Here is a 57,671-nt window from a genome sequence, read left to right as displayed (position 1 = left end):
CATAAAGTGGTACGTCCCTAAGTCAGAACAGAGGTACAAGTGAGGCAAATTTTTCGCCTTGCCCTTGCGCCGATTCGGCTAACCGGCCAGTGGGCTTCGCCTAATTTTGATATCAAGTGTATCTTTATTATATTTAATTAGTTTGGTTTCTTTGTTCTTGTGGTAACTGTGGCGCCAAAGTGCTTTGGGTATTAATGATATGTTATCAAAATTTACGGCTCAACCCACGTGGCCGGTTGCCGTCGTCGCCATAACAGGGCGAAGAAATTTTGCTGAGGAGGCAGGTTAAAAATAGCTTCGGCAACCGCCCGTAAGTTCCCTGCCCGCCTGACACAGTCGAAGTCGGGCAGGCGGGCGCCATCTGAGGAGCGAAAAATTTTACCGGGAGAGCTGGTTGGGAAATTTTTACGGGTGATGCTCCTTCCAGACTTTTTCTCGATAAAGGGCGAAGTATGGATGGGGTGTCCCGAATACAGTAAGTGTAGTTCGGCGCACATAGATACGCGCTTATGTCGTAGGGGAGGTTTAAACCTCCCCTACGACTACAGATTGTAAACCCAATCCGATGGAGTTAACGACAGGCGGATTGGATGGGGTGCCCGAATGTTAAGGACTATAGTTCGGGATACATAGATACGCGCATAGAATATACCCGTGGTAGATTGTCCCGCCCGGAGTGAGACTTGAGGCGGGATCCCGCCCCGAGCTAAACAGATGGCGGGATAAACCCATACGAGCCCTTTAAAAGAAAAAGTCGAAGGAGCAGCAGGACCCGTAAAATTTCCTGGGGTGCTCACATAACAAGGCTTAGGTTTGGATAGGATAGGAAAAATTTCGAATAGGAAGAATATATGATCAGGTATATTGCAAAACGGCTGGCGGGGTTCGTTCCAGTATTCTTCGGGATAACGCTCATCTCTTTCTTCGTCATCCATCTCGCTCCGGGCAAGCCGACAGACATCCAGACGAGCCTTAACCCGAAGGTCTCCTATGAGGCCAGGATGAGGCTTGAGAGACTATACGGACTCGACAAGCCGCTCCATGTCCAGTATTTCGATTGGCTAAGGCGGTTCGTTGTCTTCGACTTCGGCCGTTCTTATGTGGACGACCGCCCTGTTCGCGCGAAGATAGCCGAGCGTATACCGATAACGCTGCTCATTAACATATTGTCGCTTATACTCATCTTTGCCATAGGCATCCCGCTGGGAATAATCTCCGCGGTAAGACGCGGGTCATTCATGGACAGGTTAACTACGGTCTTCTCGTTCATAGGATTCTCAACGCCGGAGTTCTGGCTTGCTCTCTTATTGATGAGCTTCTTTTCTATAACATTGAATTGGCTTCCGATATCCGGCATAAAATCGCTCGACTTCGAATATTTTAGCGCCGCAGGAAAGGTCCTCGACGTTGCAAAACACCTGGTATTGCCTGTCTGTATTTCGGCGTTCGGCGGCATCGCAGGCATATCGCGTTACATGAGGTCGTCAATGGTCGGCGTTATCCATCAGGATTATATAAGGACCGCGCGGGCCAAAGGGCTTAATGAGCGGCAGGTCATTTATAAACATGCCCTTAAGAACGCGCTCCTTCCCGTAATAACGATAATAGGACTTGCGATCCCCGGGCTTATCGGCGGCAGCGTGATATTTGAATCGATATTCGCGATACCCGGCATGGGACGGCTTTTTTACGAATCGGTGATGGCCAGGGACTATGCGACGATAATGGGGGTCCTATCGATCGGAGCGATGTTGACGCTGTTGGGTAACCTATTGGCGGACATAGCCTATTCATACGCCGACCCGAGGATAAGGGTTTCAGGAGAACGATGAAGAGATTATTCAAAGATAAGATCGCGCTCGCGAGCCTGTGTTTCATTGCGGTGATCCTGGCGTTTGCGTTATTTGCGCCATTGATCGCGACGTATAATCCGACATCAATAGACGTGCGCTCTGTCTTATCGCCTCCGTCGCATCATCATATATTGGGAACGGATACTCTCGGCAGGGATATATTCTCGCGCATAGTGTACGGGTCGCGTATTTCGCTGTCGATAGGCTTCATCGCCGTCGGCATAGCGGTCCTCATAGGGATATTCTTCGGCTCTGTTGCCGGTTACTACGGCGGAAAGATAGATTCGATGATAATGAGGCTGGTGGATATAATGCTCTGTTTCCCGACGTTCTTCCTGATCCTTGCTGTCATAGCTCTGCTGGAACCGTCCATATTCAATATCATGGCAGTGATAGGGATGACGAGCTGGATGGGGGTCGCCCGCCTTATACGGGCTGAGGTCCTTACGCTGAAGGAGCGGGACTATGTCAGCGCCTCGAGGGTCATGGGCGGGAGCGACGCGTGGATAATCTGGAAACACCTGATACCGAACGCTATCGGGCCGGTCATGGTCAACGCGACGCTCGGTGTAGGCGGCGCCATACTTGTGGAATCGGCATTGAGTTTTTTGGGGATAGGCGTCCAGCCGCCGACGCCCAGTTGGGGCAATATCCTGATGGACGGGAAATCCACGCTTGGCGTGGCCTGGTGGCTTACGATATTCCCGGGTATTTTCATATTGCTGACGGTACTGGCGTATAACCTCCTGGGTGACAGGCTGCGCGACATGCTTGAACCGCGGATCAAAGGATAAGACCTGCGAGGTGTGACCAGTATAAGTAATCACTCCTCGCAGGTCAAACATGGATTATTGGCTACATTATGAAGATATTACAGGTAGATGATCTCAGGACATATTTTTTTACATCGCATGGCGCGGTTAAAGCCGTTGACGGCGTAAACTTCGACATAGAGAAAAGAGAGGTCTTCGGGCTCGTGGGCGAGTCGGGCTCCGGGAAGACGCTGACAGCGTTATCGATCCTGAGGCTTATACCTGAATCCGCCAGGTTAGAGAGCGGAAAGGTCCTTTTTAACGGTGAGGATATGATCACAGCCGATAACGACCGCCTTCGCAGCATAAGGGGCGCCAAGATATCGATAGTATTCCAGGAGCCGTCGACCGCTCTAAATCCCGTATTTACGATAGGCTATCAGATGACAGAGGCTGTGCTTGCGCATCGGCCTATCGGGAAGAAGAAAGCCCGGGACATCGCTATTAACTATTTAGGGAAAGTACACATCCCCCAGCCTGAGAAGGTGTTCGGCGATTACCCTCACCAGATATCCGGCGGCGCAAAACAGCGCGTTATGATAGCCATGGCTTTAATGAATTCGCCCGAGCTTGTGATCCTCGATGAGCCGACGACCGCGCTTGATGTAACGATCCAGGCCGGCATACTCGACCTGCTGGACGAAATTCTCGAGAAAGAGAAGGTCTCGATGCTATTCATCAGCCACGATTTTGGTATCATATCAAGGATGTGCGATCGCGTGGCTGTTATGCGTAAGGGTAGGATAGTGGAAGAGGGCCAGACTGACAGGATCATTAACAGTCCGCGGGAACCGTATACGATGTCGCTGCTGGAGTCGGTAAAGGCGCTGTTGTAAGTTTATGACTCGCGAAAGTTACGTAATGTTAGTGAAAGTTACGTAAGGTTAAGGTGATATGGCGATAGTTAAATGCAATGAAGTAAAAAAATACTTTCCCGTCAGAAGAGGATATCTGAGGGAAGAGGCCGGCGTAGTTAAGGCCGTTGACGGCGTCTCTTTTGAGATAGAAAAGGGCGATTCGTTCGGGCTTGTCGGAGAATCTGGATGCGGGAAGACGACGCTCGGCAAGATCGTCCTTGGCCTGCTGAAACCGGATTCCGGGAGCGTAGAGCTCGCGACGTCAAGACCGCAGGTCATATTCCAGGATCCCTATAACAGCCTCGATCCCAAGATGAGGGTCTTCGATATTCTGGCAGAAGGCCTTGTTCTTCAAAACAGAGCCGTCAATATGAAGAAAAGGATAGAAGAGGCGCTTGACCTTATAAAACTGCCGAAGAACGCCGTTATAAAATATCCGCATCAATTCTCCGGAGGCGAACGCCAGAGGATCGCTATAGGCCGCGCTATCCTGACAAAGCCCGAATTCATAGTCTGCGACGAGCCGGTTTCCAGCCTGGACGTGACTATCCAGCTTCAGATACTAAATTTACTGAAAGACATACAGAAAAAGCTGTCGGTGACATACCTATTTATCAGCCACGACCTGCGGGTCGTGAAGTTCATGTGCGGCCGCATCGCGGTCATGAAGGAAGGGCGGATAGTCGAAACGGGAAACGCCGTAAAAGTCTATTCCGATCCGGCCCATCCCTATACGAAACAACTTTTATCATCTATCCTGGATATTAAAGTATAAAATGCGTATCAAGCGATGAAGATCGGAAATATTATAAGATTGCTCGATAAGGCCTACGGCAAGCCGGCCCGGTCCAAGAGGTCGGATCCTGTCGATGAGCTCGTCCGCACGATACTATCGCAGAATACTACGGACAGGAATTCGCTGAAAGCGTTCGCGTCGCTAAAAGAGCGTTTCAGGTCATGGGGTACGCTGCTTAAGACGCCTGTGGGCAGGATAGAGCGTATCATAAAGCACGCAGGCCTCGCCAATATCAAATCGAAGCGCATAAAAGAGACGCTCTACGAGATCAATAGGAGGCAAGGCGGGGTAACGCTTGCGCATCTCGCGGATCTGAGCGTCGATGACGCCGCAGAGTATCTCAAATCGCTTAAAGGCGTGGGCCCGAAGACTGCCGCATGCGTCCTGTTGTTCAGTTTCGGCATGGCGTCCATGCCGGTAGATACGCATATATTCAGGGTGGCTAAGAGGCTGGGCTTGATAGGCGCTTCCATTAATATAGGGGAGGCGCATGACGTTCTGTCGGACGTCGTTCCTAAAGACTTGATATATAGTTTTCATTTAGGTATAATAGAACACGGTCGCAGAACCTGCAAAGCGAGAAGTCCGCGCTGCGGGTCTTGTGTTTTATACGGATTATGCGCGTTTAAAGACAAACGGTTTTATGCGAAAAAAGGAGCTGAGCTGACGTGATACGACGTGCAAATGTAAGCGATGTCAAACAGATGCAGAAGCTTATAACGTTTTACGCGAAACAGGATAGGATGCTTCCGCGTTCCCTGAACGAACTTTACGAGAACGTAAGAGATTTCTTCGTATATGCCGAAGGGAAGAAGATATACGGCTGCTGCGCCCTGCATATAGACTGGGAGGACCTGGCGGAGGTGAAGAGCCTTGCTGTGGCGAGGTCGAAGTCGGGCAAGGGTGTGGGCAAGAAGCTGCTCGACCAGTGCCTAAAAGAAGCGAAGGCGTTGAAGGTCAAGAAGGTCATAGCGCTCACTTATATACCGGAGTTTTTTAAGATGTTCGGTTTCAATATAGTCGATAAGAAAGAGCTCCCTCATAAGATATGGAGCGAATGTATAAAGTGCGTCTATTTCCCGAGCTGCAAGGAAATAGCGATGGTGAAAGAACTATAGTCTGCATACGGGAAAGGCAAGAATGGGTTACACGATAACAGAGAAGATCCTGCTTAAGCATACAAAACTGAAAGATATCCATCCGGGCGAATTCATCGACGCAAAGGTCGATCTCTGCCTCGGTAATGACATCACCGCGCCGCTTGCGATAGAGGAGTTCGGGAAGCTCGGCCTGAAAGAGGTCTTCGGCAGGAAGAAGGTTGTTCTCGTGCCCGATCACTTCGCGCCCGCTAAGGACATGAAGAGCGCCAACCAGTGCAAGGTGCTGGCGAATTTCGCGAAAAGATATAAGATAAAGAATTATTTTGAGATAGGGAGGATGGGGATCGAGCATGCCCTCCTTCCCGAGATGGGACTTGTCCTTCCGGGCGACCTTGTCGTCGGGGCGGATTCGCATACCTGCACCTACGGAGGGCTGGGCGCTTTTTCGACGGGCGTCGGCTCGACCGACCTCGCCGCCGCGATGGCCATAGGGGAATGCTGGATGAGGGTGCCCGAGTCCATCAAATTCATATTTTACGGGAAGTTAAATAAGTGGGTAGGCGGGAAGGACCTGATCCTGCATACGATAGGCGACATAGGCGTCGACGGCGCCATTAAATGCGCAATGGAATTTACGGGAGAGACTATCGAAAACCTTCCAATGGATGACAGGCTCTCGATGTGCAACATGGCGATCGAAGCCGGCGGCAAGAACGGCATAATAGCGCCCGATAAGATCACTAAGAGCTATATTGGATCGATCAAGAATAGGGCGAAGCCGGGGAACGGAAAATTCTATTTCAGCGATGAAGACGCCGTTTATAAGGCGGTTAAGGAATACGACGTCCGTAAGATCGAGCCCCTGGTAGCGTGCCCGAACCTGCCGAGCAACGTGAAGAATGTAAAGGCGCTTAAGGATGTGACTGTAGACCAGGTCGTAATAGGCTCCTGCACCAACGGCAGGATATCCGACCTGAGGATCGCCGCTAAGATATTGCGCGGTAAGTCGGTAAAGGCGGGCGTGAGGCTCATTGTTATACCGGGGACTCAGAAGATATACCTGGAGGCGGTCAATGAGGGGCTCGCCAAAATATTCGTCGAGGCGGGCGGTATATTCTCGACGCCGACGTGCGGGCCGTGCCTGGGCGGACACATGGGCATATTGGCGGAAGGCGAGAGGGCGCTCGCTACTACAAACAGGAACTTCATAGGCAGGATGGGGCACCCGAAGAGCGAGGTATACCTGTCGAACCCTGCGGTAGCCGCCGCAAGCGCGGTAAAGGGTAGTATTGCCCATCCGGAAGAGGTAGTTTAATATGAGCGACAAAATGTCACTTAAGGGGCGTTCCCACAAGTTCGGCGACGATATCAATACCGACGATATAATAGCGGCGCGTTACCTTAATACTACGGACGGGAACGAGCTCGCGAAACATTGCATGGAGCATATTGATAAAAATTTCGTAAAGAAGATAAAATGCGGCGACATAATAGCCGCAGGCAGGAATTTCGGGTGCGGTTCCTCAAGAGAGCACGCGCCGCTTGCAATAAAGGCGAGCGGGATATCCTGCGTCATAGCCCAGACCTTCGCGAGGATATTCAACAGGAACAGCATTAATATAGGGCTGCCTTTGATAGAGTTGCCCGAGGACGCGAAGAGGATCAGGAAGGGCGACCTGTTAAAGGTCGATATAAAGAGAGGGTTGGTGCGTAATTTAACGAGAAAGGAGACTTACAGATTCGAAAAATATCCGCCGTTCATGCAAAAGATAATTAACTCAGGCGGATTGATGGAATATGTAAAAAGAAAAATAAGATGACTACAAAAGTGTACAAGATAGCTGTAATAGCGGGTGACGGGACAGGGCCGGAGGTGGTAGCCGAGGGATTGAAGGTTCTGAAGGCCGCTTCCAAAAAATTTAATTTTTCATACAAAGAAGAGATGTTCGATTACGGCGGCGATCGTTATCTGAAGACGGGCAAGACGATAGACGATAAAGAGCTCGCGAATTTGAAAAAGTTCGACGCCATATTCCTGGGCGCCATAGGCCATCCGGACGTTAAACCGGGCATACTCGAGCAGGGTATTTTACTCAAGACGAGATTCGGCCTTGATCAGTATATCAATTTAAGGCCGGTGAAATTATATGATCCTCGATTCTGCCCATTGAAAGACAAGAAACCGGAAGACATAGATTTTGTCGTTGTCCGCGAGAATTCCGAAGGGCTTTATAAGGGGATGGGCGAGTTTCAGAATAAGGGCAAGATTGACGAAGTAGCGATACAGATATCGTATAATACGAGAAAAGGCGTCGAGCGCTGTATCCGTTACGCGTTCGAACTCGCCGAGAAACGGAACTCGCGGAAAAAGTTGACCCTCTGCGGCAAGACGAACGTCCTGACATATGCCTGGGACCTGTGGCAGAGGACGTTCGACGAAGTAAAGAAAGATTACCCCGATGTCCAGACGGATTACGCGCACGTGGACGCGACGACGATGTGGTTCGTGAAGAACCCGGAATGGTTCGATGTCATCGTTACCGATAACCTGTTCGGGGACATCATAACCGACCTGGGCGCCATGATACAGGGCGGTATGGGCATCGCGGCAGGAGGCAATATTAATCCTGAGGGCGTGTCGATGTTCGAGCCGATAGGCGGCTCCGCGCCCAAATACACAGGCAAGCACGTTATAAATCCGCTTGCGGCTATATGCGCCGCCGGCATGCTGCTCGATAATATCGGCGAAATCGAAGCGGCGTCCGCAGTCGAGAAGTCGGTGGTAAAGGTAGCGACTACAAAACTGAAGAGCCTCGCCGCAGGCAAGATGGGGTATTCGACCGAAGAGGTCGGGGATTTAGTGGTGGGGAATCTGTGATAGCAGTAAGTAATCTTTAGCGATTAAATCCGAAGCACGAAATCCGAAATTCGAAACAAATTCGAATTTTCTAATGTTCGAATTATAACAATCGTCATTTCGATTATTTGTATTTTTGTCATTCGAAAATTGTTTCGGATTTCGATATTCGTATTTCGAATTTAAGATGAGGTTAAATATGGATAAAAAATACAATGTAGCCATAATGGGAGCAACTGGGGCTGTGGGGAGTTCGTTCCTTCGCATTCTGGAAGAGAGAAAATTCCCGATAAAGAATATAAAGCTTCTGGCATCCGAACGCTCGGAAGGCAAATCGCTGAAATTCAGCGGTAAGGCATATCCGGTAGAGGTCCTTACCCATAAGTCTTTCGAGGGAATTGATATTGTGCTGGCCAGCGCCGGCGCTTCGAGGAGCCTCGAGTTCCTGCCGAGCGCTGTAAAGGCCGGAGCTGTATGCGTCGATAACTCGAGCGCGTTCAGGATGGATAAGAGTGTGCCCCTCGTGGTCCCGGAAGTCAATCCCGGGAAGATAAAAGAGAATAAAGGCATTATCGCCAATCCCAACTGCTCGACCATACAGATGGTCGTCGCGCTCTGGCCGATCCATAAGGCGGCGAAGATAAAAAGGATAGTCGTCACCACTTTCCAGTCGGTATCGGGCGCCGGACAGAAGAAGATAAATGAATTGTGGGAGCAATCGGAAGTCTTCCTGGCCAGGAAGAAAGTGAAACCGGTCGAGTTCCCGTACCAGATAGCTTTTAATCTCATCCCCCAAATAGATGTGTTCCTGGATGACGGCTACACCAAGGAAGAGGTCAAGATGGTCAACGAGACGAGGAAGATCATGGGTGACGATTCCATCCGGGTGAACGCGACCTGCGTCAGGGTCCCGGTCTTCTACGCCCATTCAGAGAGCGTAAATATCGAGACAGATCGCCATATCACCGCGGACGAGGCGAGAGCCATGCTTTCGAAGTCGCCGGGAGTGAAGGTTATGGATGATCCGGCTAAAGGTTCCTATCCGATGCCCGTATACGGCGAAGGAAAGGACGATACCTTTGTCGGCAGGATTAGGCAGGACGAGTCCGTCGATAACGGCCTCTCTATGTGGGTCGTCAGCGACAATATCCGCAAGGGCGCCGCTTTGAATGCCATCCAGATCGCGGAAGTACTGATCCGATAAAAAATTCGAAATACGAATATCGAAATCCGAAACAATGTCGAATGACCGAAATTCAAATGATCAAACATCGGTTTTGAAAATTTGAGAATTGGAAAATTCGGATTTGCTTCGAATTTCGGATTTCGTGCTTCGAATTTAAAAAGTTAACCATATATGCGCAATATTAAGCTCACTATACAATACGACGGGACTAACTACTCCGGATGGCAGTTTCAGAAGAACGCAAAGTCCATCCAGGAAGTGATCCAGGATCGCATAGGTAAGATTACCGGCCACAAGTCATCTCTGAAAGGGTCCGGCAGGACGGACGCCGGTGTCCACGCCATGGCCCAGGTGGCGAACTTCAGGACGCCTTCGAAGATACCCCTTAAAAATCTGCAGATGGCGCTTAATAGCGCGCTTCCGAAGGACATAGTGATATCTCATATAGAAGAGGTTCAAGCGAAGTTCAATGCTCAATACGATGCCAAGGGCAAACTCTACTGTTATACGTTAGCCAATAATGATTTTGTCGATCCGTTCATGCGCAGGTTCGCCGCCAAGTGTTTCTACAAGCTCGACGTGAGGGTGATGAGGAAGGCCGCGGCGATTCTCGTCGGGAAACATGACTTCAAATCTTTTCAGGCAACGGACGGCGACAGGGGAGATTCGATTCGCACCATAAAACGCATCGCCATTGAAAAGCATAATGATATAATTAACATTTATATGGAAGCGGATGGCTTCCTTTATAATATGGCCAGATGCATAGCCGGAACGCTTGTGGAAGCCGGCAGGGGAAAGATAAACGTGCCTCGTGTCAGGGAAATACTGCGAAGAAAAGAGAGAAGGTTGTGCGGGCCGACTATGCCCGCCAAAGGACTGTGCCTGGTTAAGGTGATGTATTAAAAATAGGGGTTAGCGCTGAAAAAATATAACGTAATAGTGTTCGATCTTGGGAATACCCTGATCAAATTCGACCATAATATATCCGCAGAGAAGATAGCTGCCTTATCCGGGCTTGATACCGGGAAGATCTATGATATCTTCTTCGATTCGGAGATAACGAAGGATTTTGAAAAAGGGCTGATACCTCCGGAGGAATTCCATAAGAGGGCCGCAAGCCTGATAGGTTTTAAGATGTCTTATAAGGATTTCGCGAAGATCTGGAACGACATATTCTGGGAGGATGAAGGTTCTTGCGCTCTGGCGCGGGAATTGAAGGGCTCTTACAGGCTCTTCCTGCTCTCTAATGTGAACAAACTACATTTCGAATATATACGGAACAAGTTCGATATAATCGGGATATTCGACGAGATCATTCTCTCTTACGAATTGGGCTCTGTTAAGCCGGAGCGCGCTATATACGACAACGTGATCAAGCGCGCCGGTGGCAAAAAAGAGGGCATACTGTATATTGACGACCGCGAGGACCTCATAAAAGAGGCGCAGATGCTGGGTATCGAGTCTGTGAGGTACGAAGGCGCGGATAAACTCAGAGAAACGATGAAGGTAAGGGGCATCCTGTAACGGTCCGGAGGTCTCGGATTTTTTAATTGACAAGATACGGCGCTTGTGTTACTATTTATCGCCTCTGTAACAGGAGGCGTTTTTTTACAATTTACCCCGCTTTTCCTTGAAAAGGATCGACGGGTAAGGGAAGGTAATAGTGAAGACATATATAGCTAAAGAGAAGGATATACAGAGAAGCTGGTACATAGTCGACGCCAAGGACAAGGTCCTGGGCAGGCTTGCCGCAAAGGTCGCCAGCATCCTGATAGGCAAGGATAAGGTCATATATTCTCCGCACCAGGATACAGGGGACGAGGTTATAGTCATAAATGCCAGGCTCATAAAGACGACGGGTAAGAAACTGATGCAGAAGACGTATAAGAGGTATTCCGCATATCCGGGCGGCCTGAATTCAGAGACATTAGGCTCGCTCCTGAATAGGAAGCCGGATTACGTGATAAGGCACGCGGTAGCCGGCATGCTGCCGAAGAACAAGCTCGGCGAGAAACTGTTGAAAAAACTCAGGGTCTATGCGGATGAGGCGCATCCTCACAAAGCGCAGATGCCGAAACCGCTGAAGATAGATTGACGCAAATTAGATACTTCAGCAGCTAAAATGCTCACTATTCGTTCGCATTTTTTAACGCTGCTTTAGTATCAAATTTGCACGCAAATTTGAAAGGGTAATTCATAATGGCTGAAAAGGTTCAATTCTGTGCTACAGGCAGGCGTAAAAATTCCATAGCCCGCGTCAGGGTGATGGCCGGGGAAGGCAAGATAACCGTAAATAAGAGGCCTTTCAACGACTATTTCCCGAGAGAGACCCACAGGCTTATCATAATGCAGCCTCTCGAGCTCGTGAAGCTTGAGACTAAGATAGATGTCTTCGCGAATGTCAACGGAGGCGGGCTAAGCGGCCAGGCCGGCGCAGTTAAACAGGGAATAGCCAGAGCGCTGGTAATGATGGATCAGGCCGTAAAACCGCCGATAAAAAAGGCGGGATTCCTGACGAGGGACTCGAGGATGAGGGAGCGCAAAAAATACGGCAGGAAGAGGGCCAGAAGGAGATTCCAGTATACGAAGAGGTAAAATATATACGTTTCTCCGACGATACCAGAGAAACCTATCCTGTCAGCTCCCGACGACGATTTTAGTTGACACGATAGGTTTTTTGTTTTAGTATTGATATTATCTATCGTCGAGGTTTTGCCGTTGACCGGGACAGGTTCCGACGTGGAAACAGTAAAAAGGACCTGTCCCAAAATACTTTTTAGAATAAGGCTAAAGATTGGAGAGATGATCGATATGCTTAAAGTAGGGGTTGTTGGGGCTACCGGATATACCGGGGAATTGATAGTAAAGATCCTGTCCGGGCATAAAAAAGCGAAGGTCTCGTACCTGTCGGCAGTTATCGAAAAAGAGGAGCCGATATCTGTTATATTCCCGAGCCTGAGGGGCCGGATCGATTTGATATGTAAAAAGCCTGATACGGAAGAGGCTATAAAGGAAGTTGACCTCATATTTCTTGCGCTTCCGCACCGCGTTTCGATGGAAGCCGCGCCGAAGTTCCTGAAAGCCGGAAAGAAGGTCATCGACCTGAGCGCAGATTACAGGCTGAAACCGGACGTATATAAAGTATGGTACGGCACAGAGCACAAGGATAAAGAGAACCTCCCGAAAGCCGTTTACGGGCTGCCTGAGATATACAGCGAAACTATTAAAAAGGCTAATCTGATAGCTAACCCGGGTTGTTATCCGACGGGCATAATACTCGCGGCCACTCCTCTATTGAAAGAGTCTGCCGTCGAAACAAGTTTCATGATCGCAGATTCAAAGTCCGGGGTTACCGGCGCAGGCAGGAAGCCCGACATCGCGTTGTCGTTCGGCGAGGTGAACGAGAACCTTAAATGCTATAAGGCTAACGAGCATCAGCATAAGCCCGAGATAAACAGGATATTATCCGAAGTAACCGGCAAGGATGTGGATATAATATTTACGCCGCACCTTATACCGATGAGTAGGGGCATATTATCGACGATCTATCTTCGCTTAAAGAAGAAGATGGATACGAAGGCGACGGTGGAACTTTATAAGAAGTTCTATGCGGGGAAGAAGTTCGTCAGGGTATACGACGAAGGCAAATTCCCTCAGATCAGGGATGTGGTGGATTCGAACTATTGCGATATAGGGGTGAAGATATCGGGCGATACCGCTATCATCGTATCCTGTATAGACAACCTGAAAAAAGGCGCGGCTGGCCAGGCCGTGCAGAACATGAATATAATGAATGGATTTGACGAAACTGAGGGGCTGGTATAAATTTTTCGCCTCTCAGTCCGGCGTGGAACTTGCGGGCAGTTGCCTCAGCTTCGTCGCGAATCGGCATTAGGCATGCCGCTTCGCTGTGGTAAAATTTCGATGGCCTCGTAACCCGGACTAAAGGGCATACTGTTGACAGGTTTACTCGGCCTTATTATATCGCCATAAGGTATCGAAATTTTACGACATTCGCTTCGGCAACCGCCCGTAAGTTTCGCCATCTCAAGGGAGCAAAAATTTTAGCTGAGGAAGCAGATTAAAACCTAAGCCGAAGTTATGATGAGCACATTGAAAATATTAGGTCTTTGTGATGGAGAAAAACGGTTATATATACGCATTTTTGCATATTAAAAGAGCCGAGGATGTTTGAGGCCGGATCACCATTTGCGAAGCAAATGCCGGCCGAGTTCCGCAAGGCTCCCGTTTTTCGACTGAACAAAGACCGACCCAGTAGTTACACTACGGGGGGAATATTTTCAGTGCTCGAATAACGAGGCTTAGGTAAAACAGAGAAATCCACAGGAGTGTGAGATAGCAGTGATTATAGTAAAAGGCGGGGTTGCGACGGCAAAAGGTTTTTTGGCGAACGGGTTGGCGGCGGGCATAAAGAAGTCGGGCCGGCCGGATCTCGTGCTTTTATATTCCGAAGGGCCTTGCGCGGCAGCGGCCGCTTTTACGACGAACTCCTTCCAGGCTTCTCCGGTAAAGATCAGCAGAGCCCATATGGCCAATGCGACGCACCGGGCGATCATCGCTAATAGCGGTAACGCCAATTGCGCGAACGGCAAGTCCGGTGACAGGGACGCCGCGATAGTGGTGGAACGCCTTGCGGCCGCTCTCGGGGTAGGCAAGCGGACGGTCCTTACGGCGTCGACCGGAATAATAGGGCATGATCTGCCTGTGAAGAAGATAGAAAAGAAGATACCTGAGCTTGTCCTGGGCCTGGCTGCGGACGGAGGGACGCGCTTCGCAAAGGCCATACTTACTACGGATACGGTAAAGAAGGAGATGGCCGTCAAGGTTCGCCTGGGAAAGACCGTCGTAACGATAGGAGGGGCATGCAAAGGCGTCGGTATGATCCATCCCGAGATGACGGTATCAAAGCACGCAACGCATCTTTCGTTCATTACGACGGATGCCGCTATAAGCAAGAAGATGCTTGAAGCGGCGCTTCAGGAGGCGATCGAGGATTCGTTCAATATGATATCCGTCGACGGCGACATGAGCACTAATGACACATGCTTCGTATTGGCGAACGGATACGCCGGCAACGGGAAAATAGCGTCGAAGAACAAAGACTATCGGTTATTTACAGACGCCCTGAAGTTCCTTGCGAAAGAGATGGCCAGGATGCTTGCAAGGGACGGCGAAGGCGCCACCAAGCTTGTGGAGATAGAGGTTGCGGGGGCAAAAAATAAGGCAGATGCGGTAAAGGTCGCCCGGAAAGTGTCTACTTCTAACCTGCTGAAGTGCTGCATATACGGCGAAGACCCTAATTGGGGCAGGGTCGTCGCGTCCTGCGGGGCGAGCGGAGTGGCGTTTGATTCCGGCAAAGTGGATGTATATTTCGGCGATAAGAAGGCGGTGTCGAACGGCGGCCGCATAGGAAGTTACGACAAAGAAGAGGTCAGAAAGCTTTTCAAAAAGGACGAGATCCGTATTAAAATCGATCTCAAGTCAGGTAAACATAAGGCGACGGCCTGGACGTGTGATTTTTCGGAAAAGTACGTCAAGATAAACGCGGAGTATAGCACATAATGAAAGAAGCTATAAAGAAGAGTGAAGTCCTTATAGAGGCGCTGCCGTATATAAAAAAGTTCGCCGGCAAGGTCATCGTCATAAAATACGGCGGAGCGGCTGTTGACGAAAAAGGCCTTGATGACGGTATACTCGAGGACATAATATTCATGAATTTCGCCGGCATGCATCCGGTCGTGATACACGGAGGCGGGCCTTTTATCTCCAAGATGATGAAGAAAGCGGGTATTGAGCCTAAATTCATCCACGGCAGAAGAGTGACCGACAGGCAGTCTATCGACATAATAGACAGGGCTCTTTATAAGATAAACAGGTCGATAGTTTCCGCCATGAAGAGTATGGGCGCAAAGGCCTTCGGCCTGAGCGGCAGGGAGAACAACCTCATCAGGGTAAGGAAGATGCAACTGGATTATGACCTTGGGTTTGTCGGAGAGGTGACCTCGGTAGATACAACAGTCGTGAAACAGCTTATCGATGACGACATAATACCGGTGATATATCCGCTCGGCGTCGGCAGGGACGGAAATATGTATAATGTGAACGCGGACGACGTGGCGAACGAGATAGCGATAGCTCTTAAGGCTGAGAAGTTCGTACTCCTGACAAATGTCAACGGCATCATGAAGGACAAAAAAGACCCGAAAAGCCTGTATCGCACCCTGACAGCGCGGGAAATAAAGAAACTTATTAATAAGAAGATCATAGATTCCGGCATGATCCCTAAAGCGCAGGCATGCGTAAACGCCATAAACGGCGGCGTAAAGAAGTCGCACATCCTTAATGCGTCCGTTCCTCACGCGCTGCTGCTGGAGATATTCACCGATAGGGGGATAGGGACTGAAATTATTAGGTAGTTATAAGCTGTAAGTCATAAGTTTTAAGCAAGACATAATTTAAGGCCTTCACTTACAGCTTACCGCTTAAAACTTACAACTAGAGAGGATTTTTTCATGCAGAAAAAAAAGACAGAATCCGTCGTGCGGATGTACGATAAATACATAATGCGCACGTATAAGAGAGTGCCTTTATGCCTGGAGCAGGCTAAAGGAGTGAAAGTTTGGGACATAGACGGCAAATTTTATCTCGATTTCTTCCCGGGCTGGGCTGTTTCCGGCATAGGCCATTGCCACCCGACGGTGGTAGCGGCCATAAATAAGCAGGCAAAGAGACTTCTGCATGTATCGAATAATTATTACAGCGAACTGCAGGCTAAACTCGCGGAGGCTATAATAAAGAATTCTTTCCCCGGGAAGGTCTTCTTCGCGAATTCGGGCGCTGAAGCGAATGAGGCTGCGGTAAAACTGGCCCGTAAGTACGGCCATGATAAAGGCCGGTACGAGGTCATAACATGCCTCAAATCTTTTCACGGCAGGACGCTTGCTATGATAACGGCGACCGGCCAGGACAAGGTAAAACACGGGTTTGAACCGCTTCCGGAAGGGTTTAGTTATGTGCCTTTTAACGACCTGGAGGCTGTGAAAAAAGCGATAACCAGCAAGACTGTAGCCATAATGCTCGAACCGATACAGTGCGAGGGTGGAATCAATATTCCAGGCAGGGAATACATGAAGGGCTTGAGGGCCTTATGTGATGAGAAGGATATACTGCTGATATTCGACGAGGTTCAGACAGGGATGGGTAGGTCCGGCAATATGTTCGCTTTTAAGAATTTCGGCGTAACGCCTGATGTGATGACTCTCGCGAAGGCTCTTGGCGGGGGACTGCCGATAGGCGCATGTGTAGCGCGCGAAAAGTTCCAGGATGTCCTCACGCCTGGTACGCATGCTTCGACCTTTGGGGGGTCCCCGATAGTCTGTGCGGCAGGACTTGCGGTGTTCGAGGCGATAAACAAAGAAAATATGCTGGAGAACGCAAGACGCATGGGGGCGTATTTAAAAAAGAAACTTGAAGATCTTAAAAAGAAATATAGTTTCATAAAAGAGGTTAGGGCAGTTGCTCTCATAATAGGCGTTGAGCTCTCGATACAAGGAGAAGATATATATAAGGAGTGCCTTAAAGAAGGTTTACTCATAAACTGCACTCAGGATACGGTATTGAGGATAATGCCGCCTATTAATGTTACAAAGATCGAGATCGATAAGGCGGTCTCGATACTGGACAAGGTATTTTCTAAGATCTGAATCTGACGAGAGGTGATCGGCGATGAAGAAAGACCTTATATCGATAGAGGATCTCGAAACAAGGGACATGCTGGAGATACTGGAACTTGCAAAGATCGTGAAAAGCGAAAGGTCCAAGTACGCGGATTCGATGAGAGGCAAGTCCATCGGGCTGACGTTCCAGAAGCCGTCGAACAGGACGAGAGTCTCGTTCGAGATAGGCATGGTCCAGCTTGGCGGGTACGCCATTTATCTTGGGCCCGGTGAGATCAGTATGGGCGCCAGGGAATCCGTCAAAGATGTCGCATGCGTGTTGTCGAGATACCTCGATGGTATTGTGGCAAGGACCTTTAAACATGAAGACGTAAAAGAGCTGGCTAAATATGCCGATGTCCCGGTGATAAACGGATTGAGCGACAGGGCGCATCCATGCCAGGCCTTGAGCGACATATTTACCATAAAAGAGAAGCTGGGCGCCTTTAAAGGCGCAGTGCTTTCATACATCGGGGATGGAAATAACGTCCTGAATTCACTTATGGTAGCGTCGGCTAAAGTAGGATTAGACATGAAAGTCGCCACTCCGAAAGGATACGAACCTATGCAGGAGATCGTTGTGATCGCGAAGAAGTTCGCGAAAGTCTCCGGTTCGTCGATAGAGTTTTTCAATGACCCGAAGGCGGCAGTCAAGGATGCAGATGTCCTCTATACGGACGTATGGGTAAGCATGGGCCAGGAGCCGGAGACGAAAAAGAGGATGAAGGCGTTTAAGGGATTCCAGGTGAATGATGGGATATTGAAGATCGCGAACAAGGGATGTCTTGTAATGCATTGCCTGCCGGCGCACAGAGGGATGGAGATAACTGATTCCGTGATCGATTCGAAAAACTCCATCGTGTACGACCAGGCCGAGAACAGGATGCATGCGGAAAAGGCGATCTTGTTGAAACTATTGAAATAAATAAGAGGAGCTGAAGATGAGTAAAAAAGTCGTTCTCGCTTATTCCGGCGGATTGGACACATCCGTTGCCATCAAGTGGCTTACGAATAGAGGATATGATGTGGTCGCTTATATGGCGGATGTCGGGCAGGATTCCGATTACAGCACATATAAGAAGAGGGCGATCGCGACCGGAGCCGTTAAGGTCATAGTAGATGACCTTAAAAAAGAGTTTGTGAAGGATTTCGTTTTCAAAGCCCTTAAAGCCGACGCCATTTACGAAAGCGGTTATCTGCTGGCGACTGCGTTATCCAGGCCGGTCATAGCTAAGGGGCTTGTTAAGGCCGCGCAAAGAGAGAAGGCTAACTTCGTGGCGCACGGCTGCACCGGAAAAGGGAATGACCAGGTCAGATTCGAGGTTACTGTAAGGGCGCTCGATCCGGACCTTGGAATAATAGCGCCTGTGAGGGAATGGGAATTAAAAACGAGACTTGAAGAGATAGAATATGCGAAGGATAATCTTATCCCCATCGACACAACAGCGAAAAAGCCATACTCGCTTGATGTTAATCTTTGGGGAATATCGATTGAAAGTGGGAAGCTGGAAGATCCTTATTACGAGCCTGACGAAGATATATATCAACTTACGAAAGGAATAAATAAGGCGGGGGCGAAGCCTGTCTACGTCGAGGTGGAATTCAAGAAAGGCATCCCGGTAAAGCTGAACGGCAAGGCCATGGGCGGCGTCGGGCTGATATCGAAACTTGCGCGGATAGCCGGAGACGCCGGCGTCGGAAGAAGCGATATGGTGGAGAACCGCCTCGTCGGGATAAAGTCGAGGGAGATATACGAAGCGCCCGCAGGATGGACGTTGTATACGGCACACAAGGCGCTCGAGAGCCTCGTCCTGGACAGGGAGATGCTCCATTTTAAGGACCGGATAGCCGCGAAATACTCGGACCTCGTCTATTACGGGCTCTGGTACACGCCTTTAAGGGAAGCGTTGGACGCCTTTATAGACGATACCCAGAAGCGCGTCAACGGCACGGTCAGGCTGAAACTGCATAAGGGCAACTGCGTAGTCGTCGGCAGGAAGTCGCCGGATTCGCTGTATAAGAAAGAACTTGCGACATACGAGGAGGGCGATATCTTCGACCAGTCGCTCGCCAAAGGTTTCAACGAGATATGGGGACTGCCATACAGAGGGATGGGCAAGTAAAATTTTTTGCTCCACTACAGGGCAGTTTAACGGCAGGCGCCCTTTCGGCTAATTTTGCCGTCAATGGTATTCAGGTTTGGTATTCATTATATATTTTCATCTTGCCGTTATGGGCACAACGGCTTTAAAGAGTTTCTGTTATGGCGCAGTCTCGGCAAAATATAACGCCTCAAGGGCTACCTGCCGTTATCTGCCCCTGCAGTGCGAGCGAAAAAATTTTACTGAGAAGACAGATTGAAAAAAATATAGAAAAATTTTACCTGAATGAACTGGAGAAAAAAATATGAGTAAAAAGTTATGGGGTGGAAGATTTACAAAAAAGGTCGATAAAGAATTCTTTGAATTCCAGAAGTCTATCCAGTTTGACCATAAGTTGGCTCGCTATGATGTCATGCACTCCATGCTACATGTTTTAGCTTTGGCCGAGGCAAAACTTTTAAAGAAACCGGAAAAGAGCAAATTGTATAAAGCGCTAAAAGCAATCCGTGAGGATGTTAAAAAGGGCCGGTTCAAATATGATAAACGTTCAGAAGATATTCATACTGATATACAAAACAAGGTTGAGAAAAAAGTCGGAAAACTGGCGTTAAAGCTTCATACGTTACGGTCGCGGAACGACCAGGTAGCTTTTGACGAGAAAGCATTTTGCTACAAAAAATCAGGCGAGATTATAGACCTGCTCGATAATCTTATTGCATCATTGGTTTTTTTGAAAAAGAAATATATGAATTATTCTATCGTGGGTTATACTCATACTCAACGTGCACAAACCGTACTTTTTAAAGATTATATAAGTGCATACTCCGCCATGTTTGGACGGGATAAAAAAAGGCTTAGTAATTATTATGGTAATCTTGAGGTTCATATTGGCGCCGGTGCTTTAGCAGGAAGCTCTATAGGAAGAAAGAATTATGACAAGGCTATAGCAAAACTTTTATCGCTGATTGGAGATTTTTATATAAGACCATCTATAAACACGCTTGACGACGTGAGCGATAGAGATTTTATTATAGAACTGCTGAGCGTGATTTCTATTATACAGATGCATCTATCGAGACTTGCCGAGGATTTGATACTGTATTCGACGAAAGAATTTAATTTTATAAAATTACCCGAAGAGTTTTGCACGGGATCAAGTCTTATGCCGCATAAGAAGAATCCCGATTTTCTGGAATTGGTGAGAGGAAATACAGGTAGAATATATGGTAATCTTGTGTCGATCCTGGTAATGATGAAGGGACTGCCGTTGACGTATAATAGAGATATGCAGCTGGATAAAGAACCGCTTTTTTCGACAGTTGAGGCAATCGAAGATGAGGTAAAGATTATGACGAGATTTTTAAAAGGGCTGGAGTTAAATAAAAAGAACATTTATGAAGCTCTTAAGGATGAGAATCTGTATGCTGTTAAAAAGGCGGACAATCTTGTGCGCAAAAGCGGCATGTCTTTTAAGGAGGCCCATGATTTTGTGGGTAAAGAAATCAAACTTCAAGAAAGTTTGGAAGAGAAATTAGCTAAGCGCCCGATAAAATGAGGCCAGGTACTTTATGAAATTTTTGGGTGATGCGGCTGATTTTGTTTAGTGAAAGGAAAAATTTTCGCTACGGCATATGGCGACGATGGCAACCGGCCACGTGGGTTGAGCCGTAAATTTTGATAACGTATCGTTAATACCCAAAGCACTTTTGCGCCATAGTTATCATAAGGATAAAGAAACAGAAATAACTTAAATAAAACAAAAACACCCGTGATATCAAAATTAGGCGAGGCCCACTGGCCGGTTAGCCACATCGGCGCAAGGGAAAAGCGAAAAAAATGAATGGAGAGTTATGCATGATTTTACGTTTAAAGACAACGAGTTGTATTGCGAAAAGGTAAAGGTAGAGGACATCGCCAGAAAGGTCCCGACTCCGTTTTATCTGTACAGTTATAAGACGCTGGTCGACCATTACGCGAAGATAAAGGCGGCGTTCAGGCCGGTAAAGCCTCTCATATGCTTCTCTGTGAAGTCCAATTCCAATATTGCCGTCTTGAGAGCTCTCGTCAAGAACGGCGCCGGACTCGATATAGTCTCCGGCGGCGAGCTTTACAGGGCGCGCCTTGCGGGAGTAGACCCTAAAAAGATAGTATATGCCGGCGTCGGCAAGAGGCGCGATGAGATAGTAGATGCCGTCAAGTTCGGCATATTGTTCTTCAACGTGGAATCGGAAGAAGAACTGGGCGAGATCCAGAATGTAGCCGCATCATTAGGCAAGAAGGTCAATGTGGCTATCAGGATAAATCCCGACGTTATACCAAAAACACATGATTATGTGGCTACCGGCAAGGGGGAGAGCAAATTCGGGCTGGATTTCGAGACCGTACACAAGATATTCAACTCCAGGTGGAGGTATCCGAACCTCAATATCAGAGGGGTACATATACATGTAGGGTCACAGCTTCTGATAGCTGAACCTTTTGAAGAGGCCATAAAGAAGGTCCTCGAATTTCTTAATACGTATAAGATAAAGGTCGATTATTTCAATATAGGCGGCGGACTCGGCATAGTCTATTCCATAGAGAACCCGCAGACAGCTAAGAGTTTCGCAAAGAGCATCCTGCCGTTATTGAAAAAGTCGGGTCTCAAGATAATATTGGAACCGGGTCGGTTTATATCGGGTAATAGCGGCGTACTTGTAACGAAGGTTCTTTATACGAAGAGGACGCCGAGAAAGAAGTTCGTTATAGTGGACAGCGGGATGAGCGACCTGATCAGGCCCAGCCTGTACGAGGCTTACCATAAGATAGTCCCTGTAAAGGTCAGGGCGGACAGTTCGGAAACAGCGGAAAAGGTCGAGGTGGTCGGCCCGATATGCGAGACGGGCGATTTCCTCGGTAAGAACAGATTTTTGCCCCATGTTCCGAACGGAGAACTTCTTGCGATCATGGGGGCGGGCGCTTACGGATTTACTATGTCGAGTAATTACAACTCCAGGCCGCGCTCCGCGGAGGTCATGGTAGTGAAGAATAAATTCTACGTTATCCGCCGGCACGAGACTTATAGAGATCTTGTACACGGAGAGACGATACCGGGTGTGCTTAGATAAGCTATAAGCTATAAGCTATAAGCTGTAAGAGGGAAGCGATGAGTAAGACGATACAGTTCACGAAGGCCGTAGCGACAGGCAATGACTTTGTTATTGTCGATGTCATCTCTTCAAAGTTTAAAGGTAGTCTACCGGGCCTGGCTAAAAAACTGTGTGATAGAAAGTGGTCTATAGGCGCAGACGGACTATTGGCTATTGAGGCCTCCAATAAGGCTGATTTCAGGATGCGAATATTTAATTCCGACGGAAGTGAAGCCGAGATGTGCGGGAACGGCTCGAGGTGCGCCGCCCTGTATGCCGCATCTGAAGGAAAAGCTAAAAATGAGATGACGATCGAGACTATAGCCGGAATATTGAAAGCCGCAGTTAAGGGCGATACCGTCAAGGTGAAATTGACAGACCCTAAGAATATCAGGTGGAACCTGTGCCTGTCTATAGACAGGTGCCCGTATAAGATGGATTTTATCGATACAGGGGTGCCCCATGTGGTCCATTTCGTCAAAGACCTGGATAAGGTGGATGTCAAGAACCTTGGTTCGCACATAAGGAACCACGGGGAATTTTCGCCGGAGGGCACGAATGCGGATTTTGTGCAGGTCGCGGGTAAAAATACTATAAAGGTCAGGACCTATGAACGCGGAGTAGAAGACGAAACGCTTGCCTGCGGTACGGGATCGGTCGCAAGCGCCATAATCGCGGCCGAAGCGGAGAAGATGGCTTCGCCGATTACAGTAGAGACCAGGGGCGGGGAAAAGCTTAAAGTCTACTTCGAAATAGCCGACGGAAATTTCAGGAATGTATATCTGGAAGGCAAAGCTCGTCTGGTGTTCGAGGGAGCAATACAGGTCTGACATGATTATAAATCCGAAATACGAATATCGAAATCTGAAACAAATTCTAATTTCGAAATTCGAATTTCGTGCTTGTTTCGAATTTCGGTTTTCGAGTTTCTAGTTTGCTATAAAAGGAGCTTAACTATGTTTAGAGTATCAATGGTGGCTTTGGTCACGCCGTTTAGGGACGGCAAGGTGGATGAGAAGGCCTTAAGGGAGCTCATAGAGTTCCATATAAAGAACGGCACGTCGGCTCTTATTCCGTGCGGGACTACGGGCGAATCCTCGACGCTTTCGTACGAAGAGCATGACAGGGTGATAGAGCTTACCATACAATGCGCCAAGGGTCGCATAAGCGTAATAGCCGGTACAGGCTCGAACTCTACGGAAGAAGCGATCATGCTTACTAAGCATGCTAAGAAGGCCGGCGCCGACGCTTCTTTGCAGGTCAATCCTTACTATAACCGTCCGACACAAAAGGGGCTCTACCTGCATTTTAAGGCTATAGCCGAAGCGGTCGACATGCCTATAATACTTTATAATATCGCTTCAAGGACCGGAGTTAATATTGAACCGGAGACATTCGTAAAGCTCGCCGAAATAAAGAACATCATCGGGGTAAAGGAGGCTAGTGGAAGCCTGGAGCAGATGTCGCGCATAAAGAATATGACGCCGGAAGATTTTCTACTCATATCGGGAGACGATGCGCTTACCCTGCCTGTGATGTCCATAGGCGGAGTCGGCGTCATTTCGGTAGTGGCGAATATAATACCTAAGGACGTTGCCGACATGTGCGCCGCGTTCGAAAGCGGAGATATAAAAAAGGCTAAAAAGCTGCATTATAAGATGCTGCAGCTTGTCAAGGCGATGTTCATAGAGACCAACCCTATACCGGTTAAGACGGCAATGGGACTCATGAAGATGATAGAGCCGGGCCTCAGGCTGCCCATGTGCGATATGCTGCCGGAGAATAAAGAGAAGCTGGCGAAGGCGTTGAAGGATTACAGGTTAATATAAGAGGTTACGTAATGTTCCGTAAGGTTAGTGAATGTTACGTAAGGTTATAAAGATTGAGTAACCTTACGTAACCTTAATTAACCTTCCCTAACTTTACGTAGCCTAAAAGTGGAGTTTACAATGATAAAACTATGCATCAGCGGTTCCAAAGGGAAGATGGGTTCGAGGATCGTCGCTCTGGCAAAAGAGGACGCGGAATTTGAGATAAGCGGCGAATTCGACGCGGGGATAGAGGCCGGGCCTCTTGTAAAAGAATGCGACTGCCTTATCGAGTTCACATCTCCGCAGGCCACAATGGAGCACCTGGCGTTATGCGAAGAAAATAAAAGAGCCATGGTAATAGGGACGACGGGATTATCGGCCGCGGAGCAGGAAAAGATAAAAGAGGTCTCTGCCAAAATGCCGGTCGTCTTTTCGCCGAATATGTCTATAGGCGTCAACCTGCTATTTAAGATGATACGCGACTCGAGCAAGATCCTCGGCCCTGAATACGAGGTATCGATAGTTGAGGCGCATCACGTCCATAAAAAGGACGCGCCGAGCGGGACCGCTAAAGAACTTACGCGCATAATCAAGGAAAACAGGGGCGATGTAAAGGTGCCGATCGACTCAGTCCGCGAGGCTGAGATCGTCGGGGAGCATACTATAACGTTTGAGAGCGAGTACGACCTTATAGAAATAACGCACAGCGCCAAGACGCGCGACATATTCGCCAGAGGCGCGTTGTCGGCCGCGAAATTCGTTGTCGGTAAGAAAAGCGGCTTGTTTAGCATGAAAGACGTACTGGGGCTGTAAAATTTTTCGCCCCACCACAGGGCAGCTTAACGGCAGGCGCCCTTTCGGCTAATTTTGCCGTCAAGAGTATTTGGGTTAAGTATTAATAATAAATTTTCTATCTTGCTGTTATGGAGACAGCGGCTTAAAAAGAGTTTGTGTTGCGGTGCGGCCTCGGCAAAATATAACGCCTCAAGGGCTACCTGCCGTTATCTGCCCCTGCAGTCGGAGCGAAGAAATTTTATTGAGGTGGCAGGTTAGAAGCATCTTCGGCAATCGCCCAAAAGTTCTGCCACCTGAGTAGCGAAAAATTTTCCAGGTGGAGCGAGTGGGAAATTTTTACGACTGCCGTGATGCTATATGGCCACGAGGCCATGTGGGTTGAGCCGTAAATTTTGCTAAGATTATAGCTACTACCCAAAGTATATTGAAGCATAGTACCCATAAGGGATGTATAAAACGAATTAGTAAATTCAAAAACTTATCATTCTTGATAGCAAAATTAGGCGAAGCCCACGGCCGAGATGGCCATTGGGGATAGGTTGGAAAAATTTCATAAGGAGCGAATATTTTCAGTGCTCGAATAACGAGGCTTAGGTTGAAGCTGGGATCGGGAAAATTTATTAACATGAGGAAAGAATAATGAAGATCGAGAAGTCTGACAGATTAAAGAAACTACCGCCGTATCTATTTGTGGAGATCGACAGGGCGAAGAAGCAGGCGCGCGACGAAGGCCGGGACATAATCGACCTTGGCGTCGGCGATCCCGATATACCGACGCCGAAGTTCATCATAGACGCGCTCAATAAGGCTGTCCGCGACCCTTCGACGCACAGGTATGCCCTCGACCAGGGCCATCCTGACTTCAGGAACGCGGCTTCGCGCTGGTTCAAGAGGCGTTTTGGCGTCGACATGAACCCTGACGGCGAGATATATCCGCTTATCGGCTCTAAAGAGGGCATCGCCCATATTCCGCTCGCTTTTGTGAACCCGCAGGATATAGTCCTCGTCCCGGACCCATGCTATCCTCCTTACAGATCGGGTACGCTCTTTGCCGGAGGCGAGGTCGTTTCGATGCCTCTGCTTGAAAAAGGTAAATTCCTGCCGGACCTGAAAGCGATAAACCACAGCATCCTGCACAAGGTCAGGATGATCTTCATTAATTATCCGAACAACCCGACGGGCGCGGTCTGCGACAAGAAGTTTTTGAAAGAGGTCGTCGACTTTGCCGCGAAGCACAATATTATCGTCTGCCATGACGCCGCGTATACGGAGATCGCGTTCGACGGCTTCAGGCCGCCGAGTATATTCGAGGTCGAAGGCGCCAGGGATGTAGCCATAGAGTTCCACTCGCTCTCAAAGACATTTAACATGACCGGCTGGAGGATAGGATTTGCCGCCGGCAACGCCCGTATTATAGAAGGCCTGGCCAAGGTGAAATCGAATGTCGACTCAGGGATATTCTCTGCGATCCAGAAGGCCGGCGCGGTCGCATTGGATAATTACGAGAAACATATAAGTTCGGTAATAAAGACATACGAGGAGAGGCGCAATGTGTTAGTGGACGGTCTCAATTCGCTCGGCTGGAATGTGGAGAAACCCAAGGCGACGTTCTATGTATGGGTCCGCGTGCCGCCGCGCTATACCTCGGCGACATTCGCGAAGGCGCTTTTAGATAAAGCGGATATAGTAGCTACGCCGGGCAACGGTTTCGGCGAGCACGGCGAAGGTTATATAAGGATGGTCGTCACCGTCGATAAGAAGAGGATCTTGGAGGCGGTGGAGAGAATTAAAAAGAAGGTTACGTAACGTTCCGTAAGGTTAGTGAATGTTACGTAAGGTTATAAAGATTGAGTAACCTTACGTAACCTTAATTAACCTTCCCTAACTTTACGTAACATTTAAAATATGACTACTTGCTACATCGGCATAGGCTCGAACCTGGGGGACAGACAAGACTATATAAATCGGGCTATCGAAGAGCTTAAGTCGCATAAAGATATCAGGGTTAGGAGAGTATCTTCGATATACGAAACTGAACCGGCCGGCGGCATACAACAGGGAATGTTCCTTAACGGTGTTCTGGAAATAGATACCGATCTCGGTCCGAAACCGCTCCTGAAAGAATTGAACAGGATAGAGGCTAAACTGGGCAGGAAGAGGACCATAAAGAACGGTCCGCGGACGATAGATCTCGATATTCTTTATTATGGGCAGGACGTTATCGATGAAGAGGGGCTTGTTGTTCCGCACCCTAGGATAAATGAGAGGGAGTTCGTGCTGCAAGGCCTTAGAGAGCTGGGGAAGGTTTAAAGAATGAACCCCGCCCTTCCAACTGAGGGTGGGGGTAGAGGAAGGAAGGGCGGGGTGAAGATAGTCGAGAATATTTCAAGGATGTCCACCCTCATGAAGATCATGAGGAAAGAAGGAAAGTCCATCGGGTTAGTTCCCACGATGGGTTATCTGCATGAAGGCCACCTGAGCCTTGTCAGGGCCGCGAAGAAACATAACGATGTCGCCGTCATGAGCGTATTCGTCAATCCCCTGCAATTCGGCCCTAACGATGATCTCGCTAAATATCCCAGAGATTTTAAGCGCGACGAAGAAAAGGCGAGGCTTGCGGGCGTTGACGTCCTGTTCTACCCGTCGGAAAAGGAGATATATCCGAGCGGCTATTCCACTTATGTAGAAGTCAAAGGTCTTGGTGATACGCTCTGCGGCTCTTCGCGCCCCGGCCATTTCAAAGGGGTCACCACGATAGTCGCGAAACTTTTTGGTATTGTGAAGCCGGACATGGCTTACTTCGGGCAGAAAGACGTTCAGCAGGCCGCGATCATTAAAAAGATGACGGAGGATCTAAATATGGGCATAGAGATAAAGATCATGCCCATTGTGCGCGAAAAGGACGGGCTTGCGATGAGCTCGAGAAATATCTATCTGTCCGAAACGGAAAGGAAGGACGCGTCCATATTACACCAATCATTGTCTACGGCGGAGTCCATGGTGAACCAGGGTGAAAAAGACGCAAGAAAGATAATAAAGGCGATGGAGTTGTTAATAAGACAGAAACCGTCCGTCAAGATAGATTATATCTCGATAGTGGACAAGAGGTTCCTGAAAGAAGTAAGTTCGATATCGGGCGAGGTCTTGATCGCGCTCGCGGTCTTCATCGGCAAGACGAGGCTTATAGATAATATTGCTATCGACCCTGCCGCTGTAAAGACAGAAAAAAGTTTTGCCAGGAAAGCGTGACATCATGGAACGACAGGATAAGAGCGACCTTAAATATAACGATACTTTAAAAAAGAAGATAGAGAAGCTTAAGAAGAAACAGAATGCCGTAATAATCGCGCACAATTACGAGCGCGATGAGATACAGGAGATAGCCGACATATCCGGCGACAGTCTTGCTCTGTCCCAGGCCGCTGTCAGGACGGACGCGGACGTTATAGTTTTTTGCGGCGTCCGCTTTATGGCTGAGTCGGCGTCTATACTTAACCCGGATAAAAAGGTGCTGCTTCCGGTCATGGAAGCAGGATGCCCTCTTGCCGATATGATAACGCCTGAAAAACTTCGCGCAAAAAAGAAGGAACACCCTAAGGCGGCGGTAGTATGCTATGTAAATTCCAGCGCGGAGGTGAAGGCTGAAAGCGACATAGCCTGCACTTCCAGTAATGCCGTGGAGGTCGTAAGGTCTTTGCTGGAGAAGGAGATAATCTTTGTGCCGGACAAGAATCTCGGCCGTTACGTGCAAACTCAGCTTCCTGAAAAAAAGATAATCCTGTGGGAAGGTTTCTGCCCTACGCATATAAGGGTGCAGGAAGAGGATATGGTCAAGGCCAAGAAGGATCATCCCGCGGCAGAGGTGATCGCGCATCCCGAATGCAACCCGGAAGTCCTTGCGCTTTCCGACCATATTTGCTCGACGGGCGGCATGTTCACGTATGTGAAAAGATCCCCCTCCAAAGAGTTCATAATATCCACAGAGTCGGGCATGTTATATAAATTGAGGAAAGATAATCCGGCGAAGAAGTTCTACCTTCCTACCGAGAACCTGGTATGCGCCAACATGAAGCTCATAACGCTCGGTTGGGTGGCTCATAGCCTGGAGAAACTTGTCTATGAGATAAAGGTGTCGGACGCGGTCAGGGAGAAAGCGAAAAGGGTTCTCGAAAGGATGCTTGCGGTAACAGGGGAAAAGAAGGGCGCGGCGATCGCCGGGGTATTAACTAGTCGTAAGTTATAAGTCGTAAGTTGTAAGCTAAATATCGCATTTTACTTATAACTTAAAACTTACAACTTATAACTGTCAGAGAATCAATATCTATGAGCAAAATAAAAGTCGGAATAATCGGCTGCGGAACGATAGGGACCCAACTCGCTATTGCCTGCCAGGGCAGGCTTGCGAAGAGTGTCGAGCTTGTCGCCGTATGCGACTTCGATGCCGGGAAAGCCGCGGCTTTGAACAAGAGCCTGAAGAAAAAAGTCCGTTTATTGAAGATCGGCGACCTTATGGGGAAAGCCGATGTTGTTGTGGAAGCGGCAAGCGCGCGCATATCGGGCGACGTCCTGAAAGAATGTATTAGGCGGAAGAAGGGATGCCTTATAATGAGCGTCGGAGGTCTCCTGGGGAGAGAGGACCTTCTGAAAAAGGCTGAAAAGCTCGGCGTCAGGGTTTATATCCCGAGCGGCGCCATCTGCGGAATAGACGGGTTAAAGTCCTCGTCCGTCGGGAAAATAGACTCGGTAACTCTTACGACGCGTAAGCCGCCGAAGGGCCTTTTTGGCGCGCCTTATCTGAAAGAAAAGGGCATAGATATCACTAACATAAGCGAAGACAGAACGGTATTCGAAGGAAGCGCCGAAGAAGCGGTCCGCGCATTCCCGCAGAACATCAATGTATCGGCAGTCCTGAGCCTTGCGGGCATAGGGGCTAAGGCGACGCGGGTGAGGCTGGTCGCGTCTCCGGGGCTCGGGCGGAACGTCCACGAGGTCGAGATACGAGGAGACGCAGGGAGCATATTTACGCGCACGGAGAACGTTCCTTCAAAGGCGAATCCAAAGACCAGCGCGCTTGCGATCCTCTCGGCCATAGCGACACTGGGCGGAATTTCCGACAGCGTGAAGATAGGGACGTAATGAGACCGCTCAGCCGGACGGGTAACTACATCTCGACGAGGATTGGCAGGGCGATCGAGGATTACAGGCTGCTCGAAGATAAGGACAGGATACTCGTAGCCGTGTCGGGCGGCAAAGACAGCATGGCGCTCGTCAAGCTCCTGAACGAGCGTAAGAAATGGGCGCCCATAGATTACGAACTCACGGCGATGCACGTCGAATCCGATTTCCTGTGCTCGGACAGTAAGAGCCAGAAAAACGCTCTTAAATTGTTCTTTAAAGATAACGGCATAAAGTATCGTTTTGAAAAGATGAAGATCCTGAACAGGAGATCCCTCGAACGCTCCTATTCGTCGCGTTCTCGGGACGATTTTTCTACCGAAAAATCGAGGCCGTCGTGTTTCTGGTGTTCGTGGAACAGGCGGAAGGCCCTCTTTCTGGCGGCCGACAAGCTGGGCTGCAATAAGGTAGCGCTCGGCCACCACAAAGACGATATTGTCGAGACATTCCTGTTGAATATATTTTATCACGGCGAGTTTTCGGCGATGAACCCGAGACAGGAGCTTTTTGGCGGTAAGCTGACCATCATAAGGCCGTTATGTTATGTGGAAGAGAGCGCTCTCCGGAAGTTTGCCAAAGAAAGCCGTTTTCCGCTTCTTGCGTGCAACTGCCCGAATTCGGATATTTCAAAGAGGCGGCTGATGAAGGGTTTTGTGAAGAGGATGGAGAGGGATTGCCCTCACGTAAAGACGAACGTATTCAGGAGCATTTCGAGGATAAAGCACGAGTATATTAATATCAAATAATGTAAGGAAGGGGGGTGAAATAGATGGCAGAAAAAGTCGCAAAGGTAGGCATAAAACGTAAAAAGGGTTATCTTTATTACGTTGACAAGAAAGGCAATGTTGTCGAGACCAAGATGGCGAGAGGTAAATCCAAAGGCGGCGGCGGCAAGGTGGTCGCGAAGCCGGCAGTGAAGAAGGCAAAGGGATACCTTTACTTCATCGATAAGAAGGGCGACGTTTCAAGAGCAAGGATGAGGAGAGGCGGCAAGTAATACCAGGCGCTTCATATGAACAAAGGGAGACGATAGGTTTGCTTTCGTCTCCCTTGTTTATTAGGTCCGTCACGAAACCGTCAGGATTGAAAATCGACAGTGGTAATTGTCACGGGCAATTTTCTTATTGCATCTAATATTGATATATTATAGTATTATCATTATGGAGCGAGACACTATAGTAATAAAAGGGGCCAAAGAGCACAATCTTAAGAATATCGACGTTGAGATACCCCGCAATAAGCTATCTGTCATAACAGGCCTTTCCGGTTCCGGCAAGTCTTCGCTCGCTTTTGACACTATCTACGCTGAAGGGCAGCGCAGGTACGTCGAGAGCCTCTCCAGTTACGCCAGGCAGTTCCTCGAACAGCTGCAAAAACCCGACGTTGAATACATAGAAGGCCTGTCTCCCGCCATTAGCATAGAGCAGAGGAGTGCAGGTTCCAATCCCCGTTCTACCGTCGGGACGCAAACCGAAATATATGATTATCTTAGGCTGCTGTTCGCCAGTGTAGGTATCCCCCATTGCCATAAATGCGGCAAGCCCATAACCAGGCAGACCGCGCAGGAGATAGTCGACCGGGTCCTGCGGCTTCCGAAAGAATCGAAGATAATGGTCCTCGCTCCTCTAGTCCGGGGAAGGAAAGGGGAACATAAGGAGCTCTTTCATAAGGCCAAAAAAGACGGTTTCGTAAGGGTCAGGGTGGACGGTAACGTCCTTGAGCTTGACGGTAAGATCGCCCTCGACAAGAACAGGGCGCACAACATAGAGATAGTGGTGGACAGGCTCGTTCTTAAGGAAGGAATAAAGAAGCGGCTCACGGAATCGGTCGAGGCGGCGCTTGAGACGGGAAAAGGTCTTGTTATAATAAGCGCTGATAAACAGAAGGGGGGCGAGGATACGTTATTTAACGAGCAATACGCCTGCATCGATTGCGGGACCGGCTTCGAAGAACTCGCCCCGCGCATATTCTCTTTCAATTCGCCTTACGGCGCATGCCCGGAATGCCTGGGTCTCGGGAACAAGATGGAGATAGACCCGGAGCTCGTCATCTCCGACAAGTCGAAGCCCGTGATAGACGCCGTCGACGCATGGAGACGCGGCGGCAAAGGCCTTTATATATATTACAGGCGGCTCTTGCGTTCGGTGGGTCACAGGTACGGGTTCGATGCGCATACCCCGTATAAAGACCTTACGAAGGAGATGAAGAAGATAGTGCTTTTCGGGGAACCCGGCGGCAAAGGCTGGGGGTATTTCGTGCCTCGGCTTCGCTCGGCACGAACCCCGAGCTATGCCGAGGGGTTCGAGGGAGTGGTGCCGAACCTGGAACGGCGTTTCCGCGAAACGGAGAGTGAATTCATAAAGACAGAGATCAATAAATACATGTCTGTCCTCCCGTGTCCGGGTTGCAACGGAATGCGATTGAAGCCGGAGAGCCTCGCCGTTACAATCGGAGATAAAAATATATTCGAGATATCGGATATGCCGATAAAAGACCTGAAGACATTTCTATCGGACCTGAAATTGACGGAATCGCAGGCCAGGATCGCCCGCCAGGTCCTTAAGGAGATAGGCGCGCGCCTGCAATTCATGGTTAATGTCGGGCTGGATTATCTTACCCTCGACCGGCGGAGTTCCACGCTCTCGGGAGGCGAGGCGCAGAGGATAAGGTTGGCCACGCAGATAGGTTCGGGCCTCGTCGGGGTAGTCTATATACTGGATGAGCCGAGCATAGGGCTGCATCAGAAAGATAACTCGAAACTCCTGGACACGCTGTTTACGCTCAGAGACCTCGGCAATACACTGATAGTAGTCGAGCACGACGAAGCCACTATAAGAAAAGCCGACTACCTGATAGATCTCGGCCCGGGCGCGGGCGAACATGGCGGAAGGATCATAGCTAATGGTACATTGGATGATATCATCGCCTCGAAGGAGTCGCTCACCGGGAAATATCTGAGGGGGGAATTGAAGATAACTGCGCCGTCCGCGAGGAGGCTTGTAGATAATAAAAAAGTCCTGAGGGTTATAGGCGCATCGGAGCACAATCTTAAGGAGATAGACGTCAGGATACCGCTCGGCCTTTTTATATGCGTTACAGGCGTATCCGGGTCAGGCAAGAGTACCCTTGTCGACGATATACTTTACAGGGCGCTGGCTAAGAAATTTTACAGGTCGCGGGAAATGCCCGGCGCTCATAAAAAAATAGAGGGGATGCAGTTTATCGACAAGGTCATAGTCATAGACCAGTCGCCGATAGGTAGAACGCCGCGTTCCAATCCCGCTACATATACAGGCGCTTTCGCTCCCATAAGGGATATCTTTTCCAGGCTTCCTGATTCCAAAGTGCGCGGATATAAGCCCGGCCGGTTCAGCTTCAACGTAAAAGGCGGACGCTGCGAATCGTGCATGGGCGACGGCATAAAGAAGATAGAGATGCATTTCCTGCCGGACGTATATGTGCAGTGCGAGATATGTAAAGGCAGGCGCTTCAATGACCAGACCCTCGACGTCAAATATAAAGGCAAGTCTATAGCCGACTGTCTCGACATGTCCGTGGAGGAAGCGCTCCGGGTCTTCGCCAATGTCCCGACGGTAAGAAACAAGCTTAAGACGCTTTACGAAGTCGGCCTGGGCTATATAAAACTCGGGCAGTCGGCCACGACCCTTTCCGGAGGCGAGGCGCAGAGGATAAAGCTTGCGACTGAGCTGTCAAAGACGTCCACGGGCAGGACATTCTATATCCTGGATGAGCCTACGACCGGGTTGCATTTTGCGGATGTCGACAAACTTCTAAGAGTATTGCAGGCGCTGGTAGGGCAGGGCAATACAGTCCTTGTGATAGAACACAACCTTGATGTCATAAAGACAGCGGATTACATAATAGATCTCGGTCCGGAAGGCGGGGATGAGGGCGGCGAGATCGTAGCCTGCGGCGCCCCGGAGGAAGTGATAAAGAACAGGCGTTCATACACAGGGCAGTATTTAAAAGAAGTGCTTAAATGACACGGCCAATGGTCAATAAAATAATAATAGGAAGTCTGGTTTTGATTTTCACTGTTGCGGGTTATCCGGCGCGTGCGGCGGAGAACCCGCCGGAATCGGATTTTGTCTATGCAAAGAAGGCGTTCGCCGACGGTTTTTACGACCTTGCGCAGGGCAGGCTGGAGTCTTTCATGAGAAGCCGACCGGACGCCGCCGATCTTTATGAGGCGCACTCAATGATGGGAAGATGTTATTATTACCAGAACAACCTGCCGAGGGCTCTCTATGAGTTCGAGGTGATCCTGGAGGCGCCCGCCGGAAGCGGGCCTAAAGACGAGGCGTTGTACTGGAGCGGGGAGATATACCTTAAGACAGGCGATTTTAAAAGAGCCCTGGAGTATTATCAGGGGGTCATCGATGAATATCCGTCCTCGAAATATCTTGGCTATGCCGTTTATTCAAAGGGCTGGGCATATTATAAACTCGGGTTCTTTGAAGACGCGCTGGCATGCTTCAGGGATGTCGTCTCGAGATATCCGTTTGAAAAAATAGCGATGGAGGCCCAATATAAGATAGGCGAGTGCGAATATCTGATGGGGAAATATACCTACGCCGAAGAAGAGCTCGGAAGGTTCATAGATAAGTTCCCCGTTTCCGGTAAGACCGCCGAGGCCTATTATCTTAAAGGCGAGGTCGAATTTTACCTGGCCAAGTATAACGACTCCATCGCCTCTTTCGACAGGGCGCTTGCGATATCGCCGGAAGCCGGTTGGTCGAACTTCGCCTTGTTCAGGAAGGCCAACAGCTACTACCAGTTAAGGGATTACCGGAGGAGCGCGCAGGAATTCAGGAGATGCCTCGAAAAGACATCCAACGATTTCCTGGCCGGTCTCTCTCTCTTGGGACTGGCCCGGAGTTATGAAGATCTTTCATCGCCGGAAGACGCCAATAAAGCGTACGATGAGTTGATGTCGAAATATCCGGACAGCGACGCGGCGGCGGAAGCGTATTACCATAAAGCAAAGAACCTGTCCGGGGAAGGAAGGTATGCCGAAGCCGAGCGCCTTGCCGCTGAAGGCGTGGAGAAATTCAAAAAATCCGGGTTTATCGATGAGCTCCATTTTGAGCTGGGCTGGGCGCTATCCATGCAGGGCAAGCATGACGACGCGGTCGGGAACTTTCTCTGGATAGAGAAGGGGTCGAAAGACATAAACCTGAGCGCTCGAGCCATGTGCAGGACAGGTGATATATATTTCGACAGAAAAGAATACAAGGCGTCGTCCGAATGTTATGATACAGTGCTCAATAAGTACCCGGACAGTTTTATCGCGGATTATGCCCAGTATCAGCTTGGGAATATCTTTTTCGCGACGGGAAAGTATGACCAGTCCGTCCTGGCTTACCAGAGTGTCCTCGTGAATTTCCCGAATACCAATTTGCGCGAGAAGGTGCTCTTCCAGCTCGGCGCCGCCTATTTTGAGAGGTCCGACTTTGAGCATGCCTCGCAGGAATTTAGAAGGCTTATAAAGGAGTTCCCGGCCGCCGCTTCAAGGTTAAAAGCGGAATTGTATCTGGCCAATTCCCTTTACAGCGCGGAAAATTACGAAGAGGCTTTATCGATGTTCAGGGAACTGGAGAGTAAGTCCGGCGAGGACGATATAAGGATACAGGCCTCTTACCAGTCGGGATGGTGCTATTACAATATGGGCAGGGAAAAGGAAGCGCTGGAAAAATTCGCGGTTTTCGTGAAGGCTTATCCCGGGAGTCCGCTTGCCGTAGACGCCAGGTTATGGTTCGCTGAATATTATAATTCAAAGAACGATTACGGCAAAGCTAAAGATTATCTTTTGTCGATATTGAAGGATTTCCCGTCAAGCGCCATGGCCGAAGAGGCGCTTTATCAACTGGCGCTGTTATTATATGAAGAAGGCAAGGCAGACGAAGCCATAGCCAGGTTCGACGAGCTGGCTTCAAGGTCGGGCAATACCGAGCTTGTCAATACGGTATACAGGAAGGCGGCGAATATAAAGAAAGACAGGAAGGAGTTTGACTCCGCGATATTTTATTTTTCCAAGGTCCTCGGCGCCGATAATAATGAATCGAACGCGCAGTTACAGTATGAGATAGCCGAGTGCTACGAGAACAAGGGTGAATTTGCGGCGGCCGCCGAAGAATATCTTAAGGTCCCGTATCTGTATTCAAAGGGCGTATTCTGGTCTATACGTTCGCAGCTTAAATGCGCCCAGGTCTTTGAGAGGCTCGGGAAGCCGGACGAAGCCGCGAGGCTGTACGAAAAGTTGGCCGATATGGATGTAGAGGAATCGGTGTTCGCGAAGAAAAGACTGGAGTGGTTAAAGTGGGAAAAGAAGAAATGAGGGGGGTTGTATGTGGGAATTGATCCAAAAAGGCGGACCTATGATGTACCTCATCATATTGTCCTCGATACTTGCGTTCGGCGTTGTCATTGAAAGGGTGTATCACCTCAATCGCGCGAGGATAGACGCCAATAAATTCATGGACGAGATCATGAATGTATTAAAACGCAATAAGATAATAGAAGCCGTAGAGATGTGCAACCAGACGCCCGGGCCCATTGCCCATATAATAAAGGCCGGAATATTGAAACACGACAGGTCTAAGCCGGAAATAAAAGAGGCCGTCGAGGAAGCCGCCCAGCTTGAGATACCCAGGCTGGAAAGACATCTCCCCGTGCTAGCGACGATCGCTCATATTGCGCCGCTACTGGGGCTTCTCGGAACCGTTACGGGGATGATAAAATCATTCCAGGTCATACAGCAGAAGGCCATGCTCATGACGCCGGTCAACCCGGGGGACCTCGCAGGCGGCATCTGGGAGGCGCTGCTGGCTACGTTGGCAGGATTGTCGGTAGCCATACCGACATACGTCGCTTATAATTATCTTATCAGCCAGGTCAATAATCTCGTATATGACATGGAGAGGAGCGCCACAGATCTGGTCAATCTTCTCTCTTCCGGAAGGAATACGTATGAAGTTTGAACAACGCCTGAGGATAGAAAAGGGTCTTGTGGATCTTACGCCGCTCATCAACGTCTTTTTTCTTCTCCTGGTATTCTTCTTATTTACGTCGAGTTTTATATTTCAACCCGGTATAAGGGTAAACCTGCCTAAAGCTATAACAAGCGAGGTAATACAGCAGGAAAATGTCGTATTGATAGTTACAAAAGACGATAGGATGTATTTAAATGAGAGAGAGATATCAAAGGACGAGCTTACTTCCAACCTTCGCCTGATAGGTAAGGAGAAAGTTCCGCTCCTGATAAAAGCGGATGATCACGCCTCTCTCGGCCGTGTCGTCGAGATATGGGATACGTGCAGGAAAGAAGGCGTCGCGCAGGTCAATATCGCGACGGGTAAATAAAATGCAGAACGCTGCTGTAAAAATGGGAAGGAACGAACATGGCGGCCGTATTTTTGCCGCAGCGCTCTTAATATCGCTGATATGGCACATCTTCTGGCTGTCTGCCGTGAAGATAGTGGCGGCGTCGAAAGAATACGGCCCTGTGAAATTCTCCAAAGTCTCTTTCCTGGGGCCGATATTGGAGAGCGGATCCGTTGAAATGAGAGTCGCGCCCAAATCCCGGTCTCTCCTTGAGCAGAAGCCCATGAATATGCTTCCTAAGGACTATTATGCATCAGGCGCGCGTATGCAGGAACCGTACGCGGCGTACCGGGTCGTCGAAGATAGCGGTATATCGGGAAACGATAAGCTGAACAGCCTTATCGATAAGGTGTTGGGAGAGCAAAAACCGGAGCCATCGTCAAAAGAGATATATTAGTAAAATATATTTGTAATATTATATAATTATGATAAAATTAGATATATCTACCCTCATATTCTTTTACATAACATGTTCGGTTGTTGTGATCTTGATAGTGTGGGTAGTTTTCGGATATAGGGAGATGAAGCGTTTTTCGCCGAAGGACATAGATTATATCTGTAAATGTCCGGTCTGTTCCCACGTATATGTAGATTCAAAACATGAAGGGATGTCGGTGTGTCCCTTATGCGGCAGTTATAACAAGCGCGGGAATACGTGATTTTCTTTGAACACAAGAGCAAGAGAAGACAAAGATACTTCGGCAGCTATCCGCCTTTGGCGGACTTAAGGCTGCCTCAGTATCAAATTTGCTTCGCAAATCTGAGGAGGTGGTAATGTGATAACAGAGATAGGTATTACCGCTGGGGACATATGGCATTATCTTGACGAACACGGAAAGAGTTCGCTATCTCAGATCGTGCAGGGCATCGATACGGACAAGGATAGGATCCTGATGAGCATAGGATGGCTTGCCAGGGAAGGTCATATAGTGGTAGAAGGGTCGGGCCCGGATTACCAGGTTTATTTACGAAGGTAAGGGAAGATGCAGTCTTTTTAGCGGTATTCCTTCGCCGCCTGACGAATACTACGGCTTCTCAGGATGATTTGCCTCAAGTGAGGCGATGGCAAATCACGGGACGATTTGCCAGAGTGAAATTACAGTCTTTTTAGAAGTAGTCCCTTGTAGCTTGAGTGAGACAGTAGCTACTCGGGACGATTTGCCAGAGTGAGACTACAGCAAATCGGAGGTGCGGGATGGAAGAGAAGAAAAGTCCAAGGGATGATGAACCGGTACCGATAGTTGCTCCGCTGAAAGTGCTGGGCCAGAAGACCGTCAATAAGAGGTTCGGATGGTGGTCGGCTGTCGTTCTCCTGGAAAGCTATGGACGCAAACAGGTGTGCTTCTACCTCTGGCAGAAGAAAGAAGAGGGCGGATGGAAGAGAAAGCAGAAATTCGCTGTCCATAACCAGGAGGATTGGGAGCTGATCCAGGACGCTGTCAGCGGGATGATAAAAGAGCTCACCTAAAAGCCGTATATTCAAAAGACTATGCGATCGATGTAGGAAGTCATGAATTCCCAACCTCAAAATATAACCGTATAAGAACGCGGTTATTGAGCGAATCCGCTTTCAGGTTCGTAATAGAGTTTATAGTCCCTGCCCCAGCCTCAGGGCGCGATATCCTGCTCGCGCACGAAAAGGCATACCTGGAAAAGTTAAAGGATGGAACGGCATATTTTTTGGTGGAAGGAAAAAGGCGTGAAAGACGGATTTATAGCTATTTTTGTCGCATGTGGTTCCGGCGGTGAAGCGAAAAGGATAGCCGAAACGCTGCTTAAAAAGAGGCTGATAGCCTGCGCGAATATTACCGGCGCCGTCCGGTCCCGTTTCTGGTGGAAAGGAAAGATAGATTCCGCGCGGGAAGTCCTGTTGACACTGAAGACGGCCCGCGCGAATTTTGCGAAGATAGAAAAAGAAGTAAAGGCAAAGCATAGTTACGATGTCCCGGAGATAATAGCTGTCCCGATCGTAGCCGGAAGCAGGGAATATCTGGAGTGGATGAATGACGAGATTTGTTAAGGTAGGCGTAAAAAATATATAGAGAAGGTCCTTTGAACGCTCCTATACGTCACGTTCTCAGGATCAAATTTGTTTCGTAAAGATATATGGTATTTCGGCAGCTAAAATGCTTACTATTTGTTCGCATTTCTTAACGCTGCCTCAATATCGAATTTACTTCGTAAATTCGGGGCTGTAGTAAAGCGGGATTACGCAGCGTTCGCAACGCTGAGTCACGGGTTCGACTCCCGTCAGCTCCACCAAATTTTATCATAGTCTTACTCAAGTAAAATTTGATCCTGAGGAGGCTGGAGTTAGACTGCATGCCGACGAAGGACCTAAGCATTTCACGAATGGATAGGAGAAGATCCTTCGGTTGCTTCGATTTGTCGCAACCTCAGGATGAAATCCGCTGTCGCGGATTTCAAGGACCTAAGCATTTCACAATCAACGAAGAAAATTTTTTATGAACAAAAAAAAGATACGTAAGATCGCGTTGAGGCTCGTTGTCATTGTCTTCTTCGCGTCTATAGTCTTTGCCGAGAATGTGAAGAAGGCCGATCTGGCGGGCACCTGGTATACAGGGTCAGGACAGGCGCTTGAGAATGAACTTAAGGGATATCTGGCCGGCGCCAGTCCGGAAAAAGTGGACGGCCGCATCTTTGCCGTGATATCTCCTCATGCCGGATATAGATATTCCGGACCGATCGCCGCATATAGTTTCAAGGCTGCGCAGACAACCAATCCGAAGACCGTTATCGTAATAGGGTTCGCGCACAGGAGATCTTTTAACGGGATATCCATCTATGAAAGAGGGAATTTCAGGACGCCATTGGGTGACATCCAGATAGATGAAGAGCTTGCCCGGGACATAGCGGCTAAAAACAAGAGCATGCGTTTCTATCCGGAAGCCTTTTCCGAAGAAAATTCCATAGAGATGCAGATACCTTTCATCCAGGCCGCGTTCAAAGGCGCAAAGATAGTTCCTATCGCTTTTGGCGGCCAATCTTTAGGCGACGCTTCGATCCTGGCAGACGCCCTTGCCAAAGTCCTTAAGGACAGGAACGATTACCTTATAGTGGCTTCGACGGATCTTTCGCATTACCATCCATACGAAGAGGCTAACGCTATAGACAGGCATCTCATAAACACATTGAACAAGATGAAGGCCGTTGAATTGTATGATGAGGCCGGAATGAAGATATGCGAACTTTGCGGCGTAATGCCTGTCACCGCAACATTGTTGGCCGCTGAAAAGCTCGGTTTTGACAGGATAAAAGTCCTGAGATACGCGAATTCGGGCGATACCGCTGGCGCAAAAGAGAGCGTAGTAGGGTATCTGAGTGCCGCGATATACAGGGAAGAGAAAAAAGACGAAAGAGGTGCCCCTATGCTTAATGACGCGCAGAGAAAAAAGCTGCTTGCTATTGCAAGAGAGTCCATTACAAGTTTTGTCAGGGACGGGAAAAGGAAAAGCTTTACAGAAAGCGACCCGGTCCTGAACCAGGAGATGGGGGCTTTTGTGACGCTGCATGAATCCGGCGAACTCAGGGGATGTATAGGCAATATGGCAGGACATGGCCCGCTATACAGGACGGTGGCCGATATGGCGATCGAGGCGGCGACAGGCGACCCGAGATTTTCTACGTTGTCTCCTGCCGAGATAGACAAGATCGATATAGAGATATCCGTTTTATCACCGCTTAAGAAGGTGGCTAGCTATAAAGAGGTCGAAATACCCGGACATGGCGTAGTCGTAAGGTCGGGGTACAGGAGCGGAGTATACCTGCCTCAAGTAGCCGACGAAACAGGCTGGTCCCGCGATGAGTTCCTTACGAGTTTGTGTTCTCATAAAGCCGGTCTTTCCCCGGATGCCTGGAAAGACCCCTCAACGGAGATATTGGTTTTTTCCGCCGAGGTATTTGGTGAAAAATAGAGATAGCTTATCATGAGCCGGTTTTATATTCCCAAAGAGTCGGTAAAGGGCAAAGAGATATGCGTTAGCGGCAAAGAGGCGCATCACATACTTGACGTCATGCGGCTTAAAGAGGCGGATAGGGTCGTAGTCTTCGACGGGACCGGCAGGGAATATTCCGGTGTCATCAAGGAAGCGGCGCGGAACCGGTTATCTATCGGTATATTAGAGACTCGGGAGATCTTGAGCAAAACGGCGGGCGTCATTACGCTGATCCAGTCGATACCAAAAAAAGAGAAGATGGACTATATAGTGGAGAAGGCGACAGAGCTTGGCGTATCCCGCATAATGCCCGTGTTGACCGGGAGGACTATACCGAAATGGGGCGAGTCCAAGAAAGGCGTGCATGTCGAAAGGTGGCGTAAGATCGCAAAAGAGGCGTCTAAACAATGCGGCAGGGCGGATATTCCGGCAATAGGAGATATTACAGAGTTCCAAGATTGTTTAAAGGACGCGGGGGGCCACAGCCTGTCCTTGATAGCCGCGCTTGACGATGATTCGATGAAGTTGAAAGATGTCCTGCATTCGTTTAACGGCGACAAGATCTCTATAGCGATAGGGCCGGAAGGCGATTTTACGGCCGATGAAATAAGAGCGGCCAGGGAGTCCGGTTTTAAATTGATAAGCCTTGGCCAAAGGGTCCTGAAGAGCGACACTGCGGGGCTGTCGGTCCTGGCGGTTCTAAACTATGAATACTCAGATTAACGAAGAAAAAAGATTTTTTATCCACACGCTCGGCTGCAAGGTAAACCAATACGAGTCGCAGGCGATAAGAGAACTGTTGGTAAAAGGCGGATTCAAAGAATGCCTTACGAAGGAGATTGCCGACATCTATATAGTCAATACATGCACGGTGACGCATAAGGCGGACAAGGAGTCGAGGTATTGGCTCGGGATGTTCCATAAGACCAATCCGAACGCCAGGATAGTGGTCACAGGCTGTTACGTCGAGACGAATGCCGACGACGTATCGTTCCTGCCGGGTGTGGCCCATATAGTGAAGAATGAAGACAAAAGCAGGATAGCGGAGATACTCAAAGGATTGGACGGAGTTAAGGGCGAGCCGCTCTCCATAACCGGTTTCAAAGGCCACGAAAAGGCTTTTGTAAAGATACAGGATGGATGCGAGAACAGGTGCTCTTATTGCAAGGTGCCTTTGGTCAGAGGCCCTGTCCGGTCCAAGCCGTTAAGGGACATAGTAAGAGAGGTCGAGGGGCTTGTCGCTAACGGTTTTAAGGAGATAGTGCTGGCCGGTATATGCCTTGGGACATGGGGGAAGGATCCTGTCAGCTCTGTGATAGCCAAAGAGGTCGGCCTGAAGGAGGCCTCTTTGAAGGATGTCCTGAAGTCCCTTGACTCCATAAGCGGAGATTTCAGGATACGGCTGAGCTCGATCGAATTGCGGTACGTGACCGATGAGCTGATAGAATTCATTGCCGGCACAAAGAAGATGTGCAGGCATCTCCATATACCTTTGCAATCGGGCGATGATGAGATCTTGAAGCGGATGAACAGGCCGTATTCCGCGAAAGATTACATGCGCCTGATAAATAAGATAAAGAGAAAGGTGCCGGATATAGCGATAACAACCGATATGCTGATAGGGTTCCCCGGCGAATCCGATAAGCACTTCAGGAATACGGTTAATTTCATTAAGGAGATGTTGCCGGCCAGGACGCATATATTCACGTTCAGCAGGAGAAAAGGCACGGCTGCCTACGATATGGGTCAGGATTTGAAGATAGACGTCCTTAAAAAGAGGTATCACGAATTAAGGGCAGCGACGCTCAGCACGTCATATCTTTTCAGGAGAGACTTCCTTGGAAGAGAGTTCGGCATACTTGTAGAGGCCAAGCGGGACAAACAGACCGGCATGCTCTCCGGCTATACGGGTAATTACATAAAAGTGCATTTCGAGGGACCTGATAGCTTGACAAAGAGCGTCGTTCCCGTTAAGATAAAGGAAGCCAGTTTGTTATATACGATAGGTGAATATGACAGAAGCTAAAGGCGTAAGCCCCGCCGGGACGCAAGCCCGGGGCGGGGCAAGCATAATAATAGCGGTATGGAACCAGGCCGGCTATACAAGGCTCGGAGTAGAATCTATATTAAGGAACACTAAGACTACGCCGTTCGAATTCGTTATAGTCGATAACGGTTCAAAGCCCGATGTCAGGGCATATTTCGATTCGATAAAAGGCGCCGCGGATATTAATTATATAAGGAACGAAACGAATCTTGGTCCAATACGCGCTATCAATCAGGGCATAAAGGCGGCAAAATACGATTATGTCGCCATCATACATAACGACGTGGTGATAATGGAGGAGGATTGGCTGGCAAAGGTCGTATCCGCTATGGAGAAAGATCCCAAGATAGGGATCGCCGGACTGGCCGGCAGGAAAGAGATATATGACACAGGTTGCGTGAACGAGGCCAGTCTTAAGCATAACCTGCAGAATGAGGACCTTAACGCTCCCATGGGAGAAGATGTGGCCGAGGTCGCGGTTATAGACGGCCTCTGTTTTGTCATGAAAAGGGATCTTTTGAATAAGACAAGCGGCCTGGATGAGACGTACGGCTATATGCATTGCTATGACCTTGATATCTCCCTGCAGAGCATCGATGCGGGGTTTAAGAACGTTATAGTGAAAGTAGCCGCGATGCATCTGGGTAACGGCGGCATGACCCGCAAGCTTCGCGAATACAAGGAGCTGGTCAAAGACGACTACGGCCTCTTGAAGAAGAACTGCAAGATCTTTTCGCGCAAGTGGCGGCACATGCTGCCAATAAAAATATCTTGACAACATCTTGTTTATAGTTAAAATGGAGCAAAATGGTTTAATCCAAAAAAAGGATTATTATGATTCTTAAGGATAGGGTGGCGCTTATAACCGGAGGCGCGCGCGGCATAGGCAGGGAGATAGCGCTTCTATTCGCTAAAGAGGGCGCGGACATTGCCATATGCGATGTGAACGCCGAAACGCTTGCGGCTACACAAAAAGAGCTGGAGGCGCTCGGCCGGAAGGTGTTGGCCGAGGTTGTTGACATAACAAAAGCCGATAAGGTCGATGCGTTTGCCCAAAAAATTCTTGACAAACTTAAAAAAATAGATATACTTGTAAACAATGCAGGCATTACCAGGGACGCGCTTCTTGTCAGAATGTCAGAGGCTGACTGGGACGCTGTCCTGACCGTTAACCTAAAAGGCGCTTTCAACTGCACCAAGATCGTCTCTAAAATAATGATGAAGCAGCGGGATGGCAGGATAGTCAATCTCGCCTCCATAATAGGTATAATGGGAAATCCCGGGCAGGCCAATTATGCGGCGTCAAAAGGCGGGCTCATTGCTTTCACCAAGACGGTCGCTAAAGAACTTGCTTCGCGGAATGTGAGGGCCAACGCGATAGCCCCCGGATTCATTCAAACGGATATGACCGCGAAACTTTCTGATGAAGTAAAAGGCGAGATGTTGAAGTATGTTCCGCTCGGTAAATTCGGGACCGTCCGGGATGTTGCAAATCTCGCATTATTTTTGGCAAGCGATGACTCGTCCTATATAACCGGACAGGTTATACAGGTTGATGGCGGAATGGTAATGTAAGAGGTTAACATAACATAGGAGGTAGCATGGAAGTATCTCAGGACAAGATCAGGCAGATCATAGCCGACCAACTCGGCGTTAAGAAAGAAGAAGTAACCGATAATGCGAAATTTGTCGATGATTTAGGGGCGGATTCGCTCGATACGGTGGAACTTGTCATGGCTTTGGAAGAAGAGTTCGGCATAGAGATACCCGATGAAGATGCCGAGAAGCTAGCCACAGTAGGAGACGCGCTGAGATATATTGACGAGAAGTCCGGCAGCAAATAGACATAATGCCTAATAAACGAAGAGTTGTTGTAACGGGTCTCGGTGCGGTATCTCCGGTAGGCTGTACTATTGAAGAAATCTGGAAATCTCTCCTAGAAGGCAAGAGCGGTGTCAGGCGCCTTGAGTGTTTCGATCCTGCGCATTACACGTCAAAGGTAGCCGCGGAAGTCAGGAATTTCGACCCTTCAAATTACCTATCCCCGAAAGAGATGAAGCGGATGGATCGCTTTGTCCAGTTTGCTGTGATGTCCGCAAAGATGGCCGTAGCCGACGCAAAGCTGGATCTGGCCAGGGCCGACAGGGACAGGATAGGTGTCATGGTCGGTTCCGGCATAGGCGGCCTGCATACCATTGAGGCGGAGCATAGGCAGTATATTGCCCTGGGCCCGGTAAAAGGCCCCGACAGGATATCCCCGTTCCTGATACCTATGCTTATAGTCAATATGGCCGCAGGACAGGTCTCTATTACACTGGGCCTTAAAGGCCCGAATTCAGCCGTAGCCACCGCATGCGCTACCAGTAATCACGCTATAGGGGATGCCTTAAGGATAATACAGAGAGGTGAAGCGGATCTGATGGTGTCCGGCGGGTCAGAGGCTGCAATTACGAACATGGGGTTTGGCGGGTTTTGCGCATTGAAGGCGTTATCGACCGCTTATAATGACGAACCTGAACGCGCATCGAGGCCATTCGATAAAAACAGGGACGGGTTTGTTATCGGGGAAGGGGCGGGCATAGTTATTTTGGAAGAACTGCAGCATGCCATTAAGCGGAGCGCTAAGATATACTGCGAGCTGATAGGTTACGGTATGAGCGGGGACGCTTATCATATGACGGCGCCTGATCCCGAAGGCGACGGCGGGGTAAGATGTATGAAGGCTTCCATTAAGGATGCCGGCGTTAAGCTTGAAGACGTCGACTATATAAACGCCCACGGAACCTCTACAATTTATAACGATAGGATAGAAACTCTTGCGATAAAGAAGGTATTCGGCGCCCACGCGAAGAAGCTTGCCATAAGCTCGACAAAGTCCGTTACGGGCCACTTGCTTGGAGCTGCAGGCGGCATAGAATTGATAGCGACCGCTCTGGCCCTTAAAGAGGGTATAATACCTCCTACTATTAATTATGAGACGCCCGACCCGGATTGCGATCTCGATTACGTTCCGAACAAACCTCGCGCGGCGAAGATCAAGGTCGCCATGTCAAACGCCCTGGGATTCGGCGGTCATAATGCGACGCTTGTGGTGAAGAAGTTCATCTGATATTTAAATTCGAATTTCGAAATGCGAAATTCGAAACAAATTCTAAATCCGAATTTTATAATGTTCTAAACGTGTTGTTTTGGACATTCGGATTTTGAGAATTCGATATTGTTTCGGATTTCGATATTCGGATTTCGAATTTTTTAATTAAAAAGGAGAGGCATATGGACTACCTGTTAAATGAACAACAGACCATGATACGGGACCTGGCGCGCCAGGTAGCTAATGAGAAGATCAAGCCCGTGGCGGCCAAGTATGATGAGAACGAGGAATTCGCGTGGGAGATAGTCAAAGTCTTGTCTGATAGCGACCTATTTGGGATATATATACCTGAGGCTTACGGGGGCTTGGGCGGCGGCGTATTGGAGATGTGCATTGTCGCCGAAGAGCTGTCCAAGGCATGCGGCGGCATAGCTTTGGGCTTCGCCGGGACTGCCCTGGGTACATACCCGATACTGCTTTACGGAAATGAAGAGCAGAAGAAGAAGTATCTGCCGGACATAGCAAAAGGGAAAAAGGTAGCCGCGTTCTGTATTACAGAAGCGGAAGCCGGGTCGGACGCCGGCAGCATAAGGACGAGCGCAAAGAAAGAAGGCGACCACTATATCCTGAACGGGACCAAGCAGTGGATCACGAACGGCGGAGAAGCCGATGTATATACGGTCATAGCGATTACCGATAAAACGAAGGGCGCCCGGGGGGCAAGCGCGTTCATAGTCGAGAAAGGCACCAAGGGGCTTGATTTCGGCAAGAAAGAGAAGAAATTAGGCATAAGGGCCTCTGCTACCAGGGAAGTCATATTCACTGATTGCAAGATACCCAAAGAGAACCTTATATCAAAGGAAGGTATGGGATTCATCGTAGCTATGAAGACATTCGATAATTCCAGGCCCGGAGTAGCTGCTCAGGCGCTTGGCATAGCCCAGGGCGCGTTAGACCTGTCTGTCGATTATTCGCGCAAGCGCTACCAGTTCGGCCAGCCTATATCGAGTTTCCAGGCTATACAGCATATGATGGCGGATATGGCCACACAGGTAGAAGCGGCGCGCGCATTGGTCTATTCTACGGCCAGGATGATAGACGCCGGCTGTAAGAACATATCAAAAGAATCGGCTATGTCCAAGGTATACGCGAGCGACGTAGCGATGAAGGTAACCGTGGATGCCGTCCAGATATTCGGCGGATACGGATATATGAGGGATTACCCGATCGAAAAATATATGCGCGACGCGAAGATCACCCAGATATACGAAGGCACGAATCAGATACAACGTAACGTAATCGCTGCGAATTTGATTAAAGAAAGTCTGAGGTAGTGATTAAGTGATTCAGCAGTTAAGCAACGCGTAGCGATTAAGCGATTAAGTGTAGTCTGAATACTTAATAACTTAATTGCTAAGTCTATTTAACCACAAAATCGCTTAATCACTGCAAGGAGCCAGAGTGAACATAATCGTCTGCATTAAGCAGGTCCCCAATACTACCGACGTTAAGATCGATCCGGTGACTAATACGCTTATCCGCGACGGCGTCGAGAGCGTCATTAATCCCTTCGACGCGTACGCCATAGAGGAAAGCGTGCGCCTCAAGGAGAGGTTCGGAGGCAAGGTCACGGTCATCACGATGGGGCCGCCGCAGGCCGAGAACGCCCTGAAAGAGGCGATCTCGCTGGGCTGCGATGAAGCTATCCTGGTGAGCGACAGGAAGTTCGCGGGCTCCGATACATGGGCCACCAGCTACACGCTTTCATGCGCGATAAAGAAGATAGGGGCCTTTGACGTCATACTCTGCGGAAAGCAGGCTTCCGATGGGGATACCGCCCAGGTCGGGCCGGGCATATCGACGCATCTTGATGTGCCGCAAGTCACATATGTAAAGAAAATAGAGGATATATCCAGCAGTAAGGCAAAGGTCGAAAGGATGACGGAAGAGGGCTACGATATCGTCGAGACGCCGCTCCCGTGCCTTTTCACTGTCGTGAAAGAGATAAATACGCCGCGCCTGCCTTCTCTGAAAGGGATGATGAAGGCTAAGTCGACAAAGATAACCAAATGGACTGCCGATGATATAGGGGCAGACCCGAAGAGCATAGGCCTGGAAGGCTCGCCGACGCGCGTCGTAAAAATATTTACGCCTCCGCCGAGGGTCGGCGGCCAGATATTGAAAGGCGACACCTGCGAGATCGCAGGGAAACTGGCGGAATTGTTGAAGGATGTAGTGATATAGTAGCGGACGTTTAAACGTCCGCTACATTGTGGATAACTTTATGAGTGATAAAAATGCTATTAGCGTAATACTCGCAAAATGCACGGGCTGCACGCTCTGCGTCAGGTCATGTCCGTTCGGCGCCATCCAGATATTGAACATTTCGGCGGAGCTCAATGTTCATGCCGAGCAGGGTCGAGGGATGAATAAGAAGGCAGTGATCGACATGTCGAAGTGCAACCTCTGCGGGGCATGCGTCGATGTCTGCAAGTTCAAAGCTATAGAACTAAAGAGAGCGGCGAAGGGCCCTAAAAAAGACCTGAGTGCCTACAAGGATGTCTGGGTATTCTGTGAACAGAAGAAAGGCGTTATCCAGCCCATATCGTTTGAGCTCCTGGGGGAGGGGAAGAAGCTTGCCAGGAAACTCGGGACCAAGCTCTGCGCCGTAATATTGGGAAGCGATATTGAGGCGAAGATTGATGAGCTTTCGGCGAGGGGCGCGGACAAAGTATATATAGTCGATGCGCCCGGACTCAAATTTTATCAGGATGATCCTTATACAAAAGTGCTTGTGGAGCTTGTAAGTGAGTATAAGCCGGAGGTGGTGCTATGCGGCGCGACCACTATAGGCAGGAGCCTGATATCCAGGGTGGCCGTGAAGATCGACGCCGGCCTTACTGCAGACTGCACGGGGCTGGATATAGATGAAAAAGAGAAACTTCTTTTGCAGACGCGGCCCGCTTTCGGCGGAAATATCATGGCGACCATCATAACGCCGAACCACAGGCCGCAGATGGCGACTGTCAGGCATAAGGTCATGAAAGAGGCTGAGATCCACAAGACGCATAAGGCCGAAGTAATAAGGAAGAAGTATCCGGATAATATCATCAGCTCGCGGACTACCCTACTTGACGTTATAGAAGAGATAGAGGAGACAGTAAACCTGACCGAAGCCGATATAATCGTTTCTGGTGGCAGCGGCATGGGCGGTCCTGATAACTTTGCTATAGTCAAAGAGCTGGCCAAGGTGTTAGGAGCCGCTGTAGGGTCTTCCAGAAGAGCCGTAGATGCAGGCTGGATGCCTTATTCCCACCAGGTGGGGCAGACAGGCAAGACCGTATGTCCTAAGCTATATATAGCCTGTGGGATAAGCGGCCAGATACAGCATCTTATAGGTATGCAGTCGTCTAAGGTCATCGTAGCCATAAATAAGGATCCTGACGCACCTATATTTAAGGTAGCCACATATGGCATAGTAGGCGACCTCTTCGAGATAATCCCCGCATTGACAAAGGAATTTCGCAAAATCCTCAAGAAATGTTAAACTGCTGGCTAAGCCTTAATTGCACCTCGTAGGTGTGATGTTGCACCTCGTAGGTGAGATGGCTTAAGTGAAGCAGGTTAAGGGATAAAAAAGGAAGATATTACACCTTGTCGTTTTCAATATTGTAGGGTATATTTATAATAAGACGCTAGTAGCATAGTCAGCTTGTCTGAATATCGTTTCGGACAGGTGTATTTTTTCACCCGTTGTTTAAATATTTTAAGAAGTATTATCGGAGAAACCATTAGATATGAAAGACGCTAGATCTAATAGGTTCATTAATTCTAATATTCAAGGGCCGATTTCCGCTTTGTGCGGAAGGCGTCCCTTTTTTTATTACTTCCGCAAGATAACCGCTTCAATCACCCTTGTTGCATTTTTAGCAACTACCGTTATTCAGGATTTTGCCTGGGCCGCCGGAACGCCCTTAGAGCTTACTAGCGTCGGCTCTAATAGAGCTGGCGGCCCAGGCTCGTCCTCCGAAGCTTCAGCGAAGGAGGATGTTTTTAAAGAGCTTGATCCGGAAAGATTCACTCTTCCGCAAGGTCTCGGCACGGTAAAAGAGGCCTGGTCTCTAGATTCATCCACCCCTCGACGCGGCCAAATGTCGAACAAAGGCCTTGCTCGGGGTGGATATGATTCACTCCCTTCGGTCGTGATTCATATCCAGGACGCCCACTGCAACTACTCCTGCCAGCACAAGGTAGCCGACATAATAGGCTATATCAGCAAAGAGTATGGCGTAAATATGGTCAACGTAGAAGGCGGCGCGAAGGACTATGACCTTTCTCTCTTTACGACGATCTCCAATATCGAAACAAGACAGAAGGTCGCCGACTATTTCGTAAGTGAGGGTATTATAAACGGCGCTGAATACTTCGGTATAAATAATCCGGAAAAGGTGAAACTCTGGGGTATAGAAGACACGAACCTGTATATAGAGAACCTTAAGATATACAGGGAGTCGCTCGGCCGGAAAGAGAATATAGAAAAATACCTGAATTCAATATCGAATTCATTGGACAACCTAAAAACCCGGATCTATTCCAGGGAACTGCTGGAGTTGGACTCTAAATGCGCCGGATTGATAAGCGGTAGTGTCGAATTAAGGGATTGCATAAATTATCTCACGATAAAAGCGAAGGATATGTCGATTGACACGGAGGCGCTGGTGAATATCGGGATGCTGGGCCGCACGTTCCAGGGCGAAGGAGCGATAGATTTTAAGAGGGCCAATTTGGAGCGCGAAGAGCTTATAGACGCCCTTCAGAAGAAACTTTCGAAGAACCTTCTCAAGGAATTGGTAGCCAAGACGGTCGATTTCAAGATGGAGAAGCTGACCCAGAAAGAGTTCTACCAATATCTATTGCTTAAGGCCAGGGCCGCAAATATAAATACAGGAAAAATCCCGGAGCTCCAGAAGTATGCGAACTATGTGGCTTCGTATGATTCCATAGACCGGACGAAGATTATGGATGAGGTGAAGTCGTTGGAAAATTCAGTAAAGGCGCGGCTGTTCCGGAATGCAAAACAAAGAGAATTAGATGAACTATCCAGGAACCTCGCCATCATCCGCAATATATTCAATATCAGCCTGACGAAGAAGGACTACGGCTATTACAGGGCGAACATGAAGGCTTTTAAGGCGGCGAGATTTGTGAATTTCATCAACCGGGAAGCTCCTGCCTACAAGATGAGCGCGACAAACGGCGAAGAGATCTCCGGCCTCGACGGCTATCTGGAGAAGATGGCGGAGTTCTACAACTATTCGCTGAAGCGCGATGACGCGTTTTTACGTAATCTCGTCGTTGCGAGAAGCTCCGCAGCTCCGTCCGGGGCGACGAAGCAATCTCAAAACGCAGCCATTCTTATAACCGGCGGTTTCCACACCGAGAACCTCTGCGATCTATTCAAGAAGAACAACATCGCCTACATCTCTATTATGCCGAACTTTAAAAATAGCGAAGGATATCAGTGCCCGTATTTTCCACTATTAGCTGGAAACGGGAATAATCCTGTTGAGCGTAAGATTAGCGCGCTTTTAAGTTCAGTTATGGCAGTTGCGAGCCCGTTTACTGCGTTAAATGACGCAGTAAGGGAGAGCGCCGGAGGATCATATGGAATAAACGAGCTCCGGCTTGAACTGGAATGGGCGGCGGCGCGAGCAAACGGTAAACAGGGTATAGTTGTGAAATACGGCGGTAAAGTACTGGGGGCTGTCGGCGAAAAGGACGGGCCGCTTATAACCATTAATGACTGGAACAAGATGGGCGAATATGGCAGAAAGGCGTTTAAAATTACGTATATTACAGAAATCGATCCTTCGTTACGCCTGTCTGCTCCTGACCGGCCATTATTCGTCAATAGTGCGATGAGGGGCAATCAGGTTAGCCCGCCTCCAAGCGGCTCGTCCGTATTGGTTTCAAGATCGCGGGAAACATCATGGAAGGCGTTATGGTATAGAACATTGCTATCCGTAATCCTTACTTTTATACCCGGGGACAAGAGCACGCTAATAAATACCGCTCAGTATCTCTTGACTCCACAGGTAACGAGCCAGGAAACACCTAAAAAGACAGAGAAACCCATTCAGCCTAACGCTAAGAAAACAGCGGAGGAGATTGAAAATTCCACAAGAAAAATAATCGATATTAAACTGGATAGAGAAGTGGAGTACAAATTTTACAAACTAAAAGATGCGCCGATATATTATATAGAATTCGCTTCAATGGCGATACAAGATCAGGCATTGAATCAGTTAAGGTTATTCGTAGAATCCGCAAAGGTCGCTGGTAAGGTGCTAACCTATGATGAGGCCTACGCTAAAATCAAAAAGCGAGAAGAATATAGCGGCATGGGTCATGATTATACACTTAAAGATATTTGCAGATTTTATACGGAAGCGGAAAATAAGAGCGTAGGATTGAATATCTATGCGGAACGAATTAAAAATGATTTGATAGCGATGGGGCTTATCAAATACGAAAGAGATGCGTACAGACCAGTTTCTAAGGAAAATGTTGCGGTTATTTCAGCGGCGCAGGATATCGAGTCCGAATTTGGGAAACATACCAGGGGCTATACAATTCAGCACGAGTTTAGGCATGCGATATATATGACTGATCCTATTGTGCGTGAATCCATAAAGAAAATGTGGGATAGGATAGCTCCGGATCAGCAAACAAAGATCAAAAATGTAGTGTGTGTTCTGGGTGGATTTGATGGAAGTAATTTAGATGTAGTCCTGACAGAACTCTATGCAAACCTCCTTGATTACGATAGTCCTCTCGCCGGTCTTTGCGGCGCGCCTGATGGTGAATACCCGCTTATTAGCATCATGCAATATATTGTTGACGAGCTTGGAAAAATAGAAAGGGAGAGAAGTGCGCGGTTATATATGGATACTATCGTTGAAAATAAGGAATTAGTTGAAAGTATGAAAAGAAGCTTCGAGAAAAGGATGTCAGAGATTCAGCGCGAAAGAAGACCGCAAAAAGTAATGCCTCCTGCATCTGCGCTACCAAGCGCAAAACCGCTTCGTGCGGGGAAGGCGATACCTTTGTCTCCGGAGTTTGTCCTGCTCGGGATCGCCGGCGGCATCGCGTTGACATTCTTCCTCTTCAACTACTTTGGATTGCCCCCGTTCCTTGATCATATCCTGTCCAATCTCTTCGTCGCGGATAATGCTGTCGGACCCGTTGGAACGATATTAGCGGCCCTGCCATTTATAGCCAAACCAATAAAATCGGCCACAGTGCCATCTGCCGACGAAAGACCCCCCGCCTCTCTCTTCGGCGAGAAATTCAATCCGGCGAGCCTGAAGAAAGGAAGCGGCGAATATAGCTTAAGGGTTACGCGCCTTGGCCTGTATCCGCGAGTACGTATTTATAGAAGTATGAATGTGGTTGAAGATATCGTCATCCTTTCAGGTAAACTGGCGGGAGACTCATATAATCTTTTTGTCCTGGAGAACGAATATCCGGGCTGTATCGACCGTCTTGCCGCTGACCCGGAGATGTCGCAGGACGCTATAAACGAATATCGCGAATACAGAAGCGCATACGACAATTTATACGCAGGGCGCGAAGTCAATCCTGTCGACATATTGAGAGGCATAAACCCCGACCGTCAGAATACCTCCGAATGGAGAGCCGCAGTCTATTTCATCCTGACAAACCTTAATCCGTTGATATCCAGAGTATTGGGAGTGTCGGATTTGAGGCGAGCTACTTTCGAATACGAAAATACGCGCAGCCAGCCGGTGCTCGTAATCCCCGACATGGGAAGGAGCGATGGTAGGAATGGATTCAAAGATCCGACAGCAGATTATGGGTCGGTTTTGAATCTCATAGGGCCTTCGCCCAGATTGGGAGATATGCTAGATCCATATTTCGAAGGCATAGGCCTTTTAATGACAACGCCTGAATTCATGGATCACGGAATATTGCATCTGGAGTTTGACGGGCTGACAAGACAGGTCGGGTTGGAAGCGGCAGAATTCACGGCGCTATCGGAACTTTACGCTCATAGCCATGACGTAGATACAGGGCTTGAATCCTGGTCCGGCGCAACCCTCGACATTAGCCGCCAGATAAGAATCGGAGAAGGTTCTGGCCACATCAGTGATAACGTGATCAGGTGCGGATTTTTACTTTCCCGGATAAATAGCGAGAGCAACCGGCTGAGCGGAGACAGGTTAAGAAACATGATACTCGCGAGCGGATTTATGGATAACGGCTCGGACCGCCTGACGGAAGCGTTGGAGCGTATCGCGAGCGGAGCCGATCTCGATCAGGTGGCTGCGATCTTTGAAGGCGCTGACATGGTTATGCTAAGAGATAAGAGCGTGCCTCTCGAGGATAAGCGCAGAATAGCCGCCGACATGATGGCAAGGGCAGCGTCTTCATTAATCGAGATAGCGCCATATTTACAAAACGACAGAATTAATTCCTATAGGAATATTGTAAGCCGTTGGGGAAATGACTATTATGAAGCGTCTACGCGACATGACGGCGCGAAAATGGTAGAGGTTGCGTTGAATGTATACAGCGCCTTTAAAATGATCGAAGGATTCGAAAAGGATATAGAAATTCTCCCCGGTATCAATTTTTCCAATTATCATGATACGCACTTATATAGCAAGGTTCGTTATAGCATGCCAGTATTAGAGGCTTTATTAAAAACCGTCCCTAAAGAGCAGTCTTATTATGAGAAATACGATAATATTATAAGACTTTTTGCGGCGGCATATTTTTCTCTTTTCGGCATGCTCCCTCTTTGCCTTATTCCGCAGATAGCCCCAACTGTCATTTTTATGTATATATCAGTTCCGGTAATATTATTGTTTTTGGATTGGTATACCAGTATTAGGCCTGATAAGGAATGGGTGAGGAAAATAAGCGATGAGGATGAAAGATTGGAAATCGTATACAATGAGTTAATCAAGGACGCGATCAAAGACGGTAATAGAGAGCTTCTCGAGTCTTTATTCCTGATAAATAGTATGTGGGTAGTTGATCTCGGGCTTGACGTCATCGCGAAAACAGGCATAAAGAGCGGCGGCGTATCTATTAGTGAAATAGCATCAAAAAATAGAGATCTCTTGAGACTATCGATAATTCATGAAGCAAGACATATTTGGCAATACTATTATGCGGATAAGGCAAAACTACGTATATCCGAAGGATACCCTTCTTTCATTAATGTATTAGAAGAAGAAATAGACGCGCGAAAGGCCGAATTCTACCGCGCTAAAGGCCGGATGCTTTTTACATTGATATTAGAGACAAGTTTCCGCGTTTTCGCGAATGTTATAATGACGCGTTTATGGAAAATCTGGAATATTATTAAGAATATTGGAAGGCATGTGAACGAGAAGCCATCCGTTGCAAATCAAGACGCCAAAACCAGGTCCGCCCAGACGGAAAAAGAAGCAGAAAAAAATATTCCCCCTCTCGGCAAAGACGGCAATGTGCCGGCGGGCGGGGTGGATCTGGTCACGTTGGCGGAGTGGTGCCGGACGCTCGATGCCCGGAAACTTCTCGATATTGCCGAACAGGGCGGAGGGCAGCAGCTGGACGGGATACGGGAGAACCTGCGCTCAAGGCCGGAGGTGCTGCAGGAGTTTGAGAGACTGCTTGCCGCGAAGCGAACCGAAGAGAATCCGGATGTATCAAGCGCCGGAGAGACAGCGCAATCACAAGTATTGAAAGAAAAAGGATTCGAGGACCTGGGCGACGGCTATTTCATGAAAGATGATTTTGTGGTCCATGTTTCCGCGGCAGAAGGCAGGGAATCGCTGAACGGAGTATTTGTTCCTCCGATGGATGCCAAAGACAGGATAGCGTCTGCCGCGCATACTGCCGCAGGCGAAGCATTGTCGGAAGAGGGTTTGAGAAATAGCGGGTTTAAACAGACTGGGCCCGGCATATTCGAATATACCGTTCCGGAAGGGGCGACTTTTAATAAGAGGAACGGCTCCGTAGGCACGCATATCAAAGGCGACAGGTATCTGGTGGTCTTCAGGGACGGCAAAGTCATACATACCGGAAGAATGGCGGAATACTTTGCCCCGAGACAAAACCTGGTGGTGGCGGACTATGCGATGAAACAGCCCGCCGGTTACGATGAGCCCGTGCAGTGCCTGGTATTGCGCGATGGACCTACAGAATATGCCGTTAACCCCGATGATTTTGTCCAGTTCGTATCGCATGATCCGTCGGTTTCTGTGGAGCTGCCGTTTAGCAGAGAACAGCGTGTTGCAAAAGTAAGCACCCTTGACGGGACAGAGACGATAAACGGCAAGCCCATAGCAGAGATACAGGAGAAGGCCACGAAAAAGGGATCCGGCCACGGCACAGAGCTGCTGGAGCCCGGCGAATCTTTGGCCGATAACCACAAGAGAAATAGTGATCTTGCGGCATCGAGAGGATTGACAGATACAGAGATGGCCGAGCCTCTATTCTATGCCATCAATCTGGTCGATCATACGCTCGTTTCGGAGTATGATCCGCCGCTTCAATATACCTATAAGGGCCAGACATATCAGGTCGAGGCAGCCAAATACGCCGGCGATTACACAAGCGTATTCGGCGACGGCCTGAGGGTCCCCATAACGAGGTATACGGTGACCAATACAAGAACCGGGGCTTCTGTAGAATTCCGCACATATGACCCGTATCATATCACGCGATACGGTGTATATGGCAAGGCAAAGGCCGGGGATATAATCGAAGTCTTCTTCTCCGGGAGGGCCGCTCTGCCGTCTCCCGGGACGGACGGTAATGTGCCGGCGGGAATGGTGGAGCTGGGCGAGTTTGACAGGGCCTGCCGGGAAGACAGCGCGGAGCAGCTGATAAATATGGCCGAGGCGGAGGGGTGGGGGCGTCTGGCGGATATACAGGAAAAACTCGAAT

53 protein-coding genes and 1 tRNA gene (1 of these 54 running past the window's edge) are annotated in these 57,671 nt (G+C 48.9%); all 54 read left to right on the top strand.

The features are described from left to right. Nucleotides 1–43, top strand: the end of a protein-coding gene (locus tag WC592_04900; GenBank protein MFA4981789.1) for a peptide-binding protein. It extends 1,577 nt beyond the left edge of the window; the window shows 43 of its 1,620 coding nt (coding positions 1,578–1,620); its start codon lies off the left edge, out of view; the stop codon is at nt 41–43. Between the two features lie 808 nt (nt 44–851). Then, the gene (locus tag WC592_04895; GenBank protein MFA4981788.1) at nt 852–1,832 is read left to right on the top strand and encodes an ABC transporter permease; all 981 of its coding nucleotides are present in this window, start codon (nt 852–854) and stop codon (nt 1,830–1,832) included. Further along, on the top strand, nt 1,829–2,647 hold the full coding sequence (locus WC592_04890; protein ID MFA4981787.1) for an ABC transporter permease: 819 nt from the start codon (nt 1,829–1,831) through the stop codon (nt 2,645–2,647). Before WC592_04895 ends, WC592_04890 begins: the two co-directional genes overlap by 4 nt. Nucleotides 2,648–2,715: 68 nt before the next feature. After that, nucleotides 2,716–3,501 carry an ABC transporter ATP-binding protein gene (locus WC592_04885; protein ID MFA4981786.1) on the top strand — a complete coding sequence of 262 codons (786 nt, stop codon included), beginning with the start codon at nt 2,716–2,718 and terminating at the stop codon, nt 3,499–3,501. Nucleotides 3,502–3,559: 58 nt separating this feature from the next. Then, nucleotides 3,560–4,297 carry an ATP-binding cassette domain-containing protein gene (locus WC592_04880; protein ID MFA4981785.1) on the top strand — a complete coding sequence of 246 codons (738 nt, stop codon included), beginning with the start codon at nt 3,560–3,562 and terminating at the stop codon, nt 4,295–4,297. Nucleotides 4,298–4,312: 15 nt separating this feature from the next. Continuing rightward, a complete protein-coding gene (gene nth / locus WC592_04875; GenBank protein ID MFA4981784.1) occupies nt 4,313–4,990 on the top strand; it encodes an endonuclease III in 678 nt (225 codons plus the stop codon). Further along, nucleotides 4,987–5,436 carry an N-acetyltransferase gene (locus tag WC592_04870; protein ID MFA4981783.1) on the top strand — a complete coding sequence of 150 codons (450 nt, stop codon included), beginning with the start codon at nt 4,987–4,989 and terminating at the stop codon, nt 5,434–5,436. The genes nth and WC592_04870 overlap by 4 nt, the downstream gene beginning before the upstream one ends. Nucleotides 5,437–5,458: 22 nt before the next feature. Next, nucleotides 5,459–6,733, top strand: a complete 1,275-nt coding sequence (gene leuC / locus WC592_04865) for a 3-isopropylmalate dehydratase large subunit (protein ID MFA4981782.1) — start codon at nt 5,459–5,461, stop codon at nt 6,731–6,733. A gap of 13 nt (nt 6,734–6,746) precedes the next feature. Beyond that, nucleotides 6,747–7,238 (top strand): 3-isopropylmalate dehydratase small subunit, encoded by a 492-nt coding sequence (locus tag WC592_04860; GenBank protein MFA4981781.1) that lies wholly within the window; start codon nt 6,747–6,749, stop codon nt 7,236–7,238. After that, the gene (locus WC592_04855; GenBank protein ID MFA4981780.1) at nt 7,235–8,296 is read left to right on the top strand and encodes a 3-isopropylmalate dehydrogenase; all 1,062 of its coding nucleotides are present in this window, start codon (nt 7,235–7,237) and stop codon (nt 8,294–8,296) included. Before WC592_04860 ends, WC592_04855 begins: the two co-directional genes overlap by 4 nt. 178 nt (nt 8,297–8,474) lie before the next feature. After that, nucleotides 8,475–9,479, top strand: coding sequence for an aspartate-semialdehyde dehydrogenase (locus tag WC592_04850; protein ID MFA4981779.1), 1,005 nt, complete (start codon nt 8,475–8,477; stop codon nt 9,477–9,479). 153 nt (nt 9,480–9,632) lie between these two features. Continuing rightward, entirely contained in the window at nt 9,633–10,367 is a 735-nt protein-coding gene (gene truA, locus WC592_04845) for a tRNA pseudouridine(38-40) synthase TruA (protein MFA4981778.1), read from the top strand. Nucleotides 10,368–10,403: 36 nt separating this feature from the next. After that, complete coding sequence (locus WC592_04840) at nt 10,404–10,988, top strand: HAD family phosphatase (GenBank protein MFA4981777.1); 585 nt, start codon at nt 10,404–10,406, stop codon at nt 10,986–10,988. A gap of 136 nt (nt 10,989–11,124) precedes the next feature. Further along, nucleotides 11,125–11,559: a 50S ribosomal protein L13 gene (gene rplM / locus WC592_04835; protein MFA4981776.1), complete on the top strand. Its 435-nt coding sequence runs from the start codon at nt 11,125–11,127 to the stop codon at nt 11,557–11,559. 104 nt (nt 11,560–11,663) lie between these two features. Continuing rightward, nucleotides 11,664–12,059 (top strand): 30S ribosomal protein S9, encoded by a 396-nt coding sequence (rpsI, locus tag WC592_04830; protein MFA4981775.1) that lies wholly within the window; start codon nt 11,664–11,666, stop codon nt 12,057–12,059. A gap of 216 nt (nt 12,060–12,275) precedes the next feature. Beyond that, on the top strand, nt 12,276–13,289 hold the full coding sequence (gene argC / locus WC592_04825; protein ID MFA4981774.1) for an N-acetyl-gamma-glutamyl-phosphate reductase: 1,014 nt from the start codon (nt 12,276–12,278) through the stop codon (nt 13,287–13,289). A 537-nt stretch (nt 13,290–13,826) separates the two neighbouring features. Beyond that, nucleotides 13,827–15,047, top strand: a complete 1,221-nt coding sequence (gene argJ, locus WC592_04820; protein MFA4981773.1) for a bifunctional glutamate N-acetyltransferase/amino-acid acetyltransferase ArgJ — start codon at nt 13,827–13,829, stop codon at nt 15,045–15,047. Then, on the top strand, nt 15,047–15,901 hold the full coding sequence (argB, locus tag WC592_04815) for an acetylglutamate kinase (GenBank protein ID MFA4981772.1): 855 nt from the start codon (nt 15,047–15,049) through the stop codon (nt 15,899–15,901). Before argJ ends, argB begins: the two co-directional genes overlap by 1 nt. Nucleotides 15,902–15,997: 96 nt before the next feature. Then, nucleotides 15,998–17,188, top strand: a complete 1,191-nt coding sequence (locus tag WC592_04810) for an aspartate aminotransferase family protein (GenBank protein ID MFA4981771.1) — start codon at nt 15,998–16,000, stop codon at nt 17,186–17,188. Between the two features lie 22 nt (nt 17,189–17,210). Further along, on the top strand, nt 17,211–18,125 hold the full coding sequence (gene argF / locus WC592_04805; GenBank protein MFA4981770.1) for an ornithine carbamoyltransferase: 915 nt from the start codon (nt 17,211–17,213) through the stop codon (nt 18,123–18,125). A gap of 16 nt (nt 18,126–18,141) precedes the next feature. Continuing rightward, a complete protein-coding gene (locus WC592_04800) occupies nt 18,142–19,323 on the top strand; it encodes an argininosuccinate synthase (GenBank protein ID MFA4981769.1) in 1,182 nt (393 codons plus the stop codon). Between the two features lie 283 nt (nt 19,324–19,606). Beyond that, complete coding sequence (gene argH / locus WC592_04795) at nt 19,607–20,857, top strand: argininosuccinate lyase (GenBank protein ID MFA4981768.1); 1,251 nt, start codon at nt 19,607–19,609, stop codon at nt 20,855–20,857. Nucleotides 20,858–21,152: 295 nt separating this feature from the next. Then, nucleotides 21,153–22,409, top strand: a complete 1,257-nt coding sequence (lysA, locus tag WC592_04790; protein ID MFA4981767.1) for a diaminopimelate decarboxylase — start codon at nt 21,153–21,155, stop codon at nt 22,407–22,409. Between the two features lie 38 nt (nt 22,410–22,447). Next, nucleotides 22,448–23,260: a diaminopimelate epimerase gene (gene dapF, locus WC592_04785; protein MFA4981766.1), complete on the top strand. Its 813-nt coding sequence runs from the start codon at nt 22,448–22,450 to the stop codon at nt 23,258–23,260. A gap of 126 nt (nt 23,261–23,386) precedes the next feature. After that, on the top strand, nt 23,387–24,259 hold the full coding sequence (gene dapA, locus WC592_04780; GenBank protein ID MFA4981765.1) for a 4-hydroxy-tetrahydrodipicolinate synthase: 873 nt from the start codon (nt 23,387–23,389) through the stop codon (nt 24,257–24,259). A gap of 120 nt (nt 24,260–24,379) precedes the next feature. Next, nucleotides 24,380–25,054, top strand: a complete 675-nt coding sequence (dapB, locus tag WC592_04775; GenBank protein ID MFA4981764.1) for a 4-hydroxy-tetrahydrodipicolinate reductase — start codon at nt 24,380–24,382, stop codon at nt 25,052–25,054. Between the two features lie 621 nt (nt 25,055–25,675). Continuing rightward, a complete protein-coding gene (locus tag WC592_04770; protein MFA4981763.1) occupies nt 25,676–26,842 on the top strand; it encodes an LL-diaminopimelate aminotransferase in 1,167 nt (388 codons plus the stop codon). Between the two features lie 99 nt (nt 26,843–26,941). After that, on the top strand, nt 26,942–27,346 hold the full coding sequence (gene folK, locus WC592_04765) for a 2-amino-4-hydroxy-6-hydroxymethyldihydropteridine diphosphokinase (GenBank protein MFA4981762.1): 405 nt from the start codon (nt 26,942–26,944) through the stop codon (nt 27,344–27,346). A 54-nt stretch (nt 27,347–27,400) separates the two neighbouring features. Continuing rightward, nucleotides 27,401–28,285: a pantoate--beta-alanine ligase gene (panC, locus tag WC592_04760; GenBank protein ID MFA4981761.1), complete on the top strand. Its 885-nt coding sequence runs from the start codon at nt 27,401–27,403 to the stop codon at nt 28,283–28,285. 4 nt (nt 28,286–28,289) lie between these two features. Continuing rightward, nucleotides 28,290–29,279 (top strand): quinolinate synthase NadA, encoded by a 990-nt coding sequence (gene nadA, locus WC592_04755; GenBank protein ID MFA4981760.1) that lies wholly within the window; start codon nt 28,290–28,292, stop codon nt 29,277–29,279. An 80-nt stretch (nt 29,280–29,359) separates the two neighbouring features. Next, on the top strand, nt 29,360–30,172 hold the full coding sequence (locus WC592_04750) for an aspartate dehydrogenase (protein MFA4981759.1): 813 nt from the start codon (nt 29,360–29,362) through the stop codon (nt 30,170–30,172). After that, a complete protein-coding gene (locus WC592_04745) occupies nt 30,172–30,957 on the top strand; it encodes an ATP-binding protein (protein ID MFA4981758.1) in 786 nt (261 codons plus the stop codon). The genes WC592_04750 and WC592_04745 overlap by 1 nt, the downstream gene beginning before the upstream one ends. Nucleotides 30,958–30,980: 23 nt before the next feature. Next, complete coding sequence (locus tag WC592_04740; protein ID MFA4981757.1) at nt 30,981–31,208, top strand: hypothetical protein; 228 nt, start codon at nt 30,981–30,983, stop codon at nt 31,206–31,208. 163 nt (nt 31,209–31,371) lie between these two features. After that, nucleotides 31,372–34,215: an excinuclease ABC subunit UvrA gene (gene uvrA / locus WC592_04735; GenBank protein MFA4981756.1), complete on the top strand. Its 2,844-nt coding sequence runs from the start codon at nt 31,372–31,374 to the stop codon at nt 34,213–34,215. Nucleotides 34,216–34,256: 41 nt separating this feature from the next. Next, a complete protein-coding gene (locus WC592_04730; GenBank protein MFA4981755.1) occupies nt 34,257–36,569 on the top strand; it encodes a tetratricopeptide repeat protein in 2,313 nt (770 codons plus the stop codon). 10 nt (nt 36,570–36,579) lie between these two features. Further along, complete coding sequence (locus tag WC592_04725; protein ID MFA4981754.1) at nt 36,580–37,212, top strand: MotA/TolQ/ExbB proton channel family protein; 633 nt, start codon at nt 36,580–36,582, stop codon at nt 37,210–37,212. Beyond that, entirely contained in the window at nt 37,202–37,594 is a 393-nt protein-coding gene (locus tag WC592_04720; protein MFA4981753.1) for a biopolymer transporter ExbD, read from the top strand. The genes WC592_04725 and WC592_04720 overlap by 11 nt, the downstream gene beginning before the upstream one ends. Nucleotide 37,595: 1 nt before the next feature. Then, complete coding sequence (locus WC592_04715) at nt 37,596–38,012, top strand: hypothetical protein (GenBank protein ID MFA4981752.1); 417 nt, start codon at nt 37,596–37,598, stop codon at nt 38,010–38,012. 28 nt (nt 38,013–38,040) lie between these two features. Then, complete coding sequence (locus tag WC592_04710; GenBank protein ID MFA4981751.1) at nt 38,041–38,274, top strand: hypothetical protein; 234 nt, start codon at nt 38,041–38,043, stop codon at nt 38,272–38,274. A 117-nt stretch (nt 38,275–38,391) separates the two neighbouring features. Next, on the top strand, nt 38,392–38,592 hold the full coding sequence (locus tag WC592_04705; GenBank protein MFA4981750.1) for a winged helix-turn-helix domain-containing protein: 201 nt from the start codon (nt 38,392–38,394) through the stop codon (nt 38,590–38,592). 218 nt (nt 38,593–38,810) lie between these two features. Beyond that, nucleotides 38,811–39,083 (top strand): hypothetical protein, encoded by a 273-nt coding sequence (locus WC592_04700; protein MFA4981749.1) that lies wholly within the window; start codon nt 38,811–38,813, stop codon nt 39,081–39,083. 231 nt (nt 39,084–39,314) lie between these two features. Then, on the top strand, nt 39,315–39,635 hold the full coding sequence (gene cutA / locus WC592_04695; protein MFA4981748.1) for a divalent-cation tolerance protein CutA: 321 nt from the start codon (nt 39,315–39,317) through the stop codon (nt 39,633–39,635). A 168-nt stretch (nt 39,636–39,803) separates the two neighbouring features. Beyond that, nucleotides 39,804–39,877, top strand: a tRNA-Ala gene (locus WC592_04690). Between the two features lie 203 nt (nt 39,878–40,080). Further along, complete coding sequence (gene amrB, locus WC592_04685; GenBank protein MFA4981747.1) at nt 40,081–41,550, top strand: AmmeMemoRadiSam system protein B; 1,470 nt, start codon at nt 40,081–40,083, stop codon at nt 41,548–41,550. Between the two features lie 12 nt (nt 41,551–41,562). After that, entirely contained in the window at nt 41,563–42,294 is a 732-nt protein-coding gene (locus tag WC592_04680) for a 16S rRNA (uracil(1498)-N(3))-methyltransferase (GenBank protein ID MFA4981746.1), read from the top strand. Further along, complete coding sequence (gene mtaB / locus WC592_04675) at nt 42,278–43,597, top strand: tRNA (N(6)-L-threonylcarbamoyladenosine(37)-C(2))-methylthiotransferase MtaB (GenBank protein MFA4981745.1); 1,320 nt, start codon at nt 42,278–42,280, stop codon at nt 43,595–43,597. Before WC592_04680 ends, mtaB begins: the two co-directional genes overlap by 17 nt. After that, nucleotides 43,584–44,393, top strand: coding sequence for a glycosyltransferase (locus tag WC592_04670; protein MFA4981744.1), 810 nt, complete (start codon nt 43,584–43,586; stop codon nt 44,391–44,393). The genes mtaB and WC592_04670 overlap by 14 nt, the downstream gene beginning before the upstream one ends. 62 nt (nt 44,394–44,455) lie before the next feature. After that, nucleotides 44,456–45,193 carry a 3-oxoacyl-[acyl-carrier-protein] reductase gene (gene fabG, locus WC592_04665; GenBank protein MFA4981743.1) on the top strand — a complete coding sequence of 246 codons (738 nt, stop codon included), beginning with the start codon at nt 44,456–44,458 and terminating at the stop codon, nt 45,191–45,193. 26 nt (nt 45,194–45,219) lie between these two features. Further along, the gene (gene acpP / locus WC592_04660; GenBank protein MFA4981742.1) at nt 45,220–45,462 is read left to right on the top strand and encodes an acyl carrier protein; all 243 of its coding nucleotides are present in this window, start codon (nt 45,220–45,222) and stop codon (nt 45,460–45,462) included. 5 nt (nt 45,463–45,467) lie between these two features. Next, the gene (gene fabF / locus WC592_04655) at nt 45,468–46,727 is read left to right on the top strand and encodes a beta-ketoacyl-ACP synthase II (protein ID MFA4981741.1); all 1,260 of its coding nucleotides are present in this window, start codon (nt 45,468–45,470) and stop codon (nt 46,725–46,727) included. A 164-nt stretch (nt 46,728–46,891) separates the two neighbouring features. Then, on the top strand, nt 46,892–48,043 hold the full coding sequence (locus tag WC592_04650) for an acyl-CoA dehydrogenase family protein (GenBank protein ID MFA4981740.1): 1,152 nt from the start codon (nt 46,892–46,894) through the stop codon (nt 48,041–48,043). A gap of 127 nt (nt 48,044–48,170) precedes the next feature. Continuing rightward, nucleotides 48,171–48,953, top strand: a complete 783-nt coding sequence (locus WC592_04645; GenBank protein MFA4981739.1) for an electron transfer flavoprotein subunit beta/FixA family protein — start codon at nt 48,171–48,173, stop codon at nt 48,951–48,953. A 40-nt stretch (nt 48,954–48,993) separates the two neighbouring features. After that, nucleotides 48,994–50,256 (top strand): electron transfer flavoprotein subunit alpha, encoded by a 1,263-nt coding sequence (locus tag WC592_04640; GenBank protein MFA4981738.1) that lies wholly within the window; start codon nt 48,994–48,996, stop codon nt 50,254–50,256. A gap of 250 nt (nt 50,257–50,506) precedes the next feature. Further along, a partial coding sequence (locus tag WC592_04635; protein MFA4981737.1) for a hypothetical protein occupies nt 50,507–57,671 on the top strand: 7,165 nt, incomplete at its 3' end.

Source organism: Candidatus Omnitrophota bacterium (genome assembly GCA_041648975.1).
Classification (GTDB): Bacteria; Omnitrophota; Gorgyraeia; order 2-01-FULL-45-10; family 2-01-FULL-45-10; genus JAQUSE01.
The sequence above is the reverse complement of the archived record's forward strand: the minus strand, read 5'-3'. Positions and strand labels throughout refer to the sequence as shown.

What these genes read in the sequence shown, in the direction of transcription:
- WC592_04895 (MFA4981788.1), top strand. Translation starts at nt 852, where the DNA reads ATGATCAGGTATATTGCAAAACGGCTGGCGGGGTTCGTTCCAGTATTC.
- WC592_04890 (MFA4981787.1), top strand. Translation starts at nt 1,829, where the DNA reads ATGAAGAGATTATTCAAAGATAAGATCGCGCTCGCGAGCCTGTGTTTC.
- WC592_04885 (MFA4981786.1), top strand. Translation starts at nt 2,716, where the DNA reads ATGAAGATATTACAGGTAGATGATCTCAGGACATATTTTTTTACATCG.
- WC592_04880 (MFA4981785.1), top strand. Translation starts at nt 3,560, where the DNA reads ATGGCGATAGTTAAATGCAATGAAGTAAAAAAATACTTTCCCGTCAGA.
- nth (MFA4981784.1), top strand. Translation starts at nt 4,313, where the DNA reads ATGAAGATCGGAAATATTATAAGATTGCTCGATAAGGCCTACGGCAAG.
- leuC (MFA4981782.1), top strand. Translation starts at nt 5,459, where the DNA reads ATGGGTTACACGATAACAGAGAAGATCCTGCTTAAGCATACAAAACTG.
- WC592_04860 (MFA4981781.1), top strand. Translation starts at nt 6,747, where the DNA reads ATGTCACTTAAGGGGCGTTCCCACAAGTTCGGCGACGATATCAATACC.
- WC592_04855 (MFA4981780.1), top strand. Translation starts at nt 7,235, where the DNA reads ATGACTACAAAAGTGTACAAGATAGCTGTAATAGCGGGTGACGGGACA.
- WC592_04850 (MFA4981779.1), top strand. Translation starts at nt 8,475, where the DNA reads ATGGATAAAAAATACAATGTAGCCATAATGGGAGCAACTGGGGCTGTG.
- truA (MFA4981778.1), top strand. Translation starts at nt 9,633, where the DNA reads ATGCGCAATATTAAGCTCACTATACAATACGACGGGACTAACTACTCC.
- rpsI (MFA4981775.1), top strand. Translation starts at nt 11,664, where the DNA reads ATGGCTGAAAAGGTTCAATTCTGTGCTACAGGCAGGCGTAAAAATTCC.
- argC (MFA4981774.1), top strand. Translation starts at nt 12,276, where the DNA reads ATGCTTAAAGTAGGGGTTGTTGGGGCTACCGGATATACCGGGGAATTG.
- argB (MFA4981772.1), top strand. Translation starts at nt 15,047, where the DNA reads ATGAAAGAAGCTATAAAGAAGAGTGAAGTCCTTATAGAGGCGCTGCCG.
- WC592_04810 (MFA4981771.1), top strand. Translation starts at nt 15,998, where the DNA reads ATGCAGAAAAAAAAGACAGAATCCGTCGTGCGGATGTACGATAAATAC.
- argF (MFA4981770.1), top strand. Translation starts at nt 17,211, where the DNA reads ATGAAGAAAGACCTTATATCGATAGAGGATCTCGAAACAAGGGACATG.
- WC592_04800 (MFA4981769.1), top strand. Translation starts at nt 18,142, where the DNA reads ATGAGTAAAAAAGTCGTTCTCGCTTATTCCGGCGGATTGGACACATCC.
- argH (MFA4981768.1), top strand. Translation starts at nt 19,607, where the DNA reads ATGAGTAAAAAGTTATGGGGTGGAAGATTTACAAAAAAGGTCGATAAA.
- lysA (MFA4981767.1), top strand. Translation starts at nt 21,153, where the DNA reads ATGCATGATTTTACGTTTAAAGACAACGAGTTGTATTGCGAAAAGGTA.
- dapF (MFA4981766.1), top strand. Translation starts at nt 22,448, where the DNA reads ATGAGTAAGACGATACAGTTCACGAAGGCCGTAGCGACAGGCAATGAC.
- dapA (MFA4981765.1), top strand. Translation starts at nt 23,387, where the DNA reads ATGTTTAGAGTATCAATGGTGGCTTTGGTCACGCCGTTTAGGGACGGC.
- dapB (MFA4981764.1), top strand. Translation starts at nt 24,380, where the DNA reads ATGATAAAACTATGCATCAGCGGTTCCAAAGGGAAGATGGGTTCGAGG.
- WC592_04770 (MFA4981763.1), top strand. Translation starts at nt 25,676, where the DNA reads ATGAAGATCGAGAAGTCTGACAGATTAAAGAAACTACCGCCGTATCTA.
- folK (MFA4981762.1), top strand. Translation starts at nt 26,942, where the DNA reads ATGACTACTTGCTACATCGGCATAGGCTCGAACCTGGGGGACAGACAA.
- nadA (MFA4981760.1), top strand. Translation starts at nt 28,290, where the DNA reads ATGGAACGACAGGATAAGAGCGACCTTAAATATAACGATACTTTAAAA.
- WC592_04750 (MFA4981759.1), top strand. Translation starts at nt 29,360, where the DNA reads ATGAGCAAAATAAAAGTCGGAATAATCGGCTGCGGAACGATAGGGACC.
- WC592_04745 (MFA4981758.1), top strand. Translation starts at nt 30,172, where the DNA reads ATGAGACCGCTCAGCCGGACGGGTAACTACATCTCGACGAGGATTGGC.
- WC592_04740 (MFA4981757.1), top strand. Translation starts at nt 30,981, where the DNA reads ATGGCAGAAAAAGTCGCAAAGGTAGGCATAAAACGTAAAAAGGGTTAT.
- uvrA (MFA4981756.1), top strand. Translation starts at nt 31,372, where the DNA reads ATGGAGCGAGACACTATAGTAATAAAAGGGGCCAAAGAGCACAATCTT.
- WC592_04725 (MFA4981754.1), top strand. Translation starts at nt 36,580, where the DNA reads ATGTGGGAATTGATCCAAAAAGGCGGACCTATGATGTACCTCATCATA.
- WC592_04720 (MFA4981753.1), top strand. Translation starts at nt 37,202, where the DNA reads ATGAAGTTTGAACAACGCCTGAGGATAGAAAAGGGTCTTGTGGATCTT.
- WC592_04715 (MFA4981752.1), top strand. Translation starts at nt 37,596, where the DNA reads ATGCAGAACGCTGCTGTAAAAATGGGAAGGAACGAACATGGCGGCCGT.
- WC592_04710 (MFA4981751.1), top strand. Translation starts at nt 38,041, where the DNA reads ATGATAAAATTAGATATATCTACCCTCATATTCTTTTACATAACATGT.
- WC592_04700 (MFA4981749.1), top strand. Translation starts at nt 38,811, where the DNA reads ATGGAAGAGAAGAAAAGTCCAAGGGATGATGAACCGGTACCGATAGTT.
- amrB (MFA4981747.1), top strand. Translation starts at nt 40,081, where the DNA reads ATGAACAAAAAAAAGATACGTAAGATCGCGTTGAGGCTCGTTGTCATT.
- WC592_04680 (MFA4981746.1), top strand. Translation starts at nt 41,563, where the DNA reads ATGAGCCGGTTTTATATTCCCAAAGAGTCGGTAAAGGGCAAAGAGATA.
- mtaB (MFA4981745.1), top strand. Translation starts at nt 42,278, where the DNA reads ATGAATACTCAGATTAACGAAGAAAAAAGATTTTTTATCCACACGCTC.
- WC592_04670 (MFA4981744.1), top strand. Translation starts at nt 43,584, where the DNA reads ATGACAGAAGCTAAAGGCGTAAGCCCCGCCGGGACGCAAGCCCGGGGC.
- acpP (MFA4981742.1), top strand. Translation starts at nt 45,220, where the DNA reads ATGGAAGTATCTCAGGACAAGATCAGGCAGATCATAGCCGACCAACTC.
- fabF (MFA4981741.1), top strand. Translation starts at nt 45,468, where the DNA reads ATGCCTAATAAACGAAGAGTTGTTGTAACGGGTCTCGGTGCGGTATCT.
- WC592_04650 (MFA4981740.1), top strand. Translation starts at nt 46,892, where the DNA reads ATGGACTACCTGTTAAATGAACAACAGACCATGATACGGGACCTGGCG.
- WC592_04640 (MFA4981738.1), top strand. Translation starts at nt 48,994, where the DNA reads ATGAGTGATAAAAATGCTATTAGCGTAATACTCGCAAAATGCACGGGC.